Raw genomic sequence first — 50,855 nt, forward strand, 5'->3', positions numbered from 1 at the left:
AAGTTCAGAGAACAGAGATAGAAGTTTGAAGAATAAAGCTATATGCAAATAAATTGATAATAAGTTTTTATTAAGGTATTGACACTTCATTAAAAGCACAGTATAATATAAAACTGTGATGAAAAATTATTGTGTATAAACATTAAGATGATATTAGTTATGAATCAATTTATTTTGACAAAGTTATATGATAATAATATCTGGTGGTAATAACGTGAAGGTAACACCCCTTACCATTTCGAACAGGAAGGTTAAGCTTCACAGTGCCCATGGTACTGCAGGGGAGGCCCTGTGGGAGAGCAGGTCATCGCCAGGTAATATATGGATCTTTAGCTCAGTTGGTTAGAGCAACCGGCTCATAACCGGTTGGTCCGGGGTTCGAGTCCCTGAAGGTCCACCATACGGGGGTATAGCTCAGCTGGGAGAGCATCTGCCTTGCACGCAGAGGGTCAAGAGTTCGAATCTCTTTATCTCCACCATAAACATAAAAAAGAACTACANACATAAAAAAGAACTACATTATTATGTAGTTCTTTTATTATATAAAATATTATCTTAATTTATATTTATGGATAATGTATTGAATTGAAAGGTGATAGATAAATGGTATTTTATAGGATGAAGCAATTCTATTGGGCTATTATAGCTAAAATTAATAAAGATGATGTTGATTTTATAAAATATATCTTAAATATAAAAGAATTAAAGCTATTTAACAAGTTGTCTGTACAGGAACAAAAACATTCTGTAAAAGTGGCTTATGATGTACAAAATATTTGTAATAATAAATATAAGGCGGTAAATATAAATTTATTGTTAAAGGGAGCACTTTTGCATGATATAGGAAAAATATATGGTAGGTTAAATATAATAGATAAGTCCATTGTGGTGTTAGGAGACAAGTTTTCTAGAGGAAGGTTAAAAAAGTTTTCCACAAATAAAAAGATAAATGTATATTATAATCATGCTAAATTGGGGAAAAAGTTATTAGGAAAAATAGAAAAGGATGATAGATTACTTTATTTAGTAGAAAATCATCATAATGAAAAAATAATTGATGATCTAGAACTTGATATACTTAGATATTGTGATAAAAGGAATTAAGAGATAAGGGATAATTTTAATTATATTTAAGTAGTTTCTTTTAATTGTCTATAAAGTTATTCCAGTTTTTATGATATAATGGTAATATGAATATAATTGTTTGCTTTAAAAATATGTTATTGGAGGTTAGTATGAACTCAGAAGACAGAAGAATATGTATTAGAGAAATTCTTGAAAAAAGTGATAAACCTCAAAAAGGCCATATTTTAGCTGAAAAATTAGGTGTTACCAGACAGATAATAGTTAAAGATATAGCAATCTTAAGGGCTGAAGGTAAAAGTATAATAGCTACTCCCGACGGATATTTAATTCCCAAAATAGAAAAGAAACTAGTTAGGAAGGTAATTGCTGTTTCACATAAAACAAATGAAATAGAAGATGAACTTAAGACTATAGTTAAATTTGGAGGAAAAATAGAAGATGTTATAGTAGAGCATCCTTTATATGGTGAGATAAAGGGAATGCTTATGATAAAAAATTTATATGATGTAGACAATTTTGTAGATAAAATAAATAAGTATGAGGCTGAACCTTTATTGATATTGACGGGAGGTGTGCATTTGCATACTATAGTAGCGGATACTTATGATATATTGCATAATATAATAAGTAATTTGGAAGAAAAAAATTATATAATTTCTGATTAAATCGTAATTTTAAGATCAATGGATGTTTGCATATTTAATGTGGTTCCTGTTTTTTATCAGTAGCTATATTTAGAAATTATTTATATTTGTAAAGAGGTGATTAATGTGAAAAAAAAGAGACTGGCATTTGGTACATTAATTTTAGTTCTTGTCTTGTGTATCTTATTTTTAAATAAAATTGTAAATTTTGTAATCAATGTAGAATGGTATAAAGAAGTAGGATATCTATCAGTTTATTTTACAAAAATTATAGCCATGTGTAAGCTTATACTACCTTTATTTGTAATAAGCTTTATAGGTATATGGTTATACTATAAAAGTCTTCGGATAAGTATCATAAAATATAGAAAAGTTATTGAAGTAAACAGTAATAAAGATAAAATTGAAAAAAGAGTAGTTTTAATTGTTGATTTGATTATTTCGTTTGTAATTTCATATATATTTGCATCAACTTATTGGTATAGGATTTTACAGTTTACGAACTCTGTACCTTTTAATGTAAAAGATCCAATTTTAAATTTGGACGTTTCTTTTTATGTATTTAAATTACCACTTATACAATCGTTATACAGCGCATTTTTAAGCTTGATAATTTTTTTAAGTTTGATAACTTTTTTTACATATTTTTTATTAAATATAAAAGACAGATTTGCTTCAAAAAGTTTCAAAAAGGGTTTTGGTAAAATAGATATTTTAAATAGTAATATTACAAGATTTGCGGGAAAACAACTAGCAGTTTTAGCTGCTCTTATAATGATTTTTATATCAATAGGATATATTTTAAAGTGTATTGGACTCGTATACAGCGGAAATGGCGTAGCATTTGGAGCGAGTTATACTGATGTTCATGTAAGTTTATTGTTTTATAAAATTATTGCAGTGGCATCTATTATTGCGGCTGTAGTTATATTCATAAGTATAATTAAAGCTAGATTTAAGTTTATTATAATTTCAATAGTTGTAATAGCAGTTTTGGTCGTAACTAAAAGTGTATCATATTTTGTAGTGCAAAATTTCATTGTAAAATCTAATCAAAAAACTTTGGAGCAACCGTATATAAGATATAATATAGATTACACTCGTAAAGCATATAATATTGAAAATATAAATTCTACTTCTTTTCAGGTAAAAAATGATTTAACTTCAGAAGATATAAATAGTAATATGGATACCATAAATAATATAAGAATAAATTCCTTTGATCCAACCCTTGAATTTTATAATCAAGTTCAAATTATAAGGTATTACTATCAATTTAATAATATCGATATAGATAGATACTACATAAATGGAAAGTTCAATCAGGTATTTATAGGAGCTAGAGAAATAAATAGTAAGGCAATAGATCCTAATACATGGCAAAATAAACATCTTGTATATACTCATGGTTATGGTATAGTAATGAATAAAGTAAATTCTGTAACTTCAGAAGGGCAGCCTAATTTTGTTATAAAGGATATGCCGCCTCAAAACTCTACAGATATAAAACTGGGTGATCCTAGAATATATTTTGGGGAAAAGACTGATGATTATGCGGTTGTGAATACTAAATTAAATGAGTTTGATTATCCAAAGGGAAGCGACAATGCAACTAATAATTACAAAGGTACAGCGGGAATAAAGTTAGGTATTATTAATAGAATTTTATTTGCAATAAATCAAAAGGATATAAATTTTCTTTTATCTAGGGATATAACTAAAGAGAGCAAAATATTAATAAATAGGGATATAACTGATAGAGTTAAGAAAATTGCACCTTTTTTAAATTATGAATCGGATCCATACATAGTTATGAGTGGTGGTAAACTTTATTGGATATTAGATGGGTATACAGCTTCAGATAGATATCCTTTTTCACAGCCTCAAAATGGTTTGAATTATATAAGAAATTCTGTAAAAGTTGTTGTAGATGCTGAAAATGGAAATACAAATTTTTATATTATGGATAAAAATGATCCTATAATTAAAAGTTACGCAAAGATATTTCCCGGGTTATTTAAGAATGTAAATAAATTATCATCAGATATGACACAGCATTTTAAATATCCAAAAGATTTATTTAATATTCAATGTAATATACTTGGAAAATATCATGTAACAGATCCTGGGGTATTCTATAGTGGCGAGGATTTATGGGAAGTAGCTAAAAATCAAAAACAAGTTAGCGGTGAAAGAAGTTCAATCGAATCACCTTATGTAGTTATGAAACCTACAGGTGCTTCGAAAGAAGAAATGATATTATTACAGTATTTTAATATGAGGGATAAAGATAATATGGTAGCTTTGTTTGGAGCTAGGATGGACGGCTCAAATTATGGTAAACTAATTCTTTATAAATTTCCTCCTGAGAAAACCATATATAGTCCTTATTTATTCAAACAAAAATTAAATCAAGATACAACAATATCTCAACAACTATCACTTTGGAATAAAGATGGTTCTACAGTTCAATTTGGTGATACTATAATAGTTCCTATAAATAATTCACTTTTATATGTGGAACCTATGTATTTAAGGGCCAATGGAAAGGACAGTATACCAGAAATGAAAAGAGTTATAGTATCCTATGGAGATAAGATAATATTGGCTCAAGATATAGATGATGCCTTACAGCAAATATTTAATTATAAACAAAATGTCAATAGTTATAATAGTGATAACTCTCAAGCTCAGGTATCAACTTCTAATAATAGTGAGCAGATAAAAAAAGCAAAAGCTTTATATGATGATGCAATAAATTCACAAAAAAATGGTGATTGGGCAAAATATGGAGAAGACATTGATGAACTTGGTAAAATAATAGATTCGTTAAGTAAGTAAAAATAGGGTTTTAGATTATAGAGGAATCTGTTTAGTTACTTTGAAAGGAAGATTTAACATGGATTATGATGTAATTATATTGGGTGGAGGAATAGTAGGATGTGCGGTTTCTTACGAGCTTTCTAAATATAATTTAAATATAGCACTGATTGAAAAGGACTATGATATAGCTGATGATGTAGCACTGATAAATTCCTCTATAGTTTATGACGGATTGGAATGTGAAGATACATTATTGGCTAAATTAGAACTTATGGGTAATAGACTTATGCCTGGTTTAGCATCTAAGTTTAATATTTGTTTTAAAAAAAAAGGATATTTGCTTGTGGCAAATAGTGAAAAAAGTGAAGAAAAGTTAATTAGAATATATGATAGAGCTTTAAAAAGAGGAATAAAAAATATATATTTATTGAATTCTTCTGATATACATGAAATAGAACCAGGTCTAAATGAAAATGCAAGAAAAGCTATTTATTCTAAAAATACTGGAATTATATCACCATATGATTTAGCAATCTCCTATGGTGAAATTGCATTTGATAATGGAGTTAATTTTAAATTAGGAGAAGAGGTCTTGGATATACAAAATATATCCAAGGGATTTAAGGTGATAACTAATAAGAACAAATTTACTTGTAATATGGTGCTAAATACAACTCCGGGAGAAAATTATAGTATAGATAGTGAAAACAGAGTAAATAAAGATAGAAAATATTTAAAATATTTTCTTGTAGGAAAAAACACTGAAAGAGATTATAAAAATATAATTTCTATGGTGGAGGAAGATGATGAAAAGATATATACTATGCCTACTAGGAAAAATGGATTGCTGATAGGTATAAAAAATGGTGAAAAAATAAGTTATGAAAAGGCTTTACAAAAAATTAGATGTTTTATAAAGGATATACCTGAAGAGAACATTGAAGAATTCTATGAATCTTTGTTTTATAATGATTCTTTAATTATAGATGACAGTTTAATTGATAAGGGTTATATTAAAGTGGCAGGTAAGCATTATGGACAGATTACAATGACTCCTGTAATTGCAAATATAGTGTGTGAAACTATAGTGAATAATTTAAATTGTGTTTTAAAAAAGGATTTTGTAGATAGGCGAAGGGAATTTTACAGGTTTAGAGATTTATCTAATGAGGATAGAAAAAATATAATAAAATTAAATAAAAACTATGGCAGGGTAATATGTTATTGTGAGAAGATAACAGAAGGGGAGATAATAGATGCCATACGCAGACCCTTAGGTGCACGTACTATAGAAGGCATAAAAAGAAGGACAGGTGCTGCATTGGGAAATTGTAAGGGTTCCCAATGCCTTTGCAAAATTGCATCAATTCTTTCCAGGGAAATAAATAAGGATATGATATATATAGTAAAGGATTCTAAGAACTCCAATATTATTACAGGCAGAATAAAGGAGTTTGATGAAATGTAGTTATGGGGGAGTTACAGATTGATTAGAGAAGTTATTTGTAATAAATGCAGCAAAAAGTGTATACTTGATATAGATAGATACGAAGGTACAGTAGAGGTTAAGGGTAATTTATGTGACATGGGAATAAAATATGCAAAATTGGAAATAGATAATAAAAGTGATATATTTACTACTGTTGTGAGAATAAAAGGTTCCGATTATAGTGTAGTTCCTGTAAAAAGTTCAAAACCTTTAGATAAAGGTTTATGGATAGAGTGTTCTAAGGTTTTAAGCAGAATACACGTTGGGGCTCCTATAAAAATGGGAAGTATAGTATGTAAAAATATTTTAAACACAAGAGTAGATATAATTTGTACTAAAAGTATTGATAAAAATACTAAATAGATTTCGGATTTTACTTTGTTATTTTCAAAGTATTGGTTACAATAAATATGTCTGTGGAGTTTGATATGTACTTAATTTATTGACATTGGAAGAGTATGTATATATAATTGAATTAAAATTAGCTGATGAAAAGGGTCAGTAGCTTTATGATGATTTAAGAGAATCAGTGGTTGGTGCAAGCTGATATCATGATATTGTGAATCCGCCTTGGAAGTACTGTTAGAGACAGTTCGGTGATACCGTTATAATCTTAAAGAGAACCAATATAGTATTTATTGGTTAATTAGGGTGGCAACACGGAGTCTTTTCGTCCCTTTGGGATAAAAAAGGCTCTTTTTTTATATATAATTACATATATTACCAAGGAGGATTATAATTATGTTGGATTTAAAAAAAATAAGAAACAATCCAGAGGAGATAAAAAAACAGCTTACAAACAGAGGAGAAGATTTTGATTTATCAGATATTGATAAAGTAATATCTTTAGATGAAAAAAGAAGAAAAATTTTAGTTGAGGTAGAGTCTTTAAAAAATAAAAGAAATCAGGATTCATCGGAAATAGCTAAATTAAAAAGAAATGGTGGGAATGCGGATACTTTAGTAACTGAAATGAAAGAGGTTTCAGATAAGATAAAACAGTATGATGTCCAGTTGTCGGAGGTTAATGATAAAATAGAATATATAATGCTTAGGATACCTAATATACCAAACCCTGCAGTTCCAGAGGGAAAAACAGATGAGGACAATGTTGAAATCAGAAGATGGTCGGAGCCCACTAAGTTTGACTTTGAGCCAAAGGCTCACTGGGATATAGGTACGGATCTCAATATACTTGATTTTGAAAGAGGCGGAAAAGTATCAGGATCAAGGTTTACATTTTATAGAGGATTAGGAGCAAGGCTTGAAAGAGCTGTAATAACTTATTATTTGGATTTCCATACAGAGAAACATGGATATGAAGAACTATTTCCTCCTTATATGGTAAATAGAACTAGTATGATAGGGACAGGGCAGCTTCCTAAATTTGAGGAAGATGCTTTTAGAGTAGCTAATAATGATTTTTTCTTAATTCCAACTGCAGAGGTGCCGGTAACTAATTTTTACAGAAATGAAGTATTAAAGGGAGAGGATTTACCAATAAAACATGTTGCATACAGCGCTTGTTTTAGAGCCGAGGCTGGTTCAGCAGGAAGGGATACAAGGGGAATTATAAGACAACATCAGTTTAATAAGGTGGAAATGGTGAAATTTACAAAACCTGAACAGTCTTATGAAGAGCTTGAGAAGTTAACTAATGATGCTGAGGATGTGCTTAAAGGTCTTAAACTTCCTTATAGAGTAGTTAGAATATGTAAGGGTGACTTGGGATTTACAGCAGCACTTAAGTATGATATAGAAGTCTGGATGCCGAGCTACAATAGATACGTTGAGATATCCAGTTGTAGTAATTTTGAAGATTTTCAGGCAAGACGTGCTAATATTAAATATAAGGAAACTCCAAAGGACAAACCAAAATATGTGCATACTTTAAATGGTTCTGGAGTAGCAATAGGAAGAACAGTTGCAGCTATTTTGGAGAATTACCAGCAAGCAGATGGAAGCGTAGTAATTCCTGAATTGTTGAGACCATACATGGGCGGAAAAGAAGTTATCAAATAATTATATATATTAACAAACAGCAACTTTTTAGCAGTAACAATGCTTAATAAAAGTTGTTGTTTTTTATTTTCCTATATTTTCCCAAATTTTATTTAATTTGCTATAATATATAATAACAACTGTTTTATTTTTCTAAAAAATGAACAAACCTTTATGGTTTAATTTCAATTATTTAGTCCCCAGCAGCTTTAAGAAAGTATAAATTTAGCTATAAGTATCGGCTAAATTAAAGTTTTAAGATTATGCTAAAGGTTAATAACTAATAGGTTGAGGGTGATAAAATGGTTGATGACCTGAAAAATATAAGGGAGATATTAGAATGTTTATTGGAAAACTTAGATGAAGGAATCCAAATAGTAGATTCTAGAGGAAAGACCATATATTATAATAAATCCATGGCAAAAATAGAAGGAATTGAACCTAAAGATGTTTTACAAAAAAAAGTCAACGAATATTTGAAAAATGTTAAGGAAGATTCATCTACACTTATGAGGGTATTAAAAAGTGGCAAAAAAATTACAAATTTGGTTCAAAGTTATAAAAGCCAACATACAAAAAAAGTTACTACCATAAACACAACAGTACCTGTAGTATATGATCATCGCAATATAGCAGCAATTGAAATAGCTAAAGATTTTACACAGTTGAAAGAATTAACTGAGTGCATATGCAAGCTGCAGGACATAGATGCAAAAATAAAAAAACATTATAATTTTAATGATATATATTACAATAGCAATGCTATGAAAAGTGTAGTAGAAAAAGCTAAAAGGGCAAGTGAATCAAATTCATCCGTATTGATTTATGCTGAAACAGGATGTGGAAAGGAGGTTGTTGCACAAAGCATTCACTATGATGGATTGAGAAAAAATAAGCCATTTATACCTATAAATTGTGCAGCAATTCCGGATTTATTATTGGAGGGAATACTTTTTGGAACAGAGAAGGGAAGTTTTACTGGAGCAGAAAATAAAAAGGGATTATTTGAAGAGGCTAATTATGGAACAATTTTGTTAGATGAAATTAACTCTATGCAGCCTTATCTTCAATCTAAACTTCTAAGGGTACTTCAAGAGGGATGTATAAGACCAGTGGGAAGCAGCAAAACTATAAATATAGATGTTAGGATAATAGCTACATTAAATGAAAAACCAGAAAAACTTATAGATGAGGGTAAGCTTAGATCGGATTTTTATTATAGGTTGGGTGTAATAGAAATTAACATTCCTCCACTTAGAGACAGAAAAGAGGATATAGAATTATTTGTACAAAAATTTATTAAAAATTATAATAATATTTTAGGTAAAAATATATGTGGGATAGATAAAGATGTTATGAAAAAATTTTTGGAGTATAGTTGGCCTGGAAATGTAAGACAACTTAAAAATGTAATTGAATCAGCTATAAACATGGCAGATAATGATTCGGTTTTAACTTATAATCACTTTGATGCTAAAATTTTTAATGAATCTTCTAGTATTAATAATTTAAATATCAATGAAGGGGAAAAATTTGATCTGGAACTTCATATTTATAACATAGAAAAAGAAATTATAAAAAAAATATTGAAAAAAAATAACTACAATGTTAGTAGAACTTCGAAACAATTAAATTTGTCAAGACAAAATTTACAGTATAAAATAAAAAAATATAAAATTAATAAAAGGGTTCAATTTTAATATATTGATGTTAAATGAAAATAATAAATGGTATTTCTAATATAGCTTTTTAAATTTTCTCATCTAAAAATATTCACAACACCAACGTTAAGAATTATATCAGCTGTGTGACCTTTGGCATTATTGGAATATAGCAGTACTAAAACTAGATGAAATATAGGGGATTTAAATCAAGGGTTTTGATCATTTGGTTAAAAAAGTTTAGAAGTTAATATCAAGTAGAAAAGCAAAAATATTTGCTATATAGCAAATATTTTTGCTTTTTTTAAGATTGTAATAATTGGCAACTATAATACATTTACCATCTTACTTTAGGTGTAAGCAAATTTTTTTGCATTTAGATTTACCTGTATTTATAGAAATGACATAAATACAGGTGTTTCAATTTGGCATTATAAATGCTTTATATTGATCATAAAATATTCAAGATTTAATTTCTAGGAGATGAAAATTTATGATAAAAAAAGGTATGTGGATTGAAGTGGAAGAAACTGTTTTATTACCAAATGATAGAGCTGAAAATATACCGGACGAGACAAAACATACACCCCTTAAATGCTGGATAAGAGGAAATTGTTTAAGTAACTGTGAATTGAATGATGAGGTAGAAGTTGTAACAAATGCAGGGAGAATAGTTAAAGGAAAAGTTGTAGATGTAGAGCCTGGGTATTATCATTCTTTTGGAAAATATATTGGTGAAATCGGAAATATAGGAAGACAGGCAAAAGATATTATCAAATAAAATTTTTTATATTGATGATAAAAGGAGGTAGGTGGATTATGAATAAATATGAAGAGCTTATGGCAAGAAAAAATGAAATAATGCTTAAGTCTGTTGGAATTGATTTTGATAAATATGAGACTGGAAGGCTCTCTTTTGACTATGAAAAGCTTATGGGAGATGTTGAATATTCCTTAGAAGAGATTAAAAAAATACAGAAAGAAGTTGGAGTTGGAAATACTCCATTATTGGAATTAAGAAATATAACAAAGCTGGCAAGAAAGGTCTCTAAAACCGGAAAGTCAGCTAGAATATTTGTAAAAGATGAAAGCTGTAACCCATCTGGAAGTTTTAAGGATAGAAGAGCTTCCATATCAGTTTATAATGCTATAAAAAAAGGATACAAGGGTGTGGCAGCAGCTACATCAGGTAATTATGGTGCGGCTGTTGCATCACAAGCTAATATAAGAGGTATTAAATGCATAATAGCCAACGAATGTTATGATTCAAGAAAAATTGGACAGCCTGAAATATTGGAAAAAGGCAGAAAATGTGAAGGATATGGTTCTGAGGTTGTTAGACTTACAGTGGGACCAGAATTATTTTATGTTTTTTTAAAGCTGTTGGAAGAAACTGGTTATTACAATGCTTCTTTATATTCTTCATATGGAATATCAGGTATAGAAACTTTAGGTTACGAAATAGCTGAACAATGTAGACAGAGATTAGGGAAAGATCCGAAAGCTGTAATTATAAGTCATGCAGGTGGTGGAAATGTTACGGGAACTGCCAGGGGACTTATAAAGGCAGGAGCTAATGAGACAAAAATAATAGGAGCTTCTGTGGATCTTAGTGGATTGCATATGGCTTCCGATGTGGATTTCAATAAGAAATCATTTACAACAAGTCATACTGGATTTGGTATACCCTTTGCCACTTATCCGGATAGATCCGATGTGCCAAGAAGTGCAGCAAGGCCGCTTAGATATTTAGACAGATATGTAACTATAAGTCAAGGAGAAGTATTCTGGATGACTGAAATATTGGCTCAGCTTGAAGGAATGGAAAGAGGACCTGCGGGAAACACTTCTTTGGCAGCAGCCTTCGCTATTGCCCAACAGTATGAAGACGAAGACGTTATTGTAGTTCAAGAAACTGAATATACAGGAGCGGGAAAACATATATTGTCCCAGCTCAATTTTGCTAAAGAAAATGGAATTCATATTTTATTGGGTGACCCCAAGGATCAGATACCTGGAAAAAATATAGTACTTCCATCTCATCCTAATTTAGTATCTGTAAAGGATGAAAATATGGATCAACTGAGAAAATCCTATTTAAAAAATTCAATAAAGAAGTTAAAAGAGAATATAGTAAATAAAGTTGATATAGAGTTTTTAGCTGAGGAGACTAAAAAAAGTAAAGGACAAATATGCAAGATTTTAGAAGAAAATAATATTTCAATAAAATAGGGGGCGGGCATTGTGAAAAGAGTTGATGATTTTGAAAAAAGAAGGGAACATTTGAAGAATTTAAGTGATACACAATTATATGAAAGGTTTTGGAGTCTTACTGAGCAGATTGTACAGCCTTTAGTGGATTTATCATACACACACACATCTCCAGCAATTGAGCGTTCAGTACTTTTAAGAATGGGATTTTCAAGTTTAGAAGCCAGACCAATAGTAGAATATGGGACAAAGTGGAATTTACTTGGAAAAGGTATGGGAAATGTAGTGTTGACTTATGCTAGGCTAAAAAATTTAGATTATCTGAAAGCTGGAGAAGAGTTAGCTGGAGGTACTGGGTGGGACTTAATCATTGAAAAAATGAAAGGTGGTGTAGAAAGATGATTGAAAAGTTGGATGAAAATAAAAAACTTAATATAGAAGAAATTTTAAAGGATTTAGACAAATATGAACCCAAATGGAGGGGGTGGCACTGGAGAGAACCTTATCCAGAGGGAAAAGTAGGGGAGTTTATTTATCGTGAAATTTCAAAGCCTTTAAAGAAAAGTCAGCCCTTGCCAGCGGCAAGAAGTTTTGAAAATATAGATCCTCAGCCTAAAGCTGTTATTACAACAGAAATTGCTTCAGGTAGATTTGAAGATGATTTGAGAAGAATGAGAATGGCAGCATGGCATGGAGCAGATCATCTGATGGTTATTAGGACAGCAGGTCAAAGCCATATTGATGGGCTCATAGAAGGAACTCCAGAAGGTATAGGGGGAATACCTATTACAAGAAAAGAGGTTAGAGCTACTAGAAAAGCTATAGATTTGATAGAAGAAGAAGTGGGAAGAAAGATTAATTTTCATTCCTATGTATCAGGAGTGGCAGGACCTGATATAGCTGTAATGTTTGCAGAGGAAGGGGTTAATGGGGCTCATCAAGATCCCCAATACAACATACTTTATAGAAATATAAATATGTTCAGATCTTTCGTAGATGCTGCCGTGGCAAAAAAAATAATGGCCTGGGCTGGAATGCTTCAAATAGATGGAGCTCATAATGCCAATGCAACAGCTATGAAAGGATATAATGTAATGCCTGAACTCATGGTTCAGCATGCAATAAATGCAAAGTTTTCGGAAATGGTTGGAATGAAGTCGGAGAATATATCACTTTCTACTGTGCCACCTACTTCAGCTCCTGCTCCATGTATGAGGTATGATCTTCCATATGCAGTAGCTTTAAGGGATTTATTTGACAAATATAAAATGAGAGCTCAAATGAATACTAGGTATGTGGAATCTTGCGAAAGAGAAGCTACGGTATCTCATACTTTAAATTTGCTAATATCAGAGTTAACCTCTGTTGATATTCAAAGTACTATAACACCGGATGAAGGAAGAAATGTTCCATGGCATTATAATAATATACACGCTGTAAATACTACAAAACAATCTTTTATAGCTATGGATGGATTGAAAGATATGGTGGAAATAAAAAAAACAGGACCTCTTCCTAAAAAAGTAAGGGAGATAAAAGAAAGAGCAGTATTATTCCTGGAGGAAATAATTAAAGCCGGAGGATATTTCAAAGCTGTTGATGTAGGATTTTTTGTTGATTCAGGATTGTATCCAGAGAGAAATGGAGATGGTATTGCCAGAAAAATGGAAGGTGGAGATGCTGTAGGGACCATATTAAAGAGAGAAAAAGACTATTTTGCTCCTGTATGTGCTCATTTTGGATATAATAATGTACCCAAGCAGTATGATAAGCCATGTGATGCTATAAATAAATGTACTTTATGTGATCATTCAAAAATTAAATATATAGATGAACTGGATGAGAATGATAATGTGTTCAAAAGAATGGAAGATGTTAAGGAAGACGGCACTGTAGTTCCAGAAGTTCAATGGTCTAAAGATGGATATGTAAAAGTAACTCTATGTTTACCGGAAAATGAACAAATTAGTGAAGCAGCTGCTCTCGAAATAGGAAAGAGAATGAATTTGAAGGAAGTGGAAGTTATACACAAGCAGATTTTACAAAAAGCAGAAGGAACTCTAATTGAAATAAAGGGTATATCAAATTTTGAACCGGTAAAACGGGATGAACTGGTACTTCCTAAGAGAAGAAAAACCCTTTCAGAGGATGTTATGAGAAGTTATGTTAAAGAACATCCTATAAAAGTTGTAGCTGCTACTGTAGGGGAGGATGAACATTCCGTTGGACTTAGAGAGGTAATAGATATTAAACATGGTGGTGTAGAAAAATTTGGTATGGAAGTAATTTATCTGGGTACTTCTTGTCCTGTGGAAAAGCTGGTGGAGGCGGCTATAGAGTCTAATTCTAAGGCTATATTGTGCAGTACAATAATTACACATAATGAGGTTCATATAAAAAATATGGAAAAATTAAATGATCTATGCGTAGAAAAGGGCATAAGAAATAAATTGATATTGGTTTCAGGTGGAACTCAGATAACCGACCATATAGCTAAGGATCATGGGATGGATGCTGGATTTGGAAGGGGATCCAGTGGCACTGATGTAGCTTCATTTATAATAAAGAAGCTTATGGGTGCTGACACAACTGAAGAAAAGTAGAATTTTTGCTAGTGTTTAGTAATTAGTGTAACTGGTGGCGTTGTACTAATTGGGTTAGGAGTGATTCTTATGAAAGTAGATTATTTGATTGCCGAAATAGGCAGCACAACTACTGTAGTTACAGGCTTTAATATAAAAATGGATAATCATAATAAAATATTTGTGGATAAGCTTTTTCAAGGTAAAAGTTGTACTACTGTGTTGGATGGAGATGTAAATATAGGCCTCAAAAATGCAGTGAAAGATATTGAAGTACAAATAGGCGAATCTCTGTCATGGAATAAAATGCTGGCTACAAGTAGTGCTGCTGGCGGACTGAAAATAACAGTGCATGGCCTTATGAACCATATGACCGTAAAGGCTGCTAAAGAAGCTGCATTAGGTGCTGGCGGTATAGTTAAAATGGTTACTGCTGGAAAAATGAGAAAAATTGATCTAAGGAGGATTCATGATATAAATCCCAATATGATAATGATTGCAGGAGGCATAGATTACGGTGAAAGGGAGACGGCCCTGTATAATGCAGAACTTATAAGTTCTGAAAGATTTAATAGGCCTGTAGTTTATTGTGGGAATATTGAAAATAGGGAAGAGATAAAACAAATATTTAAAGGTCAGCAGTTGTATATTATTGATAATGTTTATCCAAGGGTGGATGAATTGAATGTAGAACCGGCAAGAAAAATTATACAGCAGGCTTTTGAAAAAAATATTATAAAAGCACCAGGAATGAATAGAATAAAGGATATTGTAGATGGAAGCATAATGCCTACTCCAGGTGCAGTTATGGAAAGCTCTATGATTCTCTATGATATAATAGGAGATTTAGTAGTTTTAGATGTAGGAGGCGCCACTACGGATGTCCATTCTGTTACAGAAGGAAGTTCAGTAGTTTTAGATATGCTTGTAAATCCCGAACCAAAAGCTAAAAGAACTGTTGAGGGGGATATCGGTGTATATATAAATAGTAAAAATATAATAAATTTGCTGGATATAAGGGATCTAGGAAAATTAGAAAAAGAATATATATCAAGTCATATAAAACCAATCCCTTTAGGAAAAGAAGATATAAAATCTAGTTGCATATTGACTAAAAAGGCTGTAGAGGTTGCAATAAATAGACATGTAGGGACTATTAAAAGAAAGTATGGAGGGGAAAGTGGTTTTGTAGCATATGGAAAAGATCTTTCACAGGTTAAATATATAATAGGCACAGGAGGAGCACTTACCAGACTTCCTGAAGGGGAAAAAATTCTTTTAGACATTAGATATTTAAAAAATGATATGACTATGATGCCGGGGAAAAAAACAAAAGTATTAATAGATAGAGAGTATATTATGGCATGTGCAGGAGTATTGAGTAGAGATAATAAAGAAGCAGCGGCAGCACTCTTAAAACAAAGTTTGGCGATAGATGAGGATACAAAAGCAAATTTTTATTAAATATAGCAATTAAAAAGGAGATAATTTTTATGAAGAAAGAATACCCTTGTGTGGAAGTGAAGCTATGGAAAATAACTCATAATGCAAAAGAAATTTTATCTATATGTAATAAAAGGGGTATAGATGTTATCGGGATAACAAAGGTATTTTGTGCAGAAATACCTATAGTGCAGGCAATTTTGAATTCGGGAATTAAGAAGATTGGCGACTCCAGAATATTAAATTTACAAAAAATGAAAAGTATAAATTGCAAAAAAATGTTGCTTAGAATATCTATGAAAAGCCAATCTTATGAAGTGGTGAGATACAGCGATATAAGCTTAAATTCGGAGTTGGATGTAATCAAAGAACTATCAAGAACAGCTAAAATGTTAAATATAATTCATAATATTATCTTGATGGTGGATTTAGGTGATCTAAGAGAAGGGGTGCTTGTAAAAAATGTAATTGATACTGTGAAAGAAATAGTAAAATTCGAAAATATAAGATTAGTTGGTTTAGGAACTAATGTTACCTGCTATGGGGGGGTAATTCCAGATGAAAATAATTTAGGAAAACTTGTGGAATTAAAGAAAAATATCATGAAAGTTTTTGATATGGATCTTCCCATAATTTCAGGAGGAAATTCCAGTAGCCTTTATATGGTTATGGATGGTACAATACCAGAGGGAATTAATCAATTGAGGATTGGAGAAGGCATAGTATTAGGTAGGGAGACTTCTTTTGGAAGGCATATAGCTAATTGCTACGATGATGCTTTTATACTTAAAGGTGAGATTATAGAGATAAAAGAGAAACCTACTGTTCCTATAGGAAAAATAGGCGTAGATGCTTTTGGGAAAAAACCTAAATTTCAAAATAAAGGAATAAGGAAAAGGGCTATTGTAGCAGTTGGCAGGCAAGATATGAAAGTGGATGGACTTACTCCTTTAGATAAAAATATAAGTATTTTTGGTGCCAGCAGCGATCATTTGATTTTGGATATTACAGAAAGTGAAAATTCACTTAAGGTGGGGGATATAGTTGATTTTAAAATGGATTATGGATGTATTCTTGCGGCAATGACTTCACCTTATGTTAGTAAATATTATTCCGAAGATTTTATTTGCTTAAGTTCTTAATTATAGCAGAGTATATGATATTTTTTAAATATTATTAAAGTAAGACTGTTAAAATATGTCTGGAGGTATTATTATGAAAAGAAAGATAAGAGTTATAATTTGGGGATTGGGTTCTATGGGAAGCGGAATTGCCAAAATGATACTCAGTAAAAAAGGGTTTACAATTGTAGGTGCTATTGATATGGATCCTGGTAAAATAGGGAAAAAGCTTTACGAAGTTTTAGATACAGATGCTAATGAAGATAATAATTGTATAGTTGTAAAAGATGCAGATGAAGTTATAAAGCCGCAATTTGCTGATATATGCATGATTGCTACAGCTTCTTTTACAAAGATTGTGTTTCCATTTATAAAAAGAGCTGCAGAAGCAGGGATGAATGTGATAACAACTGCTGAGGAGATGTCTTATCCAAAAGCTTTAAATCCAGAGCTATCGGAAGAAATGGATAGGATAGCAAAAGAAAATAGAGTTTCAATATTGGGCACAGGTGTAAATCCAGGTTTTATAATGGATTTAATTGTTATTGCACTAACTGGGGTTTGTGACAAAGTGGACAGTTTAAATGTAACAAGAGTTAATGATTTAGCTTGCTTTGGCAAGTCAGTTATGGAAGAACAGGGAATAGGATTAAGGCCAGAAGAATTTAGAGAGGGGGTTAAAAATAATAAAGTAGCAGGACATGTTGGATTTTTACAGTCATTTGGAATGTTTGAAGAAGCATTTAATGTTAAATTTAGTGATGTAAGACAGGAAAAGTGGCCTATTGTCACAAAGGTAAAACGTTCCACGGATACCGTTTCAGTAAATCCGGGAGATGTAGCTGGATGCAGACAATTGGGTTTTGCAGATTTAGGAGATAGGGAATTTATTAGAATGGAGCATCCACAGCAGATAAGGCCAGAATTAGAAAATGTAGAAACTGGAGATTATATAAATATAAAGGGATATCCAGATATTAATCTTAGGATAAAACCAGAAATTCCAGGAGGGATTGCGACAATTGCCATATGTGTTAACATGATTCCACTTATAATGAATTCTACTCCGGGATTAAAAACCATGTTGGATTTACCAGTGCCAAGGGCAATAATTGGAGATGTCAGGAATTTAGTAAAAGACATAAGTAACTGATTTTAAATACGTAATTTTCCTATATTAAAGTTAAGGGGATTGATGTTTAGTATGAATTTATTTAGAAAAAAAAGTGTGGATGGTTTTAAAGATACAGTTTCCAAAACCGATCTTAAAAAAGGATTGACTTCTTTTGATATAGCAGCTATGGGAATTGGATCAGTAGTAGGTACTGGTATATTTGTTGCAACCGGACAAGGCGCCCATATGGCGGGTCCAGCGATTACAGCATCTTATATAATAGCAGCAATAACAGCCATATTATGTGCTCTTACTTATGCAGAACTTGCTACTATGTTTCCAATTGCCGGTAGTACTTATTCTTATTGTTATATAGCTTTTGGTGAAATTATAGCATGGATTTTAGCTTGGAATTTAATACTTGAGTATCTTGTAGTTGCAGCTACTATTGCTACAGGGTGGTCTTCCACCTTTGTAGGAGTTTTAGCTACATATAATATACATCTACCTGAAATGCTTACAAAATCTCCACTAGCTGGTGGAATAGTGGATTTGCCTGCTGTTTTAATTGTTGCACTTATAACGTGGATTTTATATATTGGGGTTTCGGAAAGCGCAAAAGTGAATAATATCATAGTTGCTATAAAAATAGCTGTAATAGTTGTATTTATAGTAGTTGGGGCAGGTCACATAAATATTGCTAATTATCATCCTTTTGCTCCTTTTGGATTTAAGGGAGTAATGTCAGCAGCGTCAATTATATTTTTCGCATTCATCGGATTTGATGCAGTTTCTACTGCAGCAGAAGAGACAGCTAACCCTAAAAGAGATATTCCATTGGGATTGGGCATTTGCATGATTGTAATTGTTATATTGTATATAGGTGTTTCATTAGTTCTTACAGGAATAGTACCTTATAAATTAATAGATGTGAATAATGCGCTGCCAGCTTCCCTAGCACATATTGGAATAAATTGGGGTTCTGCATTAGTTGGTGTAGGAGCCATTATAGGAATGATTTCAACCCTTTTAGTAACCGTATATGGGCAAGTTAGAATATTTATGAGTATGTCTAGAGATGGACTGCTGCCTAAATCTTTTGCTACTATATCCAAGATTCATAATACGCCAGGCCGTTGCACTATAATAACGGGAGCTGCAACGGCCATTATAGGAGGATTTTTACCGCTTTCAGTACTCATTGAATTGTGTAATATAGGAACTTTATCTGCTTTTTTAGCTGTGTCTATAGGAGTTATTGTTTTAAGAAAAACTATGCCGGACATTGAGAGAAAGTTTAAATGTCCGGGAGTTCCATTTACACCAGTATTGACTATATTTTTCTGCTTATATCTTATGATAAGCTTACCAGCTGTTACTTGGATTAGATTCTTAATATGGACAATAGTTGGTGTTTTAATTTATTTCCTATATGGGGCAAAACACAGTACATTAAATGAATCTCCTTTAAAAGATAAGAGCATTTGAGATATTAATAGATTAGGGAAAGGTGCTATAATCCAGTACCTTCCCCTTTATGTACTTAACTTTATCAACCCATTTTATAGTCTACCCAATAGTAATATTTTATCAAGTTAATTTTAAAGTGACATTATTACAATTTAGTCACAATTTTTTAAACTTTGGGTTGACAGTAAATATATATCATGATATAGTATATGAGTAATCGCTAGGCATACGAAGGTAAAAAGTTATTTAAAATGACTTTATGCGGAAAGATGGTCGAGTTGGTTTAAGGCACCGGTCTTGAAAACCGGCGTACGGGTGACCGTACCAAGGGTTCGAATCCCTTTCTTTCCGCCACATATAAAAATATTAAAGGTAGGACATGGAGAAATACTCAAGTGGCTGAAGAGGCGCCCCTGCTAAGGGCGTAGGTCGAGTGATCGGCGCGAGGGTTCAAATCCCTCTTTCTCCGCCATAGGTTTTATTAAGATGCATTAAGCTTCAAAGATGGCTTAAAATAAGGGTTTTAAGAAATTTGAGTTTCATTGGAAGTCATTAAAATGTAGTACAACTGTAGTAAAATAAATGTAGTTAATCAAGGAAGTTATCCAGTAAAATGGTTGCTTCTTTTTTCTTTTCCTCAGATACATGAATATAAGTTTTTCTCGTGGTGTCTATATCTATATGACCCAATAAAGCTGTATTACATTTATTTCTATAGTCATTACAGTCAGTAATCTGCCAATAAGAATATCCTAAATTATTATTTATAATTTTACTTCCTATCAGCAATTGTACAAATTGCTACTTTATCTTGTGTAAATAAAATATATTGTTTACAAATAGTTTATAAATATAACATTAAGACGTAACAAATAACTTATATAATTATAAGTGTCCTAAGGAAATACCTTAGCGAAAATAAAAATAATGTTATCCTTAAAAATATATTGTAAAAATAAGTGCCTGTCATTTAGGGCGCTTATTTTATTTATTTGCGATAATTAAATAATGTGGGTTTATTCCCAGTTAAATGAATATAGTAAAATGGTTAAAGGAAAAATGGGTAAATAAAAAGTAGATGAGAGACATGAAACAAGAAGAGCGCAAAAAATATGAAAAAACAAACATGGAAATAATAAAAGAGTTGTAAAGAGAATTTTATACTATATGCCAGATGTAAAAATCCTATATATAAGTATGGTTCTGAGTAAAATAAGTAGAATAATGGCGAACGAAAATTAAAGGATATTGGCTCATTTTGCAGAAATATTAGGCAAAAGGGGATGGTATGTATATGATAACATATAGAAGTGGTGCTATTAAAATTAAGGGATTATGTGGAAAAACATTAAAAAGTCTAGAGGATAAAATTAAAGATGCTCTTGAAGTTGATTTAAAAGATAAAATGATAATTGATATAAAATATGCACAAACACAGAATGAGTATACAGCATTAATTATTTATGATAAAGGAATAAATTAATAAAGTTTTATTAAGAGCATTACATAGAGCCTTTAAAATAACAAGGCTCTTTTTTAATTTCGAACGAAATGAATGGACAGAATGTATTCTGAGGGAAAAAGTACATTATTAGTAGGAGTTAGAAAATCTTGTGAAAATCAATCGTATAGACTATCAGCTGATTGTCAATTACTATTGGTAAGTTGTTGCATGGGGATGAGTGAATATTGTTATTTTAATACTCAGATGGGTAAAAAGCCTTATATAAAAGTTTATGTAAATATAGACGAGATGTTAAATAGATCAGATTTCTGCGCCAAATAGTTGTTGTATTAATTTGGTGCAGCGTTTTTTGCTTTGTAGTATAATATAAATGAATTTTAATTATTTATAAAGGCTCGCAGGTTTGAAACCTTATTGGTATCTGGTACAATGATTAATTAGAAAAAGTAAATTATATGTTATTTCTGATATAAGATTTAAACACTGGGGATTCATCATCCCCAGTATAAATTAAGTATCAACATATTGAAGGGCAATTCTTAGTTTATACAAGATTAAATATTTAATAACTTTAATATATTGATAGTCTTATGATAATAGAATATGTTTAATTTAAATTATTATACTGGAAATTTAATACAAATGATATATAAGGTTAGGAATTTTGAACAGATAAATATCTGAAATTGACTATGAATTATAAAAAAGATGATAAGCTTAATGTGTAAAGATATGAATTAAAAAAGTATGGGAGGCATAATAATGAAAATAGAAAATTTAAAGGTATATGATTTGGAAGAAAGTATAAGGGCAAGTAAATATCCTATGGCAGTAGATACTAATAAATGCAATTCAGATATTACAGATACAGTTAAAAGTTTAGCTAAATCGCCTAAAGGTGAAGCTCATGATCAATTTTTATCTGGAATACGAGTTGCTTTTGATTTAACCTTTAGTAATAAAGCATGGGTTGAGTTAGAAAGATATAGATTTATTACTTTTGTAAGCAGTCAGAGTACAATGCATAGAATAGCAAAGTTTGATTTATTTAAGCAGTATAATAAATATGTAGATAAAAGAATTATTGATATTATGGAGGAACTAAAGGATGCATATAATAAAACTCAAAGTAAAGAAGATTATTTAAAGCTCTTGTATTCTAATCCGGCAGGATTTGAACTTACTGCAAGGTTGACTACTAATTATAGATGTTTAAAAGGTGTATATAGTCAGAGAAAGAATCACAGGTTACCGGAATGGCGAGAATTTTGCAAATGGATTGAAACATTACCTTTCTTCAAGGAATTAATAATTTAAACTAGGAGAGATACTTTTAATTGTATCTCTTTTTTAATTGTAAGAATGATGGTGAGGGGTCTCCGGCGCAATAGATTTTTTATTGGTTAAGGAGCTACTAGTGACAAAAGAAGTGTTTTGTCTTCCTATGTGTAAAGAAATATTTGTGATTTTAGCAGCATAAGCATGAATATGTGGGTGATGTAAGTCAACATTTCATACATGTATTTGTTTTTATGAGAATAAACTTATAATGAAGAAATTTTGTTAAAAGGAGTATTTGTATGGAATATTATGCTAAGGTAGAATCAGCTGAAGCACTTAAATTAAAAAATTTCACATTAGCTGGACACTCCACAAGAGGAGCAATTGCTATTAGGTATATGGCAAGACATAATGAATATGGAGTATCTAAACTTGCTCTTTTTGCAGCAGCATCTAGTCTTATCCAACGTTCATATTTTCTATATGGGTTAACAAAAGAAACCGTAAATGAAATTATTCAGGGAATGCATAATGAGCATCCTAAGATGCTGAGAGGATTTGGAGATATGTTTTTCTTCCAGTATATAAGTAAGCCATTTTCAGATTGATTCTTCTAATTGGGATTACAGGTTTCACTTGCACTTTACGCGACGTAATCATTTATATTTATTCTATGGAATTAAATTTATATTTAATATATCTAGGAGGAGAAAAGATGAACCTTAAACTTCAATATAACTGTTTCAATATTAATTGGAATTCTGTATCTGAAATATTGAAAGAAGTTAAAATGACTTATTTTGATGGAAAAGTGCATGAGAAAATTTTTAAAAATAGCCATACTGTTGTGTTTGCTTTTGATGGTGATAAACTAATTGGATTTGGACGTGCAATCTCAGATGGAGTTCGCCAAGCTGCAATTTATGATATAGCAGTATTACCTGAATATCAAGGTAAAAACATAGGTAGAACAATTATTAGTAATATTTTAAAATGCATACCTAAATGTAATTTTATATTATATGCTTCACCTGGTAAGGAAGCTTTTTATGAAAAGTTGAACTTTAAAAGGATGAAAACTGGGATGGCATTATTTTATGATGCAGAAAAAATGCACGCAAGGGGTTTTATTGAATAAATTCGGATGATCATAGATGATCATAATAGTAGGATAAAATTTTAATATGTTTTGATATAGGTTTTCTGGTGATAAAATTTAAAATGGGTATAAAAACTTTTTTCTGGCAAAATTGATTTTAGATTTTATTTATGTTAAAATAATTATGTTAATATGCGTCAGTAGCTCAGTTGGATAGAGCAGTTGGCTACGAACCAGCGTGCCGGGGGTTCGAACCCTCTCTGACGCACCAGACTTATTGATATAAGCGGGTTTCCAGTATTGGAGATTCGCTTATATTTTTAATTTAACACGTTTTTAAATAGATCATTAGTGTGTCTTAAAGAATAAAATCTACGATAAGGTACTTAGCATTTTGTTTTTTTAGCCGTTAGGCTGTCATAGTAGAGTGATTGTTAAGACGCATGTTTCAAAATGTACAAATTTTATTGGCTTTAGTACAGGGAGGGTTGTGTAATATGGACTGGTTTAAACCGCTCAATAATCTTAAATCCTAGAGTGGGAAACTGCTCTAGGATTCATTATTTGTTATGAGATAATTTTGATCTCTTTGTGTATTTTTTCCCATTTGAGTGAGAACCTATTTTTTCACCATGTTCAATACCTATTTCGGCGCCTGATTGAGAATACATTTTCCTTTTTTCAGCATTAGACTTAGGCCTATCTTTCATTCTATTTTTATTATTATCCATACAAATTCCTCCTGTAAAATCAATAAATCATAAATATATATAAAGTAACAACCCTTAGAAATTGAATATTTCATTAAATACAAAGAGTATTAGTAATTTATTTATATTATTTACTTAAGTTAAGTATTTTACTCAATTATATAATGACCATTTATTAGAAATATTTTTATAAATATTTCTAAAATTTCATCCAATTACCTAGATTAATTTTTATAATAATGTACAAACTTTAAATATAGCATATTAATATAGATAAAAAGGAGGAATTAATTATGGCATACAGTAATAAACCAGTAGTCCCACAGGCTAAAGAAGCTCTAAATCAATTCAAAATGGAATCAGCTAGAGAAGTTGGAGTTAATTTAAAAAATGGTTACAATGGGGATTTAACTTCCAGAGAAGCTGGATCTATAGGCGGGAATATGGTCAAAAAAATGATTGAAGCATATGAACAAAATTTAAAATAAATATATAGCAAAACCCTGTGCTCTTAATAATAGAGTGCAGGGTTTCTTAATTTACAAAGATGTGAGGTTTATTATTAAATACGGATGTTCAACATACTAGTGATATCACGGAGGAATCTACATATATTGTGGGAACAAAAGTTATAGGCACTGATTTAATATTGTTTATTCTCATGTTGTTAACAAATAGTTTATTAATATGACATTAAGCTGTAACAAAAACCTTATATAATTATAAATGTCCTAAGGAAATAACCTTAGCGAAAATGAAAATAGTTTATTTACATATATTTCCTCAAAAAATAGCGATAATTACCGAATTTGTGTCTGCGGTTACATGGCACATTAAACTGAAATGTAACCACCAAAGTATAATTATATAAATTGTTGTCCCCTAAAATTATATTATAAAAAATAAGAACCTGTTATTCTGAACTGAACCCCAAATATTAGACAAATAAATCTAACATTTGGAGGTGCATTTCATTATTTAAGGTTCTTATTTTTATTACTATCTTAATTTTTGTCTGTAAGTCTGAACTATGTTATTTTGTACAATTATATACTGATCCATTGATGCCTGTACAAATAGATTGAATAAGTTTTGAACAATCATATTTCGCACCGTTAATAGTTACACAATTATTTGATTTTACTGATTTACAAGATGTTTTGTAGGTTGTACACGATTCATTATTTACAGAACTTGCATGAACTGTTGTAACTACTCCTGCGTTTAGTAATAATGGTGCCGAAATTATTAAAGATGAAAGTAATTTATGTCTTATTTTTAACATTTTAACTCCTCCTAAATTTTGTTATATTGTATACTTTTTTAGTTCACTTTTTATTTGAGACGACATTAAAGTGAGTTTAGAAATTACAATTAATAACTTATGCTTATCAGCTCCTTAATTATTTTTTGGGGAATTTAGGCTTGTTTATAGTCTAACAGTATTTATAAGATATATCATTATTAAATTAATGGTTATAATAGTATTAAAATACTTCAAAACAAGTTTGAGCATTATATAGAATAAATATCATATAAAATCAGTCTAAAGGCTAACTAAACTAACATAATCATGATTTATTATGTTAGTTTCAATAAAGCACAAGAGTTATTAAATTTATAAAAACTACGCTTAAAACTGTAGGAAAGATTCCCAAAGAGTACAAGGGATTGAGATTTGTAGAAGCTAAAACAAAACATAATACGGAAGTTATCATAACTATATAAATGGAATGTGAATAAAAGATTTAATTTTCACACTTAATCCCGATTTTTTCTCCCATTAGTACCTTTGTTTCATAACCATTTTTTGTTTGCTCAAGTATATCCTTATCAATTATAGCTCTATTTTCTTCAAAAAATAAAACTACAGTTGATCCACCGAATTTAAAGTAACCTTTTTCATCTCCCTTAGAAATATTTTTTCCGGGACAATAAGTTTGTATTATGGAACCTACACAAGTAGCACCTATTTCTATATAAAATATATCTCCAAAATTATTGGAATGAAAAATAGTCCATTCTCTTTTATTTTTACAAAAAACATTGGAAATATTTTTTAAAGCTATTGGATTTACAGAATAATAATACCCTTTAATTTTATTACAAGATTCACATGTACCCCAGTCTATAAAATGAAATCTATGATAATCTGTTGGACAAAGTCTGAATATTAAACAAGTACCATTATTGAATTTTTCAGAGGCTTTATTATTATTTATCAAATCGGATAGGCTATATGTAAATCCTTTAATTTGAATGATCTTATTTAAGTTTATATGTTCATATGCCGACAATCTTCCATCAACAGGGGATATTAAAATTTTTTTATTCATACTAAAAGGTCTGGCGTTTTGTTTAAGAGATCTTGAAAAAAAATCATTAAAACATTTGAAATCATTATAGTTTATGGCACATTCATCCATGCTTATATTAAAATCTTTTATAAAAGGATGAATTTTTCTTTTACTATATTTAGTGTTGCAAAATAAGCCATATAGTTTAGAAAATATTTTTTTTTTCACTATAGCCTCCAAAAATTTCATTCCAAGAGGAGAAGAATATATCCATTTCAAATAGGTATCTCCTGCTACTTTTTCTATCTCATATTTTTTTGATTTTCTATTAAAATATTTAATCATTTTTCCTGTCCTTTAATTAATAATTTAGGTAATTTAGTTTATAGTAAGTATCTTAGTAATAATTTTGAAAAATACTATGATTGATCAACATTTTATCACAAATAACTGACTTTTAAATTTGTTTATTACTTATTTTAGCACTATAATAATTAGATAGAAATAGTTTTACGCTCTTTTGATTTTTAAATATTGTTTGTGGAGCAAATTGCTAAAAAACTATTGAGTTATTTCAATAACATAGTATAATGAAAATGAATATAATTATACTGACCAGTCAATAATTATGTAATAGAAATCTGGAGTGGTATTTATGAATAATACAAAAAGAACAATTTTTGAATCTGCTATAAAAGTTTTTTCTAAAAATGGGTATAGTGGTGCAACAATGGATGCTATAGCAGCTGATGCTGGTGTGGCAAAAGGAACATTATACTATCATTTTAAAAGTAAAGAAGAAATATTTAAATATATAGTACAAGAAGGAATGAATGTACTGAAGGAAAAAATAGAAAGTGACTCTAAAAATGTAAATAATTCTTTAGATAAAATAAAAATTCTATGTAAAGTTCAATGGGGATTGGTTTATGAAAGCAGAGATTTTATTAAGGTAATAATGAGTCAACTTTGGGGCCAGGAAATAAGACAATTAGAATTAAGGAAATGTATAAGATCATACATAATTTATATACAGGATTATTTAAAAGAAGCTATGGACGATGGCAGTATAAAAAAATGTAATTTATCCTTTTTAGCTTATACCTTATTTGGAACCGTCTGTTCTGTTGCTGTTTACGAGTTAATGAATGAAGATAAAAAAGATTTAGATGATATGATAGAAAACCTTATGAGTTATATTTTAAATGGAATAAAGGTAGAGAAGGAGAATAAGATTTAATCTCCATTTTAAAGTCTACCGGATCTAATTATAGAGATTATTAGTATAATACCGATGAATATAAAAAATATAAAATTTATAATACCTATTAAAGGTACATTATAGAATTTAGGTCCTATATTAAAATTTAAAATTAAAGAAGAACTTATAATTATAGAACATGTTATTAAAGAAATTGACAGCCTGTTTACCATTTTATTTAGCTGATTTATGGAATCATCAATTTTATTAAATTTTAATTGAATCTTAGCTCTTCCACTTAATATGCAGTCTATTAGTTCTACTGTTTTTATTGGAAGTTTTGAAAGATTTTTTGTAAAATTATAAGAATTAATGAATACATTCTCTAAGTCCATATGATCAAAATAATAGAATTTATTGCTGCTTTTGACGAAGGGTACTGCTATATCTAGGATATCAATTTCAGGTGATATTTCTGTTACTAAACCTTCCACTATAATTAAACTCTTTACCAGCAATATTAAATTTTTAGGTAAAGTAATATTGTTATTTTTCGCACATTTAAAGATTTCTGTCAGCAATACTGAGATCTTTATATTTTTAAGGGAAGTAGACAAATAGTTTACTAAAAATAGCTCCACATCTTCATATAAGTTATTTCTATTTATAAGGCCTTTTTTTATACCTATTGATATAATTACAGATACAAGTTTATCCGTATCTTTAGATACTATGGACATAATAGCTTCATTTAAAAGCAGTTTAAGTCTAGGTGAAATAGTACCTACTATCCCAAAATCTAAAAAACATATCTTTTTATTGCATATCATTAAATTTCCAGGATGGGGATCGGCATGAAAAAAACCGTCAGTAAATACCTGTTTAAAAAAAGATAAAGCTAGTTTCTCACCTATATCCTGTAAATCATAGTTTCCTTCTTCTAATTTTTCCATATTATTTATTTTAAATCCATGAATTTTTTCCATAGTTAATACTTTAGTTCCAGATAATTCATTTACTACATAGGGGACGTAACAGAAACTTACGTTTTTATTTAGTTTTTTAAATTTTAACATATTCTTGGCTTCTAAATTAAAATCTAGTTCCTGTTTAGTTGAAAAAAGTAATTCGTCTAAAGCTTCCTCAGGGTCAATTAATGCTTCTTTAAATTTGATTTTAGTAAGTTTTATAATTCTATACAATATGTATATATCTGTTTCCATCTTTTCTTTTATATCAGGTCTTTGTATTTTTACAATGACATTTTTCCCATCTTTTAAGGTTGCATTGTGTACTTGTGCAATGGAGCCTGAGGCTAAGGGGATCTTTTCAAAACTCAAAAAACAATCCTCTATATTTTTTCTGAATTCATCAAAAAATACTTTGTTTATATTTTCATGCTTTTCTGGAAGTACATCATCTTGGAGCTTTGAGAGTTCTTCAATGTATTGTGAAGGTAGTATATCTGGTCTTGAACTTAATATTTGACCTATCTTTATAAAAGTAGGTCCAAGTTCTTCAAAAGCCCTTCTAAGATTTTCAGGAGATTTTTCTTTATTATGATTTTTAGTATATACTAAAAATTTAAAACCATATTTAGCTAGTACCTTCATTATTTCTTTAAATCTTTTTGAGTATCGGTTTTGCATGGTATATATTTAACGACTAAAGCTTAAAGCTTTAGTCATCTCCATCACTTATCTTATTTTCAAGTTTGGTTAATCTCTCATTTATTGATGATATATCTTCTTTAGAAGCAAGATTCATACTATCCAATATGGATAGCAGATCGGTTTTGCTTATGGGTTTTATCTCTTCTTTTTTAGCTATGACTGTTTTTTTTAATTCTTCGGATAACTGTTTCCCCTCATCTACTGTTATTTTTCCCTTTTGGACCATTTCCTCAATTAATTTTACTGATTTTTCATAAGTATATGCAGCTGAACCTATGCCTGCCAAAAATAAATTTTTTAATTCATTAATCATATTTGTTCCTCCTCCATAAATTTAACTTTATAAATAAATCATCTTATAATCCACATGATTGAAAATCAATAGGATTTTAGATGTCATTAAAACAAAAGCTTTCTGATAAAATTTGCGAAAAAAATTGACAATTTTCATAAATTATAATAGAATATGAGGGTAGTAATTATATATGCGCTCGTAGCTCAGTAGGATAGAGCAGCGGTTTCCTAAACCGCGTGCCGGAGGTTCGACTCCTCTCGGGCGCACCATAAAGTCTTGTGAATACGGTATTTACAGGGCATTTGTTTTATGAAAATTATTATCTGTTTTAAATAGTATATCCTTATTCTATATTTATATTTTATTTATCAATATTGATTTATATGTTTGTTTGAAATAATAAAATATTTTAGTTTAAGTTTGAGTAGAAAATAACTTGAAATATTTAGTTTTTGAGGTATCTATATGATGGATTTCATGCTTGAAGCCATAAAACAAGCTAGAATAGCATTAGAGTTAGGTGAAGTTCCAGTAGGAGCTGTTATAACAAAAAATCAGAGGCTTATATCAAAAGCATGTAACTTAAAAGAAACATTGAAAGATTCAACTGCTCATGCAGAAATTATTGCTATAAAAAGTGCTTCAAAAGTACTTGAAAATTGGAGATTAAAAGACTGCAGCATGTACGTTACTTTAGAACCGTGTCCCATGTGCGCAGGAGCTATATTGCAGTGTAGAATTAGTAAATTGTATATAGGAACATTTGATCCAAATGCAGGAGCCTGCGGTTCTGTAGTGAATGTATTGCAAAATAAATATTTAAACCATTGGACTAATATTCAATGGGATTATAATGAAGAATGTGGCAATATATTGGATGAGTTTTTTAAAAAGAAAAGATAAGAATTTCTGAAATTTTATATGGAGACGTATCGAAGAGGTCATAACGAGAACGACTCGAAATCGTTTGAGCGGTGTTGAGCTGCTCCGTGGGTTCGAATCCCACCGTCTCCGCCACATGCAAAATTTAGGCTGTCTCAAAACGGGCAAGCTAATACATTTTGGAGGCATAGCTCAGCTGGTTAGAGCGTACGGTTCACATCCGTAAGGTCGAGGGTTCGAGCCCCCCTGTTTCCACCATATTATCACGTCAATATTGATACAATGTTGACGCACGAAAAAGTCCAGTAATATTGGGCTTTTCCGCATTTTACATAAAAAAACCGGCCACCTTGATGGGCGGCTTTTTTCTTTTTTGAACCCGTATCGTGAAAAGATGCACACCTCTCTGCGGTGATTCCCTACTTTTCGTGAAAAGGTTCAAGGGAAACGTGAAAAAATTCAATCATGCATAAAAGGGAAAAATCTCCTTAAAGTTATGAATACGCCATGTTCGTCGCAACTCGCCGCTGCAGTCAACCAGATATAGCCATTAAGATTGGCTGGAGCCTCAAACCCATATAATATGAGTGTAGCTGTAAAAATAATTAGCATATAACGTGACATACTGTAGTCCAGTTTTGAGTGATATAATAAGCAAAAAAGGAGGTTATCCTCCAAAAAGGAGAAAACAATGAATATGGAAAACGATAAGAAGGCAATACTCTCAATTGTTGAGGAAATGTCAAAGTCAATGACAGGTGCGCAAAGCACGAAACATTGGGCAGACAACGCCATGTGGTTCGATATTGCGCCTTTCGCCTCAAAAGGCGTCAAACCCGCTAAAAAGGCCTTTGATGATGCTTTTGGCCAGTTGAAAACATGCAAAATTGAAATTCTAGAAACGGAAACCTATATCAATGGCGACATGGGCGTCGTCTGCATGGTTCAGCGGTGGAATACGGCTACGAAGGACGGTACGGTCAATCCCCCTATGCTTGTTCGTCAAACGGATTGTTTTGAAAAACAGGACGGTGAATGGAAAGTCATCCACGAGCATACCTCTGTACCGGTTGCAGAATGGGATGGCAAGGTCGTCACCGATTGACAGTCAAATTCTCATAAAGGCAGGTAGGGGGATAATCGACTGAAATGCAGAACTTTAAGACTGGGAGTGTGAAAGAACTTTCGAGCAAACGAGTGTTAGTAACGGGTGGCACTTACGAACTACAGCAAAGGGCTGGCGACGCAGTATGCACCGGACGGAATCCGTATAAATTGTGTTGTCCCAGGCTATACACAGACCAGTTCATCCGAGCAGATCATTGAAAATATGTTGAAAGATTCAAGCATTTCATTGGATGATGCTCGGCAAGCATTGATGGATTCTATAGGCGGTGTTCCCTTGGGACGTCCAGCCCGGCCCGAGGAAGTCGCGGAGCTGATCGCATTCCTTGTATCCGACAGGGCCTCCTATATTACCGGCGGCGTGGTACGCACCTTAATGTAAAAAATAAATTCAGCAAAAACGGGAAGCAATGATGACAATTTATTGATTCCCGTTTTCATATATCGCTTGTTGGTTTGTGTTACTTGCAGGGTACATATAAAATAACATTTAGGCATCCAGTTCACTCAGAATATATTTTGCTGCTTCCAATTCAGATAAATCAAGTAAGTCGCCGGCCGTCACGCCAATGAGGCGCAGCGGGATTCGAAAGCTGTAATTATGATGCAGCAGCTCCATGGCTTTTTCAGTTATTACAGCCGTTTTATTTGTGGGCATATTCAATTTCCCCTGACGATTGATCGTATGAAATTCGGTGTCCTTCAGAGTTATCTGCACGGTTCTGCACTTGAGATTGTTATCCTGAAGGCCCTGAGCGACATCTTCTGAAAGAAGAAAAATATATTCTTTTGCTTCCTCTTCGCTTGCAACATCTATGGGGGTCGTAATGCTGCGTCCCAGTGTTCTGTACTCTTCTTTATCGGTCACCAGGGCAACCGGTGAGGTATCCAGCCCGTTTGCGTATGTCCACAGTTTCATCCCGAGATTGCCTAAAACGCGCTGCAGGAATTCCGGATCGGCAGCCGCTATATCGCCGATTGTATGTACGCCATTCTGGTTCAATGTATTACTGGCCCACAAGAAGAAGGTCTGAGGCCGGAAGCGGCCATACCTTGCCTTTGAAATTATCTCGGGTTATCATCGTTGTCGCATCCGGCTTTTTCAAGTCGGAACCGAGCTTTGCGAAAACTTTATTCCACGATACGCCTACCGATATTGTAAGCCCGGTTTCAAATCGGACAGCATCTCTCAGCGCATCCGCGAATCTTTCTTCATTTCCCTGGATTGAAGGGATATCTGTCACATCCATCCAGCATTCGTCGATGCTGAAACTTTCAACCTGATTCGTAAAACGTACATATACTGCCTTTACTTGTCTGGAATACTCCCAATATAGATCATGATGCGGCAAAACCGTTTGAAGGCCGGGACATTTTCTTTTTGCCTGCGAGATAAGCTCGGCGGTTTTCACCCCATATTTTTTTGTGGCTTCATTTTTGGCAAGTATGACGCCATGCCGGTTTTCCTCAAGGCCCGCCACGACAGCCATCGGCACCTCTTTGAGTTCGGGACGCAGTAAACATTCCACACTGGCGTAAAAAGCGTTTAAATCGGCATGAAGTATGATTCGATCTGACATGTCTGCCTCCCTATTGGCTGTCCATTTCTCGGCTCAAATTTTGCATCATCATTTGCATCTTGTCCTTGAGTTCATTACAAAGACTCTGCGGCTTTATTCCCTCAAGGATTGGCCCAAAAGAAAGCAGATAGTTATAAATCCAGTCGCCGCCCGGAAGGGAAGTGGTAATTGTAAAAGAACCGTCATCATTTCTTCTAACGTCTTCTTCATAGAAGTCATCATAAACTCTGTATGCCCCTGTGGAGGATACTTTTAATTGTAGGTTAATTGAGTCGTGGAATGGCTCTTTATCTGTGTCAGATGAAAGTTCCTCAGGCGACCTTTTATCAAAAATATCGTCGGTAACTTGAACATTGGACATGCGGGTGATTCTGAATGTCCTATATGCTTTCCTTTCGTAACAAAACGCGATCAGATACCACGCTCGGTCTTTAAAAATCAGCTTTGCCGGTTCTGCCCGCCGGGAGCTTTTGATGCCGGATGTATTGAAATAATCGAATGTGATGATGTGATTATTAACGAGGGCCATTTTGAGCAGGTTGAATTTCTCTTTGTGCTTCTCGTCACTCCCCCAAGGGGAGAAATCAATCTCGATCCAGTTACTGTCTTTCTTTTTGAAAAGGCTACTTAACCGTGACAGCACAAAGTCTATGTTGGGATAGCGCGTCGCTGAAAGGTTCTGCAATGCGACTAATATGTCGTTCTGTTCCTGTTCGGAGAGAACAGATTTATTTAATACGAAATCGTCAAGCAGAGTGATACCGCCACCCTTGCCTTGGTTGGCATAAACCGGAACGCCAGCATTGCTTAGAACATCAATATCACGATAGATTGTTCTGACTGAAACTTCAAAATGATCCGCCAACTCACGAGCGGTTGCTATTTTTTTGTCCAGTAGTATATAAACAATCTCGAATAGCCTGCTGATTCGCATGAAAACCACCTCATTAAAATATAGTATAGCACGTAAATATGACAACAGTATGTCTGGTTATCAGAACTTTATGAAATAAATCGTAGAAAATCTAGGAAAAGATAATATAACATGCCGTACAGCTGTCAGGTTATATCTGATAAAATTGATATATAATCAGACCACTTTGAATGGGATATAGAGTCATGACTTATGAATAAAATGCCACCCATAGAAAAAATATATGAGGCCTATAGTGCTATCTCGGACAATCGGGTGGTAATGGATAAAGATTCTGCCAAAGTAGAATCTTCAAATCGCACGAAAGAATATATCGTCACCTGGAAGGGTGGTATATACACTTCAAATGATAATGCTTCCTATTGTGGCGGTCACGCTGGGTACCCAATGATATCAGTAATGATGTTACAAGGCAAGCTAACATTGGATCGTTTTATCGTCGGGTATTTTAAAGGGATCAATTGGACCGAGCTGAATGTAAAGTATAAGGAAAAATATGCAAAAACCGTTTCGGAAATCATGGATGGATTAAAAGCTGGAGAGGCCGATTATGATGCAATTTACAATCATGTGAACGAAGTATACAAGCATATAGAATTATTGGATATTACCTGTAAGCTCAGCTCTATAACTATAAAGCCACCAAAGAGTTCTGAAAAGCCAAGTAAATCGTAGGAAAAGGGGCGATAAATTGGTGGAATTATTAAAAGATGTTTACAGCAGGGATCTACTGATGAGCTTCGAAAGAAAGGTGCAATCCGCGTACAGCGCGTTCAAAACACCTGAGTTTATTGCTTCCGTGATGGATGAAACCTGGGACGCACTTCCGCTGAAAGCCCGGACCCGGCGAATCTCCACGACTCTCGGTACTATGCTGCCGGCCCCGACTGCCGTGGGGAGAGGCTTTGCCGATGTTTAAAACGGACCCAGCACCGGTGCTTGCCGTGCTGGAGCATCTCAAAGCGGATCCTTCACTTTATGTCCGCAAGAGCGTTGCAAACAATCTGAACGACATTTCAAAGGACAATCCGGATGCGGTACTCGCTGTCGCCCGCCGATGGAAAGGGAAAAGCCCCGATACGGACTGGATCATCTGGTAGGGTTGCCGCACGCTAATACGGAAAGCAGATCCCGGAGTAATGGAACTGTTCGGTTATGTAGACCCGCAGGATGAAAACCCGCTTGTTGTTTCCGCATCATTATCGCTTCAGCCTCCGGAGGTGCTAATTGGCGGAAGAAACGAAATTCAATATGAAGTTGCTGTGCGCGATGGCGAACCGGTGCATATCCGCGTTGAATACGGAATCTATTTTGTTAAGGCAGAGGGAAGACATTCCGAAAATCCTTTCTGCTATCCGATAAAACCGTACCTGGCGGCGCGCATCTAACCGGAACGAGAAGGCACAACTGGTCGGAAATCACCACGCGACGTCATTATCCGGGTGACCACCGGATTGTTCTCTTGGTAAACGGACGCGAAATGGCGGAAGCCACACTGTCACTTTTGCCCAATAAATAATAAAAAGGAGTATTTGCAATGGAGATATATAAAGAAGAGGAGTTTTTTTTAGATAAAACCGTGAAGGAAATCGCCGAAAGCATCGCATCGTGCGGTTTCAAGGGTTTTTGCAATGTGCCAAAGAGGAAGGGATCGAAGCCTTAGCTGGTTACCTGCTTCGCAATGTACGGCGCGGTATCCATTACAATCGGGGAAACACTTTTAAGGGCGATTATGATACATGCAAAACCATCGAGGAAGTACTAACCATGCTCAAGAGAAAATAAAAGTGGAATTCTATCGTGTAGAGCGTCTACATGCTGACAATAAGATGCCCAAGACTTGTGGGCACCTGTTTAAAGCGGAAATTCAAGGCAGGCTCATTGAAGCAATAAAAAAATGGTGGGAGCTTATATGAACGCAACGGCTATGTGGAGCGAAATTGGATAGTTGAGCCACGAGCCGACTTCGCTCCTCATAGTATTCGTTTTTGATTTTTCGCTTTGCTGTTTCGAGATGTGTTCTATTAAGGAATGAGACAAAATGGCTGTTGACAAAGTGAAAAAGTATCGGCTTACTAGACCTTACGCACAGGCGGGGGTCAAATCATTTTCGGAAAGGAGCGCGATCACAAAAATGGATAACACACGAAGCTATATCGCCCAAGAGTTTGCCCGCCGCATCGGCAACAAGGAATGTGTTCCAAAGTGTTCCCCGTGGGCTTGGATGGCCTGGTGGAAACATATAAGGAAGTCATCCCGGCTCTGGAGGACAGCATTCAAGAAGCACTGCGGGACGGCCGCCATTTTTCAGTTATTGACATTGGGAACTGACAGGCCCGTTTTAAACAGCGTATCATATAATTCATTGAAAGGCGGCCGCATCATGCGGCTTTGTTTTTTCTATAATAGTATTTTGAGATTTTACTTAAACTTAACTTTTATTTAGCCTCCGTTTGATTTTCTTTCCTAAAATGAGATAGAAAAATACAAGGAGGTCAATTTATGTGTCTGACATTAGATACAAAATACACAAAAAACTTAAGCGAACTTAATAAAGATTCACTGCCCGAAGCTGGAGGCAAGGGAGCTAATCTTTCAGAGAAAAGCAGAGTACAAGGTGTGCAAAACTATTATTTAAAAATAATGTAGAAAATGAGATAAAAATATTGTCAAAGTGTCACATAAAGTGTTATTATAAAAACATTGGGATAGAATAAGTGCTTAAATTAAAAATATAAAAAAGGAGAAATGACATGCTAAGTAGCTCAGGAAATCCAACAATATATATTGGCGGTAGGCCTAAAGGAAATTACACTGATATATCAACAGCATATATTGATGAAACTTTTAGGGAAATGGATTTAGATAAAGATGAAAAAAGTAGAATATCAAATAAAGAAAAGGATTCCAATTATAAATATAAAAAGGACAAGCATCTTTTAATTTATGATATTGAAAGATAACTTTAGTGAGTTTGAAAAAACTATCTAAATGTTTTGTCATAAAAAGACATTGCAGCAACAATTATTTTTTTACAATAAAAAATTTCATAAAACTATTGAAGTTTTATAATTTTAATAGTATAATATTGCTTGTTCTGATAGCGTTTAAGCTATAAACTGAATATGAATTTATTTTCATGAGTAAACCTATGGAGAGATGTCCGAGTGGTTGAAGGAGCACGCCTGGAAAGCGTGTGTAGGGGAAACTCTACCGGGGGTTCGAATCCCCCTCTCTCCGCCATTTAAACTTTGTCGTGCTAGATGGGGAGTTAGCGGTGCCCTGTAGCCTGCAATCCGCTATAGCAGGGTTGAATTCCTAGATTAGGCTGTAAAATGTGAGGCCTGGCCCATAAAAGTGGCGTTGAGAACTTGATCCCACGCAACGGAAACTCATGAACCCCGTCAGATCCGGAAGGAAGCAGCGGTAAGTGAATATTTTCGTGTGCCGTGGATAAATCTAGTTTGAGTTAACTATATGGGTAACGCTTATAGTTTATCAGACAAAGCTAGGTGCACGACTTTAATATTAAATTGAATTAAAAGATACCATATGGTATCTTTTTTGTTATACAAAAGGTTATAATATATATAAAAGAAGGTGATGACATGGCTTATACTGCGCTATATAGAGAATGGAGGCCTAAGACTTTTTCAGATGTAGTAGGTCAGGATCATATAACAGTTACACTTAAAAATCAAATATTAAACCATAGAGTAGCACATGCATATTTATTTTCGGGAACAAGAGGTACAGGAAAAACTTCAATGGCCAAGATATTAGCTAAAGCAGTAAATTGCCTGGATTTAAAAAATGGAGAACCTTGTAATCAATGTGAAATGTGTAAAAAAATAAATGAAGGAATTTCTATGGATGTAATAGAAATGGATGCAGCTTCTAAACGACGTCTGGAAGATATAAAAGATGTAATAGAAAATGTAAAATATCCTCCTCAGGAAGGAAAATACAAAGTTTATATTATGGATGAAGTGCACATGCTTACACAGGAAGCAGTAAATGCATTTTTAAAAACTTTAGAGGAGCCTCCCTTAAATGTAATATTTATACTTGCTACTACTGATCCTCAAAAGCTTCCGGTTACTATACTTTCCAGATGCCAAGAATTTGATTTTAGAAGAATAAAAAGTTCAGATGTATTTACTAGGCTTAGATGTATAGTGGATAAACAGGGGATTTTTGCTGATGATAGAAGCTTAAATTTAATATCCAGGATGTGTGATGGTGCAATGAGGGATGCCCTTAGTATATTGGATCAAGCGATATCCATGGGAGATGGGAAGGTTCAATATAGCAATGTAGTTGACATGCTGGGGTTAGTTACAAATGAGAATTTGTTTCGACTTACAAATAGTATAATAGAAAAAAATGTAGAGTCATCCATGAGGATAATTGATGATATAGTTTTAAGCGGAAAAGATATATATAATTTTATTAAGGATATGATAATTCATTTGAGAGATCTTTTAATGGTAAAGGTTTCTAATAGCCCTGAAGATGTATTGGATATGTCGGAAGAGAATATAAATCTTGTAAAAGAACAGGCTCAGAAAATACGTGTAGAAGAAATAATGAGAAATATAAGAATACTTCAAGATGCACAGGAGCAATCTAAATGGGTTAAACAGAGTAGGATTTATCTAGAGCTCGCAGTAATAAAAATGTGTAAAATAGAATATGATACATCTAAAGAAGTAATTCTTGCCAGATTAAATAGATTGGAGCAGGCATTTAAGCAGGGTGAAATTAAGGTATCTTGTGAAAGAATAGTTCCTAAAGTGCCCCAGGTAAAGATGAATATATCAGAAAAAGCAGGAAATAATTTAAAAGATAATAATTCTAATAAATCAAAACAGGATTCATTAGAAGATTTAAAACCCATAAAGGAAGAGAACATATATTCAAAAATTAACTTGGATATGGTAAAAAAAAGTTGGAAAGATATCCTTGAATCATTTAAAAGCAAGCACCAGATGGTATTATTTGCAGCACTTACTACAGGAAAGGCAGTAAAATGTGAAAGAGGAATAATAACTATAGAATATGGAAAAGATTATTCCTTTCATAAACAGAGGTTAGAAAGAGATGAAAATAGAAAGATAGTTGAGCAAGTTTTTTCGGATATATTGAAGGAAAAAGTTACTATTAAATATATTATAGAAGATGAAGTTGATCATACCTCTCAATCTAAGGAGCAATTGTTAAAGGATACTTTCGGTGAAGATATGGTAGAAATACTTGATGAGTAGGATATCGAGTGATTCTTGGGTTCTGGTGGGGTTTTGCCCATATGGAATTCCATAAAAATATGGTATAATTAAAATTATATTAGTTAATTTGATTGAGGAGGAAATATATTATGGCAAAAGGTGGATTCCCTAACTTTGGTGGCGGGGGAAATATGAATAATTTAATGAAACAAGCTCAAAAATTTCAAAAACAGATGGCAGATATGCAATCAGAGCTTGAAGATAAAGAATTTAGTGCTACTGTTGGCGGCGGAGCAGTAACTGTAATAGTAAATGGCAAAAAGCAGATAGTCAATATACAGATTAAACCAGAGGTCGTTGATCCCGAGGACGTGGAAATGCTTCAAGACTTAATTTTAACTGCATGTAATGAGGCATTAAAAAATGCAGAGGATGAGACTGCTTCTGAAATGAAAAAATTAACTGGTGGACTTAATATTCCAGGAATGTTTTAAGATTACAAGCCCCATCTATAAGATGGGGTTTTAAATTGAGGTGATGTTATGGATTTTTATCCTGTTTCTATTGAAAAACTAATAGAGGAATTTGCTAAATTGCCAGGAATAGGCTATAAGACAGCACAAAGACTTACAATTCATGTATTAAACCTGCCTGAAAATGAGGTAAGGGAATTTGCTCAGGCTTTAATCAAGGCAAGAGGCACCATAAGATATTGTTCTGTTTGTGGAAATTTTACGGAGTCGGATCCCTGTGCTATATGTTCAAATCCCAATAGAGATAAAAGCACTATATGTGTAGTTGAAGAACCTAAGGATATAATGGCTATGGAAAGAATAAAAGAATATAATGGAGTCTATCATGTTCTACATGGCAATATATCTCCTATGGCAGGAAGAGGACCTGAGGATATAAAGCTGAAGGAGCTTATAAGAAGAATAAATGGAGATGTAAAAGAAGTTATAGTTGCTACTAATCCTAATGTAGAGGGAGAAGCTACTGCCATGTATATATCTAAAATATTGAAACATCTTGGAGTAAAAGTAACTAGGATAGCCCATGGTATTCCAGTGGGTGGTAATTTAGAATATGCAGATGAAATTACTTTGTCAAAAGCATTGGAAGGCAGAATAGAAATATAACCATATTTAGCTGGTTAGAGGCTTGTGTATATTACTCTTAATTTGTGTCAATTATTAAAATAATGTGTAAAATTAGGAGGGTATATATTTTATGAATAAGTATAATATAGTTAAATATTTGATTATGAAGAATTCCAAATATACATTGAGGCAGAAAAGATTATTGAATGATATAGAAAAAGCTAGAGAAGAGTTAGAAAGATGTAGGATATATTTTGATTCTGTAAAAGATCCTCATTTGGTAGATTACGCAATATATATGGAAGAGGCAGCAAAATCAAAGTACATGTATCTTTTGAATGAAGTTAAGAAAAACGGATTAAAAGTAGATTATAAAAACGTATTTCCAAATTTTGATGAAAATAAAAAGTCGTCTTAAGAAATAAAATTTTTAAGCTTATTCTTTGTATTAATATTTTTTTATTGTTAGAATATAAATTAAATAGTATTGATATGTAATCTAGAACTTAAATTATAGGGGGAATAAGCATGATGTTTGAATATATAGGATATTTTTTAATTGCTATAGTGGGATTATATATATTGGTAAAGGTATTTTCGTGGCCTTTAAAAATATTATTCAAACTTGTTATAAATGCTGTGCTGGGTGTGATTCTCTTAATTGTAGTAAATTTAATAGGAAAATACTTTGGATTTAGTATAGGTATTAATGCTATCACTTCGCTTATTGCTGGCTTTTTTGGAATACCCGGAGTGATATTTCTTATAATATTTAAATTATTTCTTTAAAAGTTTATTCTATAGGTACTAATTTTATACTTTTGCCTTTTATAGGTTCTTCGGATAAACAATTTATAAGTTTACAAAAATGTAACAAGAATAACTTGTATATTTTGGTTAGCAATCTGTTATTATTTAAAGGAAACTATCAAATGATTCTTAGGTGTGATGGAATTCACCTATAGGGAATGATTTTTTCACCGCACTTTAGAGGAACTTATCCAGGGACTTAGCAGTGCTTATCATCCTCAACTTTGAAAAAGTTGGGGGGTGTTAGCAATGGTAACCATCGTATAAATTTAGTTTTACCGGAGATGATATATTGATATTTGATAAAAATATAGTAAAAGCTAAATTTGTTAGCAGACCTAATAGATTTCAAGCTTATGTATATATAAATAATTCAAAAACAATGGTTCATGTTCCCAATACGGGAAGATGTAAAGAAATACTTTTACCTGGTACTACAGTAATTTTAAGAGAAGAAAATAATCCCACGAGGAAAACAAAATATGATTTAATAGCAGGCTATAAGGGAAATAGGTTAATTAATATAGACTCACAAATCCCCAATAAAGTTGTAGATGAAGCTCTAAAACAAAACAAAATAGATTATTTTAAAAGGTACATTAAAATAGAAAGAGAAAAGACATTTGGAAACAGTAGATTTGACTTTAAGTTAGGGGATAAGGAAGATAAGAGATGTTACCTTGAAGTGAAAGGAGTTACTCTGGAGAAAGATGGAATAACTATGTTTCCAGATGCTCCTACAGAAAGGGGAAGAAAACATTTACTAGAGTTAGTGAGAGTGAAAAAGCTAGGTTTAGATGCGGCAGTTTTATTTTTAATTCAAATGAGAGGTGTAAGATATTTTAGACCTTATGATGAAATGGACGAAAAATTTGGAGAAGATCTTAGATATGCAAAACAAAATAATGTAAAGATTTTTGCCTATGATTGTGATGTAGGTGAGCATTTTATAACTTTAAGAGATGAAGTGAGAGTACAATTATCAAGTAATTCTTAGGTTCAAGTGGAATTCGTCCATAAGGAATGCTTTTCGTATCTGAATCTTAGGAGAATTTATCCAGGGGCTACCATTGCTTAAGTTCAGCTTTTCAAAAGCTTTTGGTGGTGGCAATCATAGCTATGGTATAAAAAATCTAGTACATGTTTTATTATATGTATTTTATAATATATTTATAAGTTTTATAATATAGGTATGGATGTTTATTAGCGGTATCAAATGATTCATTCTTAGGTTCAGGTGAAATTTGTCCATAAGGAATGCTTTTCGTATCTGAACATTAGAAGAACTTATCCAGGGTGTAGCAGTGTCTAGCTTATCATCTACATATTGAAAAGTTGTGGGTGGTAGCAATGAATAGCCATGGTATAAAATTTATTTGGTGAAAGTTAAGGGGGTGTGACTGCTTTATTAGCAGTATGTGTATGAAGTTTAAATATTGTCCTATATGTGGAGGAAAATTAGAGGAGAAATATAGTTGGGATGAAGGAGGGGTACCATATTGTCCTAAAGATGATATAATGTACTTTGATACCCCTAGACCTTGTGTAATAGTTGCAGTAGTAAAGAAAGATCAGATATTATTATTAAAACAGAGTTATATATTTGAAAACTCTAAAGTGCTTTTATCAGGATATGTGACAAATGGTGAAACTGTGGAAGAAACTGTACATAGAGAAGTACTTGAAGAGTCAGGTCTTAAAGTAAGGGACTTAAAATACTTGGGAAGTGAATATGTCAATAGTAATAAAAAGGAAATAATAATGCTCACATTCATGGCAAATTATGATGGAGGAGATATAAAAAAATCTTCTGAGGTAGAATGGGTAAATTGGAGTCATATAGATGATGCTTTATGTGAAATGAGTGAAGATGAAGTTGGTAAAAGAATAGTTAGGAAGGTTTTAAAAGAGATAAATTATAGTGGAGAAAAGGCCTATAGATGTGATAATAACAGTTGCAGTAGAGACGTTTAGATATAGAATTTAATTTCAAAAAGTGATTGCATTTGATTTAAAAAAGGAGGAAAAAAATGGCTAAACATATACCGGAAATAAAGGGAATTCCCAAAAGACATATGATTAGAGTACCTGAAGTTATTAGAGAAGCAAGTGGGATAAGAATATTTGGTAAAAGGTTGAAGTCCCTGTTGTTTACTACAGATGTAGCAGTTATAAAAAATACCAATGCAGACGCCATTATTGCAGTGTATCCATTTACACCGCAGCCTCTCATAACACAAGCAATTCTTTTATCTGCGGATATACCAGTATTTTGTGGAGTTGGTGGAAGGCTTACAACTGGAAGAAGAGTTGTAAATTTAGCTTTAGATGCTGAATTTAAAGGAGCTATGGGAGTTGTAGTAAATAGTACCATTCCAAATGAAGTTATACGACAGATAAGAGATACTATAGATATACCTATAATAGTAACTATAGTATCTGAGTATGAAAATATAAAAGACAGGGTAGAATCAGGAGCTACTATAATAAATGTATCTGGTTCTAAAGAAACTACTAATATAGTAAAAAAAGTTAGAGATGAATATCCTAGTTTCCCTATAATAGCTACAGGAGGGCCTACAGAATCTAGTATAAGGGATACTATACTAGCAGGGGCTAATGCAATAGCATTTACTCCACCTACACCAGCTGAAATTTTAAGTAAAATTATGTTTGAAAACAGAAAAAAATATGCTCAGGAAAAACAAGATTAAATATTCAATTGAAAAATTGAATTATAATTTAGAGAGGAGTAACTGTTTCCATTTTTCACATATTTAGGGGAAATGAAAATACTATTATTATGAAGGGTGCTTTGTATTATTTTAGTGGTACAGGAAATACTAAATGGGTAGCAGATAGATTTAAGGAAAATTTTGCACTGGATAATATAAATATAGATTTAGTAAATATAGAATCTGTAGAGGATAATAAATTAAAAAAATATGATTTTTTTATTATAGGATCACCAGTTTATGCTGAATTCCCACCTAAAATTGTAACTGATTTTTTAAATAAATTTGATGATTCAAAAAAAAAGGTAAAAATAATAGTGTATTCTACACAGGCGGCATCCTCGTCTTCAGCTCCTTGCTTTATGGCAAAGTGTCTGAGGAAAAAAGGATATCTGCCATTAATACAAATCAGCATAAAAATGCCGAATAATTATTATTTTTTTGTAGGGAAGAAACCTGATAAGAATGAAATAAAAGAGTTATTATTAAAAGCAAATAAAAAAGTGAAAGATGTAGTAAAAAATTTTATAAATGAAGAACCTGTTATAGAAACGGCTTCATTTATTAGAATTCAATTTAATAAAATGATCTATAATATATTTAAAAGTAGAATTCCTAAATTATCCAAGAACATATCTTCTACAAAAGAATGTGGTAAATGTGGATTATGTTTGAGAAATTGTCCTCAAGGCAATATAACATTTGAAGAAGGACGTGCAATTTTTCATAGTAAGTGTATTTTATGCTTAAAATGTATATATATATGTCCCATAAATGCGGTGAGGTATAAAGGAAAAAAAATAGAGCAAACTCAAAAAGATATAATAAGAGTACTTGACTTAAATAGGTAAAATTTCATATTGTGTTGAAAGCTTCCAATGATTTTTAATTTTGGAGGCTTTTTTAGAATTAAATTTTTAATTTTGGAAATACTAAAAATACAATATTTTTCAGGAGTGAGTTTTATGATTTCGATCCAAGATAAGATGATTGTTGCAGAAAATTGTAAAGAGTATGAATCTAAAAATTATACAGTTGGATTAAAGGCCAGTTACCTTTCAAATAGCTGCAGCAATTGTGTGAATTTTGTAAATGAGCAATGCAATAAAAAGTTATTTGATGAAATTGAGGGAATAATAAATATGAATTAAATTTAATAATGGAAGGAGTAATCTTAATGTCAAGTAATCAGGAAATGAGACATGTTGGAGGTTTGTGCCCTGGGTACGAGCCAGATGATTTTGGATTTCAGTCCAGTACTGGAGAGGCTTATTATAAGAGCTGTGTTAATTGTAGAAATTTACAAGATGGTAAATGTGTAAAGGATCTTTATGATAAGGTGTTGGCAAGTTCAGATCAATGCTGATTTAAATTCAGCTATTTTATTTGCACAGTTAGAAATATTAAGTTTATTCTGACATATGCAGATTAGACTTCTATTTATACTATAAAATAAATAATATAAATATTTGAAATAAGTATTGACATATACAAAGTTAAATCATATAATAGTTAACAAATCCTAAATAAATTAATTTAATATCATCTTATGAAGAGAAGAGTAACATAAGTTAGGTAAAAGAGAATCAGTGGTTGGTGTGAACTGATACCGATGCTTTTGTGAATCCACCTCAGAGGATTATTATGATGAATAATACGGAAAAAACCGTTAGATCAAATGAGAGGATTATACTTTTGTATAATCAATAAGGGTGGTAACGCGAGCCAATCGTCCCTGTAGGGATTGGATTGGCTCTTTTATTTTATAATTTTGTACAAAAGCATTAATTTTAATTTCTATAGCTGTAGTTTAAAATTTAATATTATTTAATGAAAAGAAGAGTAGCATAAGTTAGATAAAAGAGAATCAGTGGTTGGTGTGAACTGATATCGATACTTTTGTGAATCCATCTTGGAGAATTATTATGATGAATAATACGGAAAACCGTTAAATTGAATGAGAGGATTATACTTTTGTATAATTAATAAGGGTGGCAACGCGAGTCAATCGTCCCTAAGGGGATTGGATTGACTTTTATTTTATGACTATCACTTTAGCAATGTATAACTGTGAACTATTAAACATAAATTTATTGGAGGTAGAGATATGCATAAAAAATTATTTATTCCAGGTCCAGTGGAAGTGAAAAAAGATGTATTAGAAAAGATGGCAACACCAATGATAGGACATAGAAGTAAAGATGCTTCAAAACTTCAAAGAGATATTAGCGATAAAATGAGGAAGGTATTTTATACAAAAGAAGAAATTTTGCTTTCAACATCTTCGGGAACAGGATTGTTGGAAGGTGCTATAAGATGCAGTACGGCAAAAAGAGCGGCAATTTTTTCAATAGGTGCATTTGGAAAAAGATGGCATCAAATTGCAGAATGCAATAATGTACCAGCAGATTTATTTGAAGAAGACTGGGGAAAAGCCGTAGATGTAGACAAAATTGATAAAGTTTTAGCTACAGGTAAGTACGATTCGCTTTGTGTGACTCATAATGAAACTTCTACAGGGGTTATGAATCCAGTGGAGGATATAGCAGAAGTAATGAAAAAATATCCTGAAATCGTATGGTGCTTGGATACAGTTAGTTCTATGGCAGGTGTCAAGATAGAAGTAGATAAACTTGGCGTAGATATATGTTTAACATCTAGCCAAAAAGCTTTAGGACTTCCTCCGGGAATGGCAATATGTTCTTTTTCACAAAAAGCAGTGGAAAGAGCCAAAAAAGTAAAGTTTAGAGGATATTATTTAGATTTACTTTCTCTTTATAATTATATCCAAAAGAAAGATTATCAATATCCTTCAACACCATCCATTTCACATATGTTTGCTATGGATTATCAGCTGGATAGAATATTGGAAGAAGGGCTTGAAAATAGATATAAAAGGCATTTGGAAATGGCTGAATATGTCAGAAATTGGGCTAGAGAATATTTTGAACTGTTTGCGGATGAAAGATATCTTTCAAATACTCTTACTAATATAAAAAATACCAGAGATATAAATGTAGGTCAATTAAACAAGGATTTGGGTGAGAGAGGATTTCAAATATCCAATGGTTATGGAAAGTTAAAGGGAAAAGCTTTTAGAATAGCTCATATGGCTGATCTTAATCTTTCTGATATAAAAGAACTTTTAGATACTATTAATTATATATTAAAATTATAAATGGGGAGGATTTGATACTCATGAGAATATTAGTTAGTGATGGAATGGAAAAAGATGCCTTTGATAAGCTTATAGCAAAAGGATATGATGTCTTAGATAAACATTTTGAGGATGAAGAATTAAAACAGAAAATAAAAGAATTTGATATTATAATAGTAAGATCGGCCACTAAAATTAGGAAACCACTTATAGATGCAGCTAAAAACGGAAAATTAAAACTTATAATAAGAGGTGGAGTCGGAGTAGATAATATAGATGTAGATTATGCAGCTCAAAATGGAATAATGGTTAAAAACACTCCTAATGCCAGCACTATTTCAGTTGCAGAGTTGACATTGGCTCATATGTTTGCAATATCAAGATATGTGAATATATCTAATGTAACCATGAGAAATGGGAAATGGGAGAAAAAGAAATATAAAGGGGTAGAATTATATGGTAAGACATTAGGGCTTATAGGTTTCGGAAGAATTGCAAAAGAAGTTGCAAAAAGAGCTTATGCCATGGGAATGAATATAATATATTATGATAAACTTGGTATGGCAAAAGGATATAACAATTATGAGTTTTGTGAGTTCCAGGCACTATTGATGAAAGCAGATTATATATCACTTCATATTCCCTTTGATAAAAAACAGGGTGCTGTAATAGGTGAAAAAGAACTCGATATGATGAGAGATGGAGTTTATATAATAAATTGTGCAAGAGGCGGTGTAATAGACGAAAAAGCATTGATTGATGGATTAAATGGGGGAAAAGTAGCAGGGGTAGGAATAGATGTGTTTGAGAATGAACCAGAACCTTGCAGGGAACTTGTAAATAATGACAGGGTCTCAGTAACACCTCATATAGGAGGATCAACTGTTGAAGCTCAAAAAAGAATAGGCATGGAAATAGTGAATATAATTGATAAATATTGTTTAGATAAAAATTTAATTAATGTATAAGGAGGGATAAAATGGCAGTCTTAAAAGCTTTTAAGGCAATACGACCTAGAAAAGATATAGCTAGTAAAGTGGCTGAACTTCCATATGATGTTATGAGCAGTGAAGAGGCAAGGGAAATAGCTAAAAATAATGTTTATTCTTTCTTGCATGTGGACAAAGCTGAAATTGATTTGGATAAGAATATAAATCCTTATGATAAAAAAGTATATGAAAAGGCAAATGAGAATCTAAATAAAATGATTGATAACAATATATTGGTGCAAGACCAAAAGAACAATTTTTATATTTATAGATTAACAAGGAATGGAAAAAGCCAAACAGGCATAGTTGGATGTACTTCTATAGATGATTATATTAAAAACAAAATAAAAAAGCATGAATATACAAGGAAAGATAAAGAGCAAGATCGAATAAATCATGTAGATATTTGTGATGCAAACACAGGACCAATTTTTTTAACTTATAAATATAATGAAAAAATTAATAATATAATAAATATGTGGACCGAGAAAGAACCTGTTTATGATTTTACTGCTGCTGATGGAGTCAGACATGAGGTATGGGTTATAGACGGTGATGAAACAATAAAGAATATCTGCGATTTGTTTAAAAATATAGACAGCCTTTATATAGCAGATGGACATCATAGAGCGGCTTCCGCTGTAAAAGTAGGTATTAAAAGAAGAAAAGAAAATCCAAATTATTCTGGATATGAGGAGTTTAATTTCTTTCTATCTGTACTTTTCCCACATTCGGATTTGAACATTATAGATTACAACAGAGTTGTTAAAGATTTAAATGGCCTTTCAGTTGAGGAATATATAGTTAAAGTTTCAGAAAAATTTAATGTAGATGTATATGAAGGGGAAGGGGCATATAAGCCATCTTATAAGGGTACCTACGGCATGTATTTAAATGGAAAATGGTATAAACTTGCTGCAAAGAAGGGTACGTATAATTCTGATGATCCTGTTGATAAATTAGATGTATCTATTCTTCAAAATAATTTATTAGCTCCTATTTTGGGAATAGATGATCCTCGTACAAATGACAGGATTAGCTTTGTGGGTGGAATAAGAGGACTTGGGGAATTAGAGAAGAGAGTAGAAAAAGAAGATATGGGAGTTGCTTTTTCTATGTATCCTACTACGCTAGAAGAACTAATGAATATTGCAGATGCTGGAAAGGTAATGCCTCCTAAATCTACCTGGTTTGAACCAAAATTAAGAAGTGGATTATTTATTCATAAGTTAAGGTAAATAGTAATTTTAAAGATTTTATGACAATAGGATCCTCGTGGTTTTCACGGGGGTTTTGTGTTCCAGGGGGAATATTTTATCCTTGATTTTATGGTATAATATACTTGAAATTATACTTAAACTTAACTTTTTGGATAATAAATTTAACGTGATTATATTCCATTGAAAAAGCTTGAATTTTAGGTATTTTGTATTGTTATAATGTACAATTGGGAGCGATAGGAATGCTGAAGGAACAACTTGTATCCATTGATTTAGTTAAAGGCAGCAATAGTGAATATATAATAAGAGATAATTTAGGTATTACTATAGGAAGGATATTTATGATTGAGCTTTCCAAGATAAATAAATATAGTATACTTAGAATAAAATTTTATAAATGGGGAGAGTGCAGTTATAGATTACTTAAAAATACCCTTGAAAATTTTGTACAAATACTTCTTAAAAAAATTAATTTAAATAAAATAAATGTAATAGCACATGAGGATATAAATATATCAGCATTCACTGATTTGGGTTTTGAACTTGAAGGTATAATATCAAGGAGTATAAAAGTTGATTCTGAATACAAAAATGAAATATTGTTTGGTTTGGACTTTGATAAAATTAAAAATATAAATAGGGGATTACACATAAAGGGCGATAATATAACACTTTCTATATTGACTCCGGAAAATGCAGTGGATATATTGAATTACTACATAAAAAATCTGGTTCACTTAAGTGAATTTGAACCAGATCGGGAGAAGAGTTTTTATACATTGGAAATACAAAAAAGAAATTTGAACGAAAGTTATAAACAATTTTTAAGTGGTAGAAATGCTAATTTTGGTATATATAAAAATAAGAAATTTATAGGCAAGATACAAATTTCAAATATAATAATAGGGGTATTTAAAAGTGCATTTATAGGATATTCTATAGATGAAGATGAGCAGGGTAAAGGCTACATGAAAGAAGCATTGAAGTTAGTTTTAGAGTATGCTTTTAATGAACTAAAGCTGCATAGAGTGGAAGCTTCTACTTTGGTAGATAATATAAGATCTCAAAGGGTGCTTAAAAGTTGTGGATTTAAAGAACTTGGAGTGAATGAAAAATACTTGTTTATAAATGGAAAATGGAGAGATCATATAACTTTCTATAAAATTACTTCTATTTAAACAAACATATCCTTGCGTGTCCACATATGAAAAAGTTAAGAATGGATAGAATATATGAGAAAATGAAAAATAAACCTATAATTTGAAAGTACATATATATTATAGAAGCTAAATCTGTGATATAATAAATTTTGTTGTCTTCAAGGAGTTAGCAACACTAACTCAAATCAACAAGCTTTAAATCTTAAAAAATAAGATTAAAAACATGTTGACAAAGAGGAAAACAGATGATATACTATAAAAGCTGTCTA

The 50,855-nt window shown here is 32.1% G+C and carries 54 protein-coding genes, 9 tRNA genes, 1 rRNA gene, 1 other RNA gene, 2 pseudogenes and 3 other annotated features; of the genes and pseudogenes, 58 read left to right on the forward strand and 9 right to left on the reverse strand.

What is annotated here, in order from left to right:
- The first annotated feature begins 199 nt into the window (after positions 1–199).
- From rrf to AB8U03_RS15180, 20 genes are all read left to right on the forward strand, one after another.
- Positions 200–316 (forward strand): 5S ribosomal RNA (rrf, locus tag AB8U03_RS15085).
- A gap of 7 nt (positions 317–323) precedes the next feature.
- Positions 324–400 (forward strand) — tRNA-Ile (locus tag AB8U03_RS15090).
- A gap of 3 nt (positions 401–403) precedes the next feature.
- Positions 404–479 (forward strand) — tRNA-Ala (locus AB8U03_RS15095).
- Between the two features lie 124 nt (positions 480–603).
- Positions 604–1,104, forward strand: coding sequence for an HD domain-containing protein (locus AB8U03_RS15100; RefSeq protein ID WP_369705392.1), 501 nt, complete (start codon positions 604–606; stop codon positions 1,102–1,104).
- A 131-nt stretch (positions 1,105–1,235) separates the two neighbouring features.
- A complete protein-coding gene (locus AB8U03_RS15105) occupies positions 1,236–1,751 on the forward strand; it encodes a transcription repressor NadR (protein WP_369705393.1) in 516 nt (171 codons plus the stop codon).
- 105 nt (positions 1,752–1,856) lie between these two features.
- The gene (locus AB8U03_RS15110) at positions 1,857–4,571 is read left to right on the forward strand and encodes a UPF0182 family protein (RefSeq protein ID WP_369705394.1); all 2,715 of its coding nucleotides are present in this window, start codon (positions 1,857–1,859) and stop codon (positions 4,569–4,571) included.
- A 58-nt stretch (positions 4,572–4,629) separates the two neighbouring features.
- Positions 4,630–6,021 (forward strand): NAD(P)/FAD-dependent oxidoreductase, encoded by a 1,392-nt coding sequence (locus AB8U03_RS15115; RefSeq protein WP_369705395.1) that lies wholly within the window; start codon positions 4,630–4,632, stop codon positions 6,019–6,021.
- Between the two features lie 18 nt (positions 6,022–6,039).
- Positions 6,040–6,405 (forward strand): DUF1667 domain-containing protein, encoded by a 366-nt coding sequence (locus AB8U03_RS15120; RefSeq protein WP_369705396.1) that lies wholly within the window; start codon positions 6,040–6,042, stop codon positions 6,403–6,405.
- A 116-nt stretch (positions 6,406–6,521) separates the two neighbouring features.
- Positions 6,522–6,723: a binding site (T-box leader), on the forward strand.
- Between the two features lie 60 nt (positions 6,724–6,783).
- Positions 6,784–8,064, forward strand: coding sequence for a serine--tRNA ligase (serS, locus tag AB8U03_RS15125; RefSeq protein WP_369705397.1), 1,281 nt, complete (start codon positions 6,784–6,786; stop codon positions 8,062–8,064).
- A gap of 281 nt (positions 8,065–8,345) precedes the next feature.
- Positions 8,346–9,743 carry a sigma-54 interaction domain-containing protein gene (locus AB8U03_RS15130; RefSeq protein ID WP_369705398.1) on the forward strand — a complete coding sequence of 466 codons (1,398 nt, stop codon included), beginning with the start codon at positions 8,346–8,348 and terminating at the stop codon, positions 9,741–9,743.
- Positions 9,744–10,197: 454 nt separating this feature from the next.
- The gene (gene ortA, locus AB8U03_RS15135; protein WP_369705399.1) at positions 10,198–10,485 is read left to right on the forward strand and encodes a 2-amino-4-oxopentanoate thiolase subunit OrtA; all 288 of its coding nucleotides are present in this window, start codon (positions 10,198–10,200) and stop codon (positions 10,483–10,485) included.
- Between the two features lie 38 nt (positions 10,486–10,523).
- Positions 10,524–11,936, forward strand: coding sequence for a 2-amino-4-oxopentanoate thiolase subunit OrtB (gene ortB, locus AB8U03_RS15140; RefSeq protein ID WP_369705400.1), 1,413 nt, complete (start codon positions 10,524–10,526; stop codon positions 11,934–11,936).
- Between the two features lie 12 nt (positions 11,937–11,948).
- Positions 11,949–12,317 carry an ornithine aminomutase subunit alpha gene (locus AB8U03_RS15145; RefSeq protein WP_369705401.1) on the forward strand — a complete coding sequence of 123 codons (369 nt, stop codon included), beginning with the start codon at positions 11,949–11,951 and terminating at the stop codon, positions 12,315–12,317.
- Positions 12,314–14,518 carry a D-ornithine 4,5-aminomutase subunit OraE gene (oraE, locus tag AB8U03_RS15150; RefSeq protein ID WP_369705402.1) on the forward strand — a complete coding sequence of 735 codons (2,205 nt, stop codon included), beginning with the start codon at positions 12,314–12,316 and terminating at the stop codon, positions 14,516–14,518. The genes AB8U03_RS15145 and oraE overlap by 4 nt, the downstream gene beginning before the upstream one ends.
- Positions 14,519–14,587: 69 nt before the next feature.
- Positions 14,588–15,961, forward strand: coding sequence for a GlmL-related ornithine degradation protein (locus AB8U03_RS15155; RefSeq protein ID WP_369705403.1), 1,374 nt, complete (start codon positions 14,588–14,590; stop codon positions 15,959–15,961).
- Positions 15,962–15,990: 29 nt separating this feature from the next.
- Positions 15,991–17,082 (forward strand): ornithine racemase Orr, encoded by a 1,092-nt coding sequence (gene orr, locus AB8U03_RS15160; RefSeq protein ID WP_369705404.1) that lies wholly within the window; start codon positions 15,991–15,993, stop codon positions 17,080–17,082.
- A 73-nt stretch (positions 17,083–17,155) separates the two neighbouring features.
- Positions 17,156–18,214, forward strand: a complete 1,059-nt coding sequence (ord, locus tag AB8U03_RS15165) for a 2,4-diaminopentanoate dehydrogenase (RefSeq protein ID WP_369705405.1) — start codon at positions 17,156–17,158, stop codon at positions 18,212–18,214.
- 51 nt (positions 18,215–18,265) lie between these two features.
- Positions 18,266–19,663: an APC family permease gene (locus tag AB8U03_RS15170; RefSeq protein ID WP_369705406.1), complete on the forward strand. Its 1,398-nt coding sequence runs from the start codon at positions 18,266–18,268 to the stop codon at positions 19,661–19,663.
- Between the two features lie 245 nt (positions 19,664–19,908).
- Positions 19,909–19,999 (forward strand) — tRNA-Ser (locus AB8U03_RS15175).
- 27 nt (positions 20,000–20,026) lie between these two features.
- Positions 20,027–20,117, forward strand: a tRNA-Ser gene (locus tag AB8U03_RS15180).
- A 116-nt stretch (positions 20,118–20,233) separates the two neighbouring features.
- Here the strand turns inward: AB8U03_RS15180 and AB8U03_RS15185 are convergent.
- A complete protein-coding gene (locus AB8U03_RS15185; protein ID WP_369705407.1) occupies positions 20,234–20,434 on the reverse strand; it encodes a hypothetical protein in 201 nt (66 codons plus the stop codon).
- Between the two features lie 505 nt (positions 20,435–20,939).
- On the opposite strand from AB8U03_RS15185, the gene AB8U03_RS15190 reads away from it, so the two are divergent.
- The 6 genes and pseudogenes from AB8U03_RS15190 to AB8U03_RS15215 all read left to right on the forward strand — a co-directional run bounded on the left by AB8U03_RS15190 (position 20,940) and on the right by AB8U03_RS15215 (position 23,761).
- Positions 20,940–21,128 (forward strand): hypothetical protein, encoded by a 189-nt coding sequence (locus AB8U03_RS15190; RefSeq protein WP_369705408.1) that lies wholly within the window; start codon positions 20,940–20,942, stop codon positions 21,126–21,128.
- A 75-nt stretch (positions 21,129–21,203) separates the two neighbouring features.
- Positions 21,204–21,416: pseudogene (locus tag AB8U03_RS15195) on the forward strand (spore photoproduct lyase family protein); the annotation flags it as partial.
- A 456-nt stretch (positions 21,417–21,872) separates the two neighbouring features.
- Positions 21,873–22,427 carry a hypothetical protein gene (locus AB8U03_RS15200; protein WP_369705409.1) on the forward strand — a complete coding sequence of 185 codons (555 nt, stop codon included), beginning with the start codon at positions 21,873–21,875 and terminating at the stop codon, positions 22,425–22,427.
- Positions 22,428–22,720: 293 nt separating this feature from the next.
- A pseudogene (locus AB8U03_RS15205) lies at positions 22,721–22,996 on the forward strand (alpha/beta fold hydrolase); the annotation flags it as partial.
- 110 nt (positions 22,997–23,106) lie between these two features.
- A complete protein-coding gene (locus AB8U03_RS15210; RefSeq protein WP_369705410.1) occupies positions 23,107–23,529 on the forward strand; it encodes a GNAT family N-acetyltransferase in 423 nt (140 codons plus the stop codon).
- Between the two features lie 155 nt (positions 23,530–23,684).
- Positions 23,685–23,761, forward strand: a tRNA-Arg gene (locus AB8U03_RS15215).
- Between the two features lie 289 nt (positions 23,762–24,050).
- Here the strand turns inward: AB8U03_RS15215 and AB8U03_RS15220 are convergent.
- Complete coding sequence (locus tag AB8U03_RS15220; protein WP_369705411.1) at positions 24,051–24,221, reverse strand: hypothetical protein; 171 nt, start codon at positions 24,219–24,221, stop codon at positions 24,051–24,053.
- Positions 24,222–24,493: 272 nt separating this feature from the next.
- Between AB8U03_RS15220 and AB8U03_RS15225 the strand changes: the two genes are divergently transcribed.
- Positions 24,494–24,688 (forward strand): alpha/beta-type small acid-soluble spore protein, encoded by a 195-nt coding sequence (locus AB8U03_RS15225; protein WP_369705412.1) that lies wholly within the window; start codon positions 24,494–24,496, stop codon positions 24,686–24,688.
- A gap of 545 nt (positions 24,689–25,233) precedes the next feature.
- Here AB8U03_RS15225 and AB8U03_RS15230 read toward each other — a convergent pair.
- Positions 25,234–25,485, reverse strand: a complete 252-nt coding sequence (locus tag AB8U03_RS15230) for a hypothetical protein (RefSeq protein WP_369705413.1) — start codon at positions 25,483–25,485, stop codon at positions 25,234–25,236.
- 463 nt (positions 25,486–25,948) lie between these two features.
- On the reverse strand, positions 25,949–26,842 hold the full coding sequence (locus tag AB8U03_RS15235; protein ID WP_369705414.1) for a phosphatidylserine decarboxylase: 894 nt from the start codon (positions 26,840–26,842) through the stop codon (positions 25,949–25,951).
- A 310-nt stretch (positions 26,843–27,152) separates the two neighbouring features.
- Here AB8U03_RS15235 and AB8U03_RS15240 point away from each other — a divergent pair, with 310 nt between their 5' ends.
- Complete coding sequence (locus tag AB8U03_RS15240) at positions 27,153–27,737, forward strand: TetR/AcrR family transcriptional regulator (RefSeq protein ID WP_369705415.1); 585 nt, start codon at positions 27,153–27,155, stop codon at positions 27,735–27,737.
- An 8-nt stretch (positions 27,738–27,745) separates the two neighbouring features.
- Here AB8U03_RS15240 and AB8U03_RS15245 read toward each other — a convergent pair whose 3' ends face one another.
- Complete coding sequence (locus tag AB8U03_RS15245) at positions 27,746–29,347, reverse strand: ABC1 kinase family protein (protein ID WP_369705416.1); 1,602 nt, start codon at positions 29,345–29,347, stop codon at positions 27,746–27,748.
- A gap of 31 nt (positions 29,348–29,378) precedes the next feature.
- Positions 29,379–29,684, reverse strand: coding sequence for a phasin family protein (locus tag AB8U03_RS15250; protein ID WP_369705417.1), 306 nt, complete (start codon positions 29,682–29,684; stop codon positions 29,379–29,381).
- Between the two features lie 174 nt (positions 29,685–29,858).
- Between AB8U03_RS15250 and AB8U03_RS15255 the strand changes: the two genes are divergently transcribed.
- The 6 genes from AB8U03_RS15255 (at position 29,859) to AB8U03_RS15280 (ending at position 32,055) form a co-directional block, all read left to right on the forward strand.
- Positions 29,859–29,935: transfer RNA gene (locus tag AB8U03_RS15255), tRNA-Arg, on the forward strand.
- A gap of 196 nt (positions 29,936–30,131) precedes the next feature.
- Positions 30,132–30,569 carry a nucleoside deaminase gene (locus tag AB8U03_RS15260; RefSeq protein WP_369705418.1) on the forward strand — a complete coding sequence of 146 codons (438 nt, stop codon included), beginning with the start codon at positions 30,132–30,134 and terminating at the stop codon, positions 30,567–30,569.
- A 20-nt stretch (positions 30,570–30,589) separates the two neighbouring features.
- A tRNA-Ser gene (locus AB8U03_RS15265) sits at positions 30,590–30,683 on the forward strand.
- Between the two features lie 46 nt (positions 30,684–30,729).
- Positions 30,730–30,806: transfer RNA gene (locus AB8U03_RS15270), tRNA-Val, on the forward strand.
- 439 nt (positions 30,807–31,245) lie between these two features.
- Entirely contained in the window at positions 31,246–31,653 is a 408-nt protein-coding gene (locus AB8U03_RS15275) for a YybH family protein (RefSeq protein ID WP_369705419.1), read from the forward strand.
- Positions 31,654–31,758: 105 nt separating this feature from the next.
- On the forward strand, positions 31,759–32,055 hold the full coding sequence (locus tag AB8U03_RS15280; protein ID WP_369705420.1) for an SDR family oxidoreductase: 297 nt from the start codon (positions 31,759–31,761) through the stop codon (positions 32,053–32,055).
- 108 nt (positions 32,056–32,163) lie between these two features.
- Here the strand turns inward: AB8U03_RS15280 and AB8U03_RS15285 are convergent, their stop codons facing one another.
- From AB8U03_RS15285 to AB8U03_RS15295, 3 genes are read right to left on the reverse strand one after another with little or no spacing between them, the layout of a single operon-like run.
- Entirely contained in the window at positions 32,164–32,676 is a 513-nt protein-coding gene (locus AB8U03_RS15285; RefSeq protein WP_369705421.1) for a DNA polymerase Y family protein, read from the reverse strand.
- Between the two features lie 4 nt (positions 32,677–32,680).
- Complete coding sequence (locus tag AB8U03_RS15290) at positions 32,681–33,253, reverse strand: DNA polymerase Y family protein (protein ID WP_369705422.1); 573 nt, start codon at positions 33,251–33,253, stop codon at positions 32,681–32,683.
- Positions 33,254–33,263: 10 nt separating this feature from the next.
- Positions 33,264–34,187: a helix-turn-helix transcriptional regulator gene (locus AB8U03_RS15295; protein ID WP_369705423.1), complete on the reverse strand. Its 924-nt coding sequence runs from the start codon at positions 34,185–34,187 to the stop codon at positions 33,264–33,266.
- Positions 34,188–34,379: 192 nt separating this feature from the next.
- On the opposite strand from AB8U03_RS15295, the gene AB8U03_RS15300 reads away from it, so the two are divergent.
- The 24 genes from AB8U03_RS15300 to AB8U03_RS15415 all read left to right on the forward strand — a co-directional run bounded on the left by AB8U03_RS15300 (position 34,380) and on the right by AB8U03_RS15415 (position 50,604).
- Positions 34,380–34,862, forward strand: a complete 483-nt coding sequence (locus tag AB8U03_RS15300; protein ID WP_369705424.1) for a hypothetical protein — start codon at positions 34,380–34,382, stop codon at positions 34,860–34,862.
- A gap of 16 nt (positions 34,863–34,878) precedes the next feature.
- The gene (locus tag AB8U03_RS15305; protein ID WP_369705425.1) at positions 34,879–35,106 is read left to right on the forward strand and encodes a hypothetical protein; all 228 of its coding nucleotides are present in this window, start codon (positions 34,879–34,881) and stop codon (positions 35,104–35,106) included.
- A complete protein-coding gene (locus AB8U03_RS15310) occupies positions 35,099–35,287 on the forward strand; it encodes a hypothetical protein (RefSeq protein WP_369705426.1) in 189 nt (62 codons plus the stop codon). The genes AB8U03_RS15305 and AB8U03_RS15310 overlap by 8 nt, the downstream gene beginning before the upstream one ends.
- A gap of 39 nt (positions 35,288–35,326) precedes the next feature.
- Entirely contained in the window at positions 35,327–35,575 is a 249-nt protein-coding gene (locus tag AB8U03_RS15315; protein ID WP_369705427.1) for a hypothetical protein, read from the forward strand.
- A 149-nt stretch (positions 35,576–35,724) separates the two neighbouring features.
- Positions 35,725–35,850 carry a hypothetical protein gene (locus AB8U03_RS15320; RefSeq protein ID WP_369705428.1) on the forward strand — a complete coding sequence of 42 codons (126 nt, stop codon included), beginning with the start codon at positions 35,725–35,727 and terminating at the stop codon, positions 35,848–35,850.
- An 839-nt stretch (positions 35,851–36,689) separates the two neighbouring features.
- Complete coding sequence (locus AB8U03_RS15325) at positions 36,690–36,836, forward strand: hypothetical protein (protein WP_369705429.1); 147 nt, start codon at positions 36,690–36,692, stop codon at positions 36,834–36,836.
- A gap of 104 nt (positions 36,837–36,940) precedes the next feature.
- On the forward strand, positions 36,941–37,150 hold the full coding sequence (locus AB8U03_RS15330; RefSeq protein ID WP_369705430.1) for a hypothetical protein: 210 nt from the start codon (positions 36,941–36,943) through the stop codon (positions 37,148–37,150).
- 190 nt (positions 37,151–37,340) lie between these two features.
- Positions 37,341–37,430: transfer RNA gene (locus tag AB8U03_RS15335), tRNA-Ser, on the forward strand.
- Between the two features lie 11 nt (positions 37,431–37,441).
- Positions 37,442–37,707, forward strand: an RNA gene (gene ffs, locus AB8U03_RS15340) — signal recognition particle sRNA large type.
- Between the two features lie 88 nt (positions 37,708–37,795).
- A complete protein-coding gene (gene dnaX / locus AB8U03_RS15345; protein ID WP_369705431.1) occupies positions 37,796–39,454 on the forward strand; it encodes a DNA polymerase III subunit gamma/tau in 1,659 nt (552 codons plus the stop codon).
- Positions 39,455–39,564: 110 nt separating this feature from the next.
- A complete protein-coding gene (locus tag AB8U03_RS15350; RefSeq protein WP_369705432.1) occupies positions 39,565–39,909 on the forward strand; it encodes a YbaB/EbfC family nucleoid-associated protein in 345 nt (114 codons plus the stop codon).
- 48 nt (positions 39,910–39,957) lie between these two features.
- A complete protein-coding gene (recR, locus tag AB8U03_RS15355) occupies positions 39,958–40,554 on the forward strand; it encodes a recombination mediator RecR (protein WP_369705433.1) in 597 nt (198 codons plus the stop codon).
- Between the two features lie 91 nt (positions 40,555–40,645).
- Positions 40,646–40,933, forward strand: coding sequence for a DUF2508 family protein (locus tag AB8U03_RS15360; protein ID WP_369705434.1), 288 nt, complete (start codon positions 40,646–40,648; stop codon positions 40,931–40,933).
- Between the two features lie 110 nt (positions 40,934–41,043).
- On the forward strand, positions 41,044–41,304 hold the full coding sequence (locus tag AB8U03_RS15365) for a pro-sigmaK processing inhibitor BofA family protein (RefSeq protein WP_369705435.1): 261 nt from the start codon (positions 41,044–41,046) through the stop codon (positions 41,302–41,304).
- A gap of 313 nt (positions 41,305–41,617) precedes the next feature.
- Positions 41,618–42,322 (forward strand): DNA/RNA nuclease SfsA, encoded by a 705-nt coding sequence (sfsA, locus tag AB8U03_RS15370; protein WP_369705436.1) that lies wholly within the window; start codon positions 41,618–41,620, stop codon positions 42,320–42,322.
- A gap of 425 nt (positions 42,323–42,747) precedes the next feature.
- The gene (locus tag AB8U03_RS15375; protein ID WP_369705437.1) at positions 42,748–43,299 is read left to right on the forward strand and encodes an NAD(+) diphosphatase; all 552 of its coding nucleotides are present in this window, start codon (positions 42,748–42,750) and stop codon (positions 43,297–43,299) included.
- A gap of 56 nt (positions 43,300–43,355) precedes the next feature.
- Entirely contained in the window at positions 43,356–44,039 is a 684-nt protein-coding gene (locus tag AB8U03_RS15380; RefSeq protein ID WP_369705438.1) for a beta/alpha barrel domain-containing protein, read from the forward strand.
- A gap of 89 nt (positions 44,040–44,128) precedes the next feature.
- Entirely contained in the window at positions 44,129–44,911 is a 783-nt protein-coding gene (locus AB8U03_RS15385; RefSeq protein ID WP_369705439.1) for an EFR1 family ferrodoxin, read from the forward strand.
- A gap of 114 nt (positions 44,912–45,025) precedes the next feature.
- Positions 45,026–45,211, forward strand: coding sequence for a hypothetical protein (locus AB8U03_RS15390; protein ID WP_369705440.1), 186 nt, complete (start codon positions 45,026–45,028; stop codon positions 45,209–45,211).
- 26 nt (positions 45,212–45,237) lie between these two features.
- Positions 45,238–45,426: a hypothetical protein gene (locus tag AB8U03_RS15395; RefSeq protein ID WP_369705441.1), complete on the forward strand. Its 189-nt coding sequence runs from the start codon at positions 45,238–45,240 to the stop codon at positions 45,424–45,426.
- A 174-nt stretch (positions 45,427–45,600) separates the two neighbouring features.
- Positions 45,601–45,800: a binding site (T-box leader), on the forward strand.
- Between the two features lie 81 nt (positions 45,801–45,881).
- Positions 45,882–46,079: a binding site (T-box leader), on the forward strand.
- Between the two features lie 88 nt (positions 46,080–46,167).
- Complete coding sequence (locus AB8U03_RS15400) at positions 46,168–47,238, forward strand: pyridoxal-phosphate-dependent aminotransferase family protein (RefSeq protein ID WP_369705442.1); 1,071 nt, start codon at positions 46,168–46,170, stop codon at positions 47,236–47,238.
- A 20-nt stretch (positions 47,239–47,258) separates the two neighbouring features.
- Entirely contained in the window at positions 47,259–48,185 is a 927-nt protein-coding gene (locus tag AB8U03_RS15405) for a D-2-hydroxyacid dehydrogenase (protein ID WP_369705443.1), read from the forward strand.
- Positions 48,186–48,196: 11 nt separating this feature from the next.
- The gene (locus AB8U03_RS15410; RefSeq protein WP_369705444.1) at positions 48,197–49,444 is read left to right on the forward strand and encodes a DUF1015 domain-containing protein; all 1,248 of its coding nucleotides are present in this window, start codon (positions 48,197–48,199) and stop codon (positions 49,442–49,444) included.
- A 224-nt stretch (positions 49,445–49,668) separates the two neighbouring features.
- Positions 49,669–50,604, forward strand: a complete 936-nt coding sequence (locus tag AB8U03_RS15415) for a GNAT family N-acetyltransferase (protein WP_369705445.1) — start codon at positions 49,669–49,671, stop codon at positions 50,602–50,604.
- The last annotated feature ends 251 nt before the right edge of the window (positions 50,605–50,855 follow it).

Source organism: Clostridium moutaii (assembly GCF_041205085.1).
Taxonomy (GTDB): Bacteria; Bacillota; Clostridia; order Clostridiales; family Clostridiaceae; genus Clostridium_B; species Clostridium_B moutaii.

Coding starts and splice junctions, on each gene's coding strand:
- AB8U03_RS15100 (WP_369705392.1), top strand. CDS start 604: ATGGTATTTTATAGGATGAAGCAATTCTATTGGGCTATTATAGCTAAA.
- AB8U03_RS15105 (WP_369705393.1), top strand. CDS start 1,236: ATGAACTCAGAAGACAGAAGAATATGTATTAGAGAAATTCTTGAAAAA.
- AB8U03_RS15115 (WP_369705395.1), top strand. CDS start 4,630: ATGGATTATGATGTAATTATATTGGGTGGAGGAATAGTAGGATGTGCG.
- serS (WP_369705397.1), top strand. CDS start 6,784: ATGTTGGATTTAAAAAAAATAAGAAACAATCCAGAGGAGATAAAAAAA.
- AB8U03_RS15130 (WP_369705398.1), top strand. CDS start 8,346: ATGGTTGATGACCTGAAAAATATAAGGGAGATATTAGAATGTTTATTG.
- ortA (WP_369705399.1), top strand. CDS start 10,198: ATGATAAAAAAAGGTATGTGGATTGAAGTGGAAGAAACTGTTTTATTA.
- ortB (WP_369705400.1), top strand. CDS start 10,524: ATGAATAAATATGAAGAGCTTATGGCAAGAAAAAATGAAATAATGCTT.
- oraE (WP_369705402.1), top strand. CDS start 12,314: ATGATTGAAAAGTTGGATGAAAATAAAAAACTTAATATAGAAGAAATT.
- AB8U03_RS15155 (WP_369705403.1), top strand. CDS start 14,588: ATGAAAGTAGATTATTTGATTGCCGAAATAGGCAGCACAACTACTGTA.
- orr (WP_369705404.1), top strand. CDS start 15,991: ATGAAGAAAGAATACCCTTGTGTGGAAGTGAAGCTATGGAAAATAACT.
- ord (WP_369705405.1), top strand. CDS start 17,156: ATGAAAAGAAAGATAAGAGTTATAATTTGGGGATTGGGTTCTATGGGA.
- AB8U03_RS15170 (WP_369705406.1), top strand. CDS start 18,266: ATGAATTTATTTAGAAAAAAAAGTGTGGATGGTTTTAAAGATACAGTT.
- AB8U03_RS15190 (WP_369705408.1), top strand. CDS start 20,940: ATGATAACATATAGAAGTGGTGCTATTAAAATTAAGGGATTATGTGGA.
- AB8U03_RS15200 (WP_369705409.1), top strand. CDS start 21,873: ATGAAAATAGAAAATTTAAAGGTATATGATTTGGAAGAAAGTATAAGG.
- AB8U03_RS15210 (WP_369705410.1), top strand. CDS start 23,107: ATGAACCTTAAACTTCAATATAACTGTTTCAATATTAATTGGAATTCT.
- AB8U03_RS15220 (WP_369705411.1), bottom strand. CDS start 24,221: ATGGATAATAATAAAAATAGAATGAAAGATAGGCCTAAGTCTAATGCT.
- AB8U03_RS15225 (WP_369705412.1), top strand. CDS start 24,494: ATGGCATACAGTAATAAACCAGTAGTCCCACAGGCTAAAGAAGCTCTA.
- AB8U03_RS15230 (WP_369705413.1), bottom strand. CDS start 25,485: ATGTTAAAAATAAGACATAAATTACTTTCATCTTTAATAATTTCGGCA.
- AB8U03_RS15235 (WP_369705414.1), bottom strand. CDS start 26,842: ATGATTAAATATTTTAATAGAAAATCAAAAAAATATGAGATAGAAAAA.
- AB8U03_RS15240 (WP_369705415.1), top strand. CDS start 27,153: ATGAATAATACAAAAAGAACAATTTTTGAATCTGCTATAAAAGTTTTT.
- AB8U03_RS15245 (WP_369705416.1), bottom strand. CDS start 29,347: ATGCAAAACCGATACTCAAAAAGATTTAAAGAAATAATGAAGGTACTA.
- AB8U03_RS15250 (WP_369705417.1), bottom strand. CDS start 29,684: ATGATTAATGAATTAAAAAATTTATTTTTGGCAGGCATAGGTTCAGCT.
- AB8U03_RS15260 (WP_369705418.1), top strand. CDS start 30,132: ATGATGGATTTCATGCTTGAAGCCATAAAACAAGCTAGAATAGCATTA.
- AB8U03_RS15275 (WP_369705419.1), top strand. CDS start 31,246: ATGGAAAACGATAAGAAGGCAATACTCTCAATTGTTGAGGAAATGTCA.
- AB8U03_RS15290 (WP_369705422.1), bottom strand. CDS start 33,253: ATGTCAGATCGAATCATACTTCATGCCGATTTAAACGCTTTTTACGCC.
- AB8U03_RS15295 (WP_369705423.1), bottom strand. CDS start 34,187: ATGCGAATCAGCAGGCTATTCGAGATTGTTTATATACTACTGGACAAA.
- AB8U03_RS15300 (WP_369705424.1), top strand. CDS start 34,380: ATGAATAAAATGCCACCCATAGAAAAAATATATGAGGCCTATAGTGCT.
- AB8U03_RS15310 (WP_369705426.1), top strand. CDS start 35,099: ATGTTTAAAACGGACCCAGCACCGGTGCTTGCCGTGCTGGAGCATCTC.
- AB8U03_RS15315 (WP_369705427.1), top strand. CDS start 35,327: ATGGAACTGTTCGGTTATGTAGACCCGCAGGATGAAAACCCGCTTGTT.
- AB8U03_RS15320 (WP_369705428.1), top strand. CDS start 35,725: ATGGAGATATATAAAGAAGAGGAGTTTTTTTTAGATAAAACCGTGAAG.
- AB8U03_RS15325 (WP_369705429.1), top strand. CDS start 36,690: ATGTGTCTGACATTAGATACAAAATACACAAAAAACTTAAGCGAACTT.
- AB8U03_RS15330 (WP_369705430.1), top strand. CDS start 36,941: ATGCTAAGTAGCTCAGGAAATCCAACAATATATATTGGCGGTAGGCCT.
- dnaX (WP_369705431.1), top strand. CDS start 37,796: ATGGCTTATACTGCGCTATATAGAGAATGGAGGCCTAAGACTTTTTCA.
- AB8U03_RS15350 (WP_369705432.1), top strand. CDS start 39,565: ATGGCAAAAGGTGGATTCCCTAACTTTGGTGGCGGGGGAAATATGAAT.
- recR (WP_369705433.1), top strand. CDS start 39,958: ATGGATTTTTATCCTGTTTCTATTGAAAAACTAATAGAGGAATTTGCT.
- AB8U03_RS15360 (WP_369705434.1), top strand. CDS start 40,646: ATGAATAAGTATAATATAGTTAAATATTTGATTATGAAGAATTCCAAA.
- AB8U03_RS15365 (WP_369705435.1), top strand. CDS start 41,044: ATGATGTTTGAATATATAGGATATTTTTTAATTGCTATAGTGGGATTA.
- AB8U03_RS15375 (WP_369705437.1), top strand. CDS start 42,748: ATGAAGTTTAAATATTGTCCTATATGTGGAGGAAAATTAGAGGAGAAA.
- AB8U03_RS15380 (WP_369705438.1), top strand. CDS start 43,356: ATGGCTAAACATATACCGGAAATAAAGGGAATTCCCAAAAGACATATG.
- AB8U03_RS15385 (WP_369705439.1), top strand. CDS start 44,129: ATGAAGGGTGCTTTGTATTATTTTAGTGGTACAGGAAATACTAAATGG.
- AB8U03_RS15390 (WP_369705440.1), top strand. CDS start 45,026: ATGATTTCGATCCAAGATAAGATGATTGTTGCAGAAAATTGTAAAGAG.
- AB8U03_RS15395 (WP_369705441.1), top strand. CDS start 45,238: ATGTCAAGTAATCAGGAAATGAGACATGTTGGAGGTTTGTGCCCTGGG.
- AB8U03_RS15400 (WP_369705442.1), top strand. CDS start 46,168: ATGCATAAAAAATTATTTATTCCAGGTCCAGTGGAAGTGAAAAAAGAT.
- AB8U03_RS15405 (WP_369705443.1), top strand. CDS start 47,259: ATGAGAATATTAGTTAGTGATGGAATGGAAAAAGATGCCTTTGATAAG.
- AB8U03_RS15410 (WP_369705444.1), top strand. CDS start 48,197: ATGGCAGTCTTAAAAGCTTTTAAGGCAATACGACCTAGAAAAGATATA.
- AB8U03_RS15415 (WP_369705445.1), top strand. CDS start 49,669: ATGCTGAAGGAACAACTTGTATCCATTGATTTAGTTAAAGGCAGCAAT.